Source organism: Desulfitobacterium sp. (genome assembly GCF_034927245.1).
Lineage (GTDB): Bacteria > Bacillota > Desulfitobacteriia > Desulfitobacteriales > Desulfitobacteriaceae > Desulfitobacterium_A.
Window position 1 is genome coordinate 1 of the sequence record NZ_JAYFQK010000006.1, and the last position, 46,992, is coordinate 46,992.

41 protein-coding genes and 1 other annotated feature are annotated in these 46,992 nt (G+C 43.8%); of the genes, 37 read left to right on the forward strand and 4 right to left on the reverse strand.

Translation table 11 applies throughout. The annotated features are described in order from the left end of the window. Positions 1–3: 3 nt before the first annotated feature. The 29 genes from VB077_RS01465 to VB077_RS01605 all read left to right on the forward strand — a co-directional run bounded on the left by VB077_RS01465 (position 4) and on the right by VB077_RS01605 (position 33,829). Complete coding sequence (locus VB077_RS01465) at positions 4–1,320, forward strand: IS4 family transposase (protein WP_416337011.1); 1,317 nt, start codon at positions 4–6, stop codon at positions 1,318–1,320. A 434-nt stretch (positions 1,321–1,754) separates the two neighbouring features. Beyond that, positions 1,755–2,030: a hypothetical protein gene (locus VB077_RS01470; RefSeq protein ID WP_323413433.1), complete on the forward strand. Its 276-nt coding sequence runs from the start codon at positions 1,755–1,757 to the stop codon at positions 2,028–2,030. Further along, positions 2,027–2,215 (forward strand): SHOCT domain-containing protein, encoded by a 189-nt coding sequence (locus tag VB077_RS01475; RefSeq protein ID WP_323413434.1) that lies wholly within the window; start codon positions 2,027–2,029, stop codon positions 2,213–2,215. The genes VB077_RS01470 and VB077_RS01475 overlap by 4 nt, the downstream gene beginning before the upstream one ends. 622 nt (positions 2,216–2,837) lie before the next feature. Further along, a complete protein-coding gene (locus tag VB077_RS01480) occupies positions 2,838–3,614 on the forward strand; it encodes an ABC transporter ATP-binding protein (RefSeq protein WP_323413435.1) in 777 nt (258 codons plus the stop codon). After that, positions 3,614–5,512 carry a putative ABC transporter permease subunit gene (locus tag VB077_RS01485; protein ID WP_323413436.1) on the forward strand — a complete coding sequence of 633 codons (1,899 nt, stop codon included), beginning with the start codon at positions 3,614–3,616 and terminating at the stop codon, positions 5,510–5,512. The genes VB077_RS01480 and VB077_RS01485 overlap by 1 nt, the downstream gene beginning before the upstream one ends. Before the next feature lie 180 nt (positions 5,513–5,692). Then, entirely contained in the window at positions 5,693–7,270 is a 1,578-nt protein-coding gene (locus VB077_RS01490) for an ATP-binding protein (protein ID WP_323413437.1), read from the forward strand. Between the two features lie 39 nt (positions 7,271–7,309). Next, positions 7,310–8,773 carry a sigma-54 dependent transcriptional regulator gene (locus tag VB077_RS01495; RefSeq protein ID WP_323413438.1) on the forward strand — a complete coding sequence of 488 codons (1,464 nt, stop codon included), beginning with the start codon at positions 7,310–7,312 and terminating at the stop codon, positions 8,771–8,773. A 271-nt stretch (positions 8,774–9,044) separates the two neighbouring features. Further along, positions 9,045–9,920, forward strand: a complete 876-nt coding sequence (locus tag VB077_RS01500; protein WP_323413439.1) for a xanthine dehydrogenase family protein subunit M — start codon at positions 9,045–9,047, stop codon at positions 9,918–9,920. Positions 9,921–9,946: 26 nt separating this feature from the next. Beyond that, the gene (locus tag VB077_RS01505; protein WP_323413440.1) at positions 9,947–10,426 is read left to right on the forward strand and encodes a (2Fe-2S)-binding protein; all 480 of its coding nucleotides are present in this window, start codon (positions 9,947–9,949) and stop codon (positions 10,424–10,426) included. Between the two features lie 13 nt (positions 10,427–10,439). Continuing rightward, positions 10,440–12,770, forward strand: coding sequence for a xanthine dehydrogenase family protein molybdopterin-binding subunit (locus tag VB077_RS01510; protein ID WP_323413441.1), 2,331 nt, complete (start codon positions 10,440–10,442; stop codon positions 12,768–12,770). Between the two features lie 233 nt (positions 12,771–13,003). After that, complete coding sequence (locus tag VB077_RS01515; protein ID WP_323413442.1) at positions 13,004–15,637, forward strand: translation factor GTPase family protein; 2,634 nt, start codon at positions 13,004–13,006, stop codon at positions 15,635–15,637. A gap of 18 nt (positions 15,638–15,655) precedes the next feature. Further along, a complete protein-coding gene (locus VB077_RS01520) occupies positions 15,656–16,645 on the forward strand; it encodes a diaminopimelate dehydrogenase (protein WP_323413443.1) in 990 nt (329 codons plus the stop codon). A 232-nt stretch (positions 16,646–16,877) separates the two neighbouring features. Beyond that, on the forward strand, positions 16,878–17,561 hold the full coding sequence (locus VB077_RS01525) for a glycosyltransferase family 2 protein (protein ID WP_323413444.1): 684 nt from the start codon (positions 16,878–16,880) through the stop codon (positions 17,559–17,561). 10 nt (positions 17,562–17,571) lie between these two features. Beyond that, complete coding sequence (locus tag VB077_RS01530; RefSeq protein WP_323413445.1) at positions 17,572–17,919, forward strand: DUF2304 domain-containing protein; 348 nt, start codon at positions 17,572–17,574, stop codon at positions 17,917–17,919. Further along, a complete protein-coding gene (locus VB077_RS01535) occupies positions 17,916–18,263 on the forward strand; it encodes a hypothetical protein (protein ID WP_323413446.1) in 348 nt (115 codons plus the stop codon). The genes VB077_RS01530 and VB077_RS01535 overlap by 4 nt, the downstream gene beginning before the upstream one ends. A 15-nt stretch (positions 18,264–18,278) precedes the next feature. After that, complete coding sequence (locus VB077_RS01540; protein WP_323413447.1) at positions 18,279–19,541, forward strand: glycosyltransferase family 39 protein; 1,263 nt, start codon at positions 18,279–18,281, stop codon at positions 19,539–19,541. After that, positions 19,513–20,214, forward strand: coding sequence for a response regulator transcription factor (locus tag VB077_RS01545; protein WP_323413448.1), 702 nt, complete (start codon positions 19,513–19,515; stop codon positions 20,212–20,214). The genes VB077_RS01540 and VB077_RS01545 overlap by 29 nt, the downstream gene beginning before the upstream one ends. Further along, positions 20,198–21,424: a HAMP domain-containing sensor histidine kinase gene (locus VB077_RS01550; protein WP_323413449.1), complete on the forward strand. Its 1,227-nt coding sequence runs from the start codon at positions 20,198–20,200 to the stop codon at positions 21,422–21,424. Before VB077_RS01545 ends, VB077_RS01550 begins: the two co-directional genes overlap by 17 nt. A gap of 36 nt (positions 21,425–21,460) precedes the next feature. Beyond that, a complete protein-coding gene (locus VB077_RS01555) occupies positions 21,461–21,868 on the forward strand; it encodes a molybdenum cofactor biosynthesis protein MoaE (RefSeq protein ID WP_323413450.1) in 408 nt (135 codons plus the stop codon). Between the two features lie 153 nt (positions 21,869–22,021). Then, complete coding sequence (locus VB077_RS01560; RefSeq protein ID WP_323413451.1) at positions 22,022–24,070, forward strand: hydantoinase/oxoprolinase family protein; 2,049 nt, start codon at positions 22,022–22,024, stop codon at positions 24,068–24,070. Between the two features lies 1 nt (position 24,071). Then, positions 24,072–25,778 carry a hydantoinase B/oxoprolinase family protein gene (locus VB077_RS01565; protein WP_323413452.1) on the forward strand — a complete coding sequence of 569 codons (1,707 nt, stop codon included), beginning with the start codon at positions 24,072–24,074 and terminating at the stop codon, positions 25,776–25,778. Between the two features lie 18 nt (positions 25,779–25,796). After that, positions 25,797–26,129: a cupin domain-containing protein gene (locus tag VB077_RS01570; RefSeq protein WP_323413453.1), complete on the forward strand. Its 333-nt coding sequence runs from the start codon at positions 25,797–25,799 to the stop codon at positions 26,127–26,129. Between the two features lie 248 nt (positions 26,130–26,377). Continuing rightward, complete coding sequence (locus tag VB077_RS01575; protein WP_323413454.1) at positions 26,378–26,818, forward strand: OsmC family protein; 441 nt, start codon at positions 26,378–26,380, stop codon at positions 26,816–26,818. A gap of 85 nt (positions 26,819–26,903) precedes the next feature. Next, positions 26,904–28,586 carry a dihydrolipoyl dehydrogenase gene (gene lpdA / locus VB077_RS01580; RefSeq protein WP_323413455.1) on the forward strand — a complete coding sequence of 561 codons (1,683 nt, stop codon included), beginning with the start codon at positions 26,904–26,906 and terminating at the stop codon, positions 28,584–28,586. Beyond that, positions 28,586–29,506 (forward strand): lipoate--protein ligase, encoded by a 921-nt coding sequence (locus VB077_RS01585; protein WP_323413456.1) that lies wholly within the window; start codon positions 28,586–28,588, stop codon positions 29,504–29,506. The genes lpdA and VB077_RS01585 overlap by 1 nt, the downstream gene beginning before the upstream one ends. 61 nt (positions 29,507–29,567) lie before the next feature. Continuing rightward, the gene (locus VB077_RS01590; protein WP_323413457.1) at positions 29,568–29,996 is read left to right on the forward strand and encodes a MarR family transcriptional regulator; all 429 of its coding nucleotides are present in this window, start codon (positions 29,568–29,570) and stop codon (positions 29,994–29,996) included. Positions 29,997–30,192: 196 nt separating this feature from the next. Further along, positions 30,193–32,532: a xanthine dehydrogenase family protein molybdopterin-binding subunit gene (locus VB077_RS01595; protein ID WP_323413458.1), complete on the forward strand. Its 2,340-nt coding sequence runs from the start codon at positions 30,193–30,195 to the stop codon at positions 32,530–32,532. Continuing rightward, on the forward strand, positions 32,529–33,365 hold the full coding sequence (locus VB077_RS01600; protein ID WP_323413459.1) for an FAD binding domain-containing protein: 837 nt from the start codon (positions 32,529–32,531) through the stop codon (positions 33,363–33,365). The genes VB077_RS01595 and VB077_RS01600 overlap by 4 nt, the downstream gene beginning before the upstream one ends. Next, entirely contained in the window at positions 33,365–33,829 is a 465-nt protein-coding gene (locus tag VB077_RS01605) for a (2Fe-2S)-binding protein (protein ID WP_323413460.1), read from the forward strand. The genes VB077_RS01600 and VB077_RS01605 overlap by 1 nt, the downstream gene beginning before the upstream one ends. Before the next feature lie 48 nt (positions 33,830–33,877). Here VB077_RS01605 and VB077_RS01610 read toward each other — a convergent pair whose 3' ends face one another. Further along, positions 33,878–35,029, reverse strand: coding sequence for an XdhC family protein (locus VB077_RS01610; RefSeq protein WP_323413461.1), 1,152 nt, complete (start codon positions 35,027–35,029; stop codon positions 33,878–33,880). A gap of 190 nt (positions 35,030–35,219) precedes the next feature. Beyond that, positions 35,220–35,472, forward strand: a binding site (T-box leader). Positions 35,473–35,666: 194 nt separating this feature from the next. Here VB077_RS01610 and iorA point away from each other — a divergent pair. From iorA to aspA, 5 genes are all read left to right on the forward strand, one after another. Beyond that, a complete protein-coding gene (gene iorA / locus VB077_RS01615; protein ID WP_323413462.1) occupies positions 35,667–37,418 on the forward strand; it encodes an indolepyruvate ferredoxin oxidoreductase subunit alpha in 1,752 nt (583 codons plus the stop codon). A gap of 3 nt (positions 37,419–37,421) precedes the next feature. Further along, positions 37,422–38,003 carry an indolepyruvate oxidoreductase subunit beta gene (locus VB077_RS01620; protein ID WP_323413463.1) on the forward strand — a complete coding sequence of 194 codons (582 nt, stop codon included), beginning with the start codon at positions 37,422–37,424 and terminating at the stop codon, positions 38,001–38,003. 12 nt (positions 38,004–38,015) lie between these two features. Then, positions 38,016–39,320 carry a phenylacetate--CoA ligase gene (locus VB077_RS01625; RefSeq protein ID WP_323413464.1) on the forward strand — a complete coding sequence of 435 codons (1,305 nt, stop codon included), beginning with the start codon at positions 38,016–38,018 and terminating at the stop codon, positions 39,318–39,320. Between the two features lie 42 nt (positions 39,321–39,362). Continuing rightward, a complete protein-coding gene (locus VB077_RS01630; RefSeq protein WP_323413465.1) occupies positions 39,363–39,806 on the forward strand; it encodes an ACT domain-containing protein in 444 nt (147 codons plus the stop codon). 263 nt (positions 39,807–40,069) lie between these two features. Continuing rightward, on the forward strand, positions 40,070–41,473 hold the full coding sequence (gene aspA, locus VB077_RS01635; RefSeq protein WP_323413473.1) for an aspartate ammonia-lyase: 1,404 nt from the start codon (positions 40,070–40,072) through the stop codon (positions 41,471–41,473). Between the two features lie 160 nt (positions 41,474–41,633). On the opposite strand, the gene VB077_RS01640 is transcribed toward aspA, so the two are convergent. The 3 genes from VB077_RS01640 to VB077_RS01650 are packed head-to-tail and all read right to left on the reverse strand — an operon-like array spanning position 41,634 to position 43,392. Next, positions 41,634–42,338, reverse strand: a complete 705-nt coding sequence (locus VB077_RS01640; RefSeq protein WP_323413466.1) for a B-box zinc finger protein — start codon at positions 42,336–42,338, stop codon at positions 41,634–41,636. Between the two features lie 18 nt (positions 42,339–42,356). After that, positions 42,357–42,845 (reverse strand): zf-HC2 domain-containing protein, encoded by a 489-nt coding sequence (locus VB077_RS01645; RefSeq protein ID WP_323413467.1) that lies wholly within the window; start codon positions 42,843–42,845, stop codon positions 42,357–42,359. Then, a complete protein-coding gene (locus VB077_RS01650; protein ID WP_323413468.1) occupies positions 42,820–43,392 on the reverse strand; it encodes an RNA polymerase sigma factor in 573 nt (190 codons plus the stop codon). The genes VB077_RS01645 and VB077_RS01650 overlap by 26 nt, the downstream gene beginning before the upstream one ends. 193 nt (positions 43,393–43,585) lie before the next feature. Between VB077_RS01650 and tsaA the strand changes: the two genes are divergently transcribed. The 3 genes from tsaA to VB077_RS01665 all read left to right on the forward strand — a co-directional run bounded on the left by tsaA (position 43,586) and on the right by VB077_RS01665 (position 46,790). Beyond that, complete coding sequence (gene tsaA, locus VB077_RS01655; protein ID WP_323413469.1) at positions 43,586–44,290, forward strand: tRNA (N6-threonylcarbamoyladenosine(37)-N6)-methyltransferase TrmO; 705 nt, start codon at positions 43,586–43,588, stop codon at positions 44,288–44,290. Positions 44,291–44,571: 281 nt separating this feature from the next. Beyond that, positions 44,572–45,663: an FAD:protein FMN transferase gene (locus VB077_RS01660; RefSeq protein WP_323413470.1), complete on the forward strand. Its 1,092-nt coding sequence runs from the start codon at positions 44,572–44,574 to the stop codon at positions 45,661–45,663. Between the two features lie 125 nt (positions 45,664–45,788). Then, positions 45,789–46,790 (forward strand): LysM domain-containing protein, encoded by a 1,002-nt coding sequence (locus VB077_RS01665; protein ID WP_323413471.1) that lies wholly within the window; start codon positions 45,789–45,791, stop codon positions 46,788–46,790. The last annotated feature ends 202 nt before the right edge of the window (positions 46,791–46,992 follow it).

A 46,992-nucleotide genomic window follows, 5' to 3' on the forward strand; every position in this document is an offset into this window, starting at 1 on the left:
CAGCTGTTTTTACACCGGATTTGGCCTTATTTTAATCCAAAACCGAAAAAAAGTCACCCTTTTCTATTCTCCAAACAAAAAAGGATGACTTACAGTGGAATTTACTTCGATAAAGTGGAACTTACTTTGGAATTTAACCAAGAAATTTGGGCTAAAATTCATCAACAAGTTCCCAATCTGGATCGAAGAACTCAAAAACTTAAAACGAATCAACTTACCCTTCTTATTAGTCATGCTCAACTTCAAGAATTTAAAGCCTTGAGAAAGATTAGTTTAAGTGTTCAAAGTGAGCAGTTAAGTCAAGCTATTGGTTTAGAGAGCATTAGTCATAGCCAAATTTCCCGGAGACTAAGGGCCTTACCCGTTAAAGTTTCGGAAATGCTCTTCAAGGGTGTTCTTAATAAAGTCGCCCAAAGGAAAGGGTATAGCTCAATCCAACAACGTTTGGGAAAATTGTACATGATCGATGCATCCATCATTAGTCTGTGTCTTTCTCGGTATCCCTGGGCTGTGTTTCGGAAAAGCAAAGCGGGAATTAAAATGCATCTTCGCCTTAGTTTTGACGGAACCGCTGTCCCGGACGAGGTCATCATTACCCCGGCAAAAACGGCTGACAAGAACAAATTAGACGCGCTTATTGTTGTTGATGACAATGCGCTACATATCTTTGACCGAGGCTATATTGACTACAAATTATTTGAGAAATACTGTAAAGAGGGCATCCGATTTATCTGTCGCCTTAAAAATAATGCCATTGTTGAATTTACAGGGGTTGAACGACCTATTCGAGAAGAGGGTAGTATTGAAGAAGACGTGGATGTGATTCTTGGCGGAGGCTCTAAAAAAATGAAGCATCCCCTCCGAGTGGTTACGATTGATGACGGAGTCAATGAGCCCTTTTCCATTGTGACCAATGACTTTGAGCTAAGTGCGGAAGAAATCGGAGAGATCTACAGGTACCGCTGGCAAATCGAATTATTCTTCAAATGGTTAAAGCAACATTGTCAGGTTAAACATTTTTACGGCACAAGCGAGGCCGCAGTCACTAACCAATTACTGTTGTCCCTTTTGACCTACTGCTTACTAATCTTGCTCAAACTTGAAGTCGACTATAAAAGGGATTTGTTGACATTGCAAAGGGAGTTAATCGCTTGCCTTTTCGAAAACTTCGATTCGTTTGTGAGGAAGCTTCGACGACGAAGAAGAAAGAGTTCTCGGCGGATTAACTATGGTCAAATCTATGCCATGACAGAGCACCAGATCATGAATGAAAAGACGGATTGGCTCAATGAATTAACCTATGACCCCGTTATTCTGTAAAAAAGAATCGATGTAAGAATGTGGAAAAGGACTACCTCTTGGGTCAACGTTCCTTTGGACTCAAGTAGGAATAATCATCTGGTTGTATACACCAATAAAGTAAATTTAATCAAGCCTATTCTTCAATAAATTTTTTATTGACAAACCATGATCTAACTTAATGCAACGCTACTGAAATAGAATAGGTTTAGCAATAATCATAATTCATGCTATTTTACTGATAACCTTTACATTTATGACGCCAAAGCTGCCGATTTTCCAAGATTCCCATTCTTTGTCTTATGGCTTTCAGTGGAAAACCCGGTGAATATCACTCGGGATAACAAGAATAAAAACCTTAATAAAAAATTCATAAATATTTCAGGTGATTTTCAGGTGACGCCCTATAAGCGGCACTATAATTATTACAAATCGGATGGAGAGGGGTTGTTAAAGTGAAGAAATCAAAACTAGTTGCCGGCATATTGTTGATGATTTTAGGCATTGGGGTGGCAGTCGGTTCAGTTGCCCTTCATAGTTATGGATATGGTCCATATGGCATGATGAATTCGAGACATAATATTGTAAATAGGCCCGGTATGATGGGGGGCTATGGGTTTAGAGTAAAACCCAATCAAAATCAAGGACAAAAATCTAATCCAAATTCCGGAACTGCTCCTCAACCCAATCAGGGTCAAAATAATGGGCAGAATGGAGGGACTGCGCAATGATGATTTTAGGGATAATAATTTTCGCAGTCGGTTTATTTTTAGTTCTGGATTGCAGAAATCAAGTTTCAAACCATTTTTGTAAAAGAGAGGACAATGCTTTAAATATATTAAAAGAACGCTATGTTCGTGGTGAAATTACAACAGATGAATTCAGAACCATGAAAAGTGTTTTATCCGATGACTAAGCGCTACTAAGATTCCCACTTCTTAAGTACGAAAGTATCCAGTGGATACTTTTGCCGAACCGCAAACTACGTAGAACAACTTTAGCGGTGAGGATGAGATAAGTGGCGCTAAGTCCCTGGACATAGGAAGCTTGCTTGCTTTGCAAGCTTAGCTGACTTGTCCTCTGTGGGGATAAGTCAACTAAACTTCAGAAACAAGTGCAATAGTTCCACCGGAACTATCGGGAGTCAAAACTCCACTTAGAGCAAGCATTCCTTTATCAAAAGACTTTACGGCAAAAGGTGTCCATGAGAATTGAATATCACTATCTGTTAAGCCTTCGCGGGATTAATTCGCGAGGGCTTTCGTTTACTCGGAGATGGGCACGAAAACGGGGAATAACGATTTTTTGTCAATTGAGTATTTGAATGGTTCTTGCCATTTGAATAAAGAAGCTCTAAAATTAGCTATACTTGAAAAGTAGCGCCTGATCGGGAGGCGTTGCCCCTACACAAATTGTAGGGACTGGCAGGCAGGAATAGTAAAAAACTAGCAGAATTATAATTATATAGAAACAGACCCTTATCCTAACCGGATCGGCGAATGCCGAGAGTCTATTTTATTCTTAGGAGGAAAATTCAAATGGAAGAGGTTTTGATAAAAACCCATCAACTGACTAAGCGTTATGGTACTGTCCCGGTGGTCAATACACTTAACCTTGAGGTAAAAAGTGGGGAAATCTTTGGCTTCCTGGGACCGAATGGGGCAGGGAAGACTACAACGATTAAAATGTTAACCGGTCTGATGGAGCCGAGCGAAGGTGAGGCTTATATCTGCGGTTATGATATTAGAAAGCAGGCGACTCAAGCTAAAGCGCTGATGGCTTATGTGCCTGATCAGCCTAAACTATATGGCAAACTATCGGCACGCGAGTTCTTGCTGTTAATGGCGTCCCTTTATCGGATGCCCAAAGATGTCAGTGCCAAACGCGCGGAAATGTTGATGGAGATGTTTGGCCTTTCCGAACGTGCCGATGAACTCCTAGAGGGTTATTCACATGGAATGCGCCAGAAAGTTGTGCTGGCTTCGGCACTTATTCATCAACCCAAAGTAATGCTTTTAGACGAACCGACAGTCGGACTTGATCCGGCGAGTGCCCGCTTGCTCAAAGATGTCTTGCAGGCATTAGCAAAGCAAGGAGCGTCTATCTTTCTCTCGACCCATATTCTAGAGATCGCGGAGAGAATGTGTCACAGGGTTGGCATTCTCAAAGCGGGAAAACTGATTGCTCAGGGCAGCCCGGAGGAACTGCGCCAAACGGTTGGTCACGACGGAGAAAGCTTAGAAGATATCTTCCTCGACCTTACCGGAGACCAGGAAAGTGATGAGCTAATCAGAAGCTTGGAGGGAGATAGCTGATGAAGTTCACTTTACCCCCAACCTTAGAAGCGCCGCCGTTACCTCAATCCTTTGTTCGTGACTTTATGCTCCTTACAAAAAATCAATTGCGGGTGACATGGAACAAATGGCGGCATCGCCCTAAAAAAACCTGGATTGTGATGGGTTCCCTTTATGCAGGGTTACTGATTTTTATTACGTATTTGGGTTCTTTAGCCTATGGCGCAATCGGAAATGTCCCGTATGAATTGGGTCAGGGCCTGCTTAGCCTGTTATTTATGAGCGGCTTGATTGCTCAAATCTTTTTTGGAATCACCGCGGCCTTTTCTTCGCTTTATATGTCCGAGGATCTGGAACTTTTATTTACGGCACCGGTATCGGTCAGGGCAGTATTTGCCGTTAAGTCCCTAAGTGTGTTTGTTAGCAATTCAGTCATCGCGGTAATCTTTATGTTATTACCGGGAGTTTTTTATGGATTGCTTTTTCAAACAGGGGGTTTCTTTTATCTATTAGTTGTTCTCGTAACCTTGAGTTTCTTGATCCTTGGTACGGCTCTTGCCGAACTGTTTAACTTGTTAATCATGCGTATTGTTCCTCCTCATCGCAGCAAAGAAGCCATAGGTTTGATTGGGGCTGTGGCTGGAATTATGATGGCCCTGATGTTTCAGATCCCCAATCTAATGATGGGCAGAGAAAAACAATTCGATTTCAACTCTTGGCTGGGGGGCAATACCCAAATCTTTGAGGTCATGAACTTCTTCCCTTGGGGATGGGGTTCCAAGGCCTTAGCTTCAGCCATGTCAGATAATGCATTAGGCGGTTTGGCCTGGAGTTTACTCATCCTCTTGCTGGGTGTTTTGCTTTTCAGCTTGGCCTTTAGCCTTGTCGAACGAGGTTTTCGTCGGGGCTTTATTTCCTTAAGTCAAGGAGAAGGAGGACAACGCCGCAGGACAAAACGAAAAGAGAAAGGGCTTACCTCCGGTCAGATTTTACTAAAGGACTATTCCGACCAAGGAAGGAAATCTTCTCCATTAGAACAGATCTTTGCAACCCAACCGGGAGGGGATATGACCGGTGCTCAAGCCCCGGCACTTGTCGGCATATGGTCGGTGGCCAAAAAGGATTTACTCTATTTAAAACGAGATGCCAGGGAGTGGTTTGGTTATTTAACCCCTCTCATTCTCATGGCCTTTTTTATTGCCCAATATCTGTTCAGTGGTTCTAAGGCCTCACGTTCTTCATTAATAACCATTTTTATCATGTATACCATTATGTTCAGTGGCAATATGGCTTTGCAGTCCTTCGGCCGTGAAGGAGAATCGGACTGGTTATTAAACAGTGTGCCGCTTGCCGGCTGGCCGGTGGTTTTGGGCAAACTGCTTGCTTCAGTGCTTCCCACCTTGGTGCTGATGGAAGCCCTGTTGGTGGGAACCGGAGCAGCCATCGGCCTCGACTATTCGGTAGTCGTTGCTTTGGCCGTTGGGGCGGTTTTGCTGTCGCTCGGCTCAAGTGCCATCGGCCTGTTCTACTCCATTAATAATAGCCGTTATAATCCGGAGAGTCCGCAGCAGCGGATTGCCCCAAGTGCTTCTTTGATGATGTATCTCATCAATCTGGTTTTCATCTTGTTCCTAGCCTTAGGAATCACCTATATCTTCCATCCCGCTGAGTTAATCGCTGTTCTTGAGCAACTCCCACCCGCAACCTATGAAGGAGGATTTTTGTCAGCGCTCACCTATGGACTTTATCTTATAAGCAGGCCATTGCTCTGGCCCGCTTGGGCCGGGGTACTCATAGGGATTTTGGTAACCGGGGGAGTGTGGTCAGGGATGTTCTTTGGTTTTATGGCAGCAACCGTGCGCCAGAGCCGTAAAGGGTTTAGAGTGGAAATAGTGACTGGTAAGAAAAAAAGGGGATAAAGGAAACTTCCAGTATATTAAATGAAGCGCGGGGCAAGTTTGCTCTGCGCTTCATCATATTTCAGAGAATATTCATAAATGGCTATCCATGCGGAAAGAATTGGGTTGAGGCTGGCTTTTTATTCGCCACAAGCGGTGTGTGTTATAATCAAATCACAGTCTAAAAATGGAGTGTTTTAAATGGTACAGAGAGTGATTGAGGAACTGACAAGGCAGAATACGCGCATGGCCATTATCCAGCAAATTGCCAAACGAATTAACGTGGATATGTCCTATGATGATATTATCGACGAGGTGGCGGCGCCCCTGCACAGTGTATTGCCGTATGACCTTTTGAGTTTTTGCTTGATCGAAAATAATGAACTGATCATCAAAGCCTCAGTACCCAAAGGACAAACCATTCTGGAGGTTGGTTGGGTTCTGGATAAAAAGAATTCGGCCCCCTGGAAGGCCATTCATGACAAACGTTGCTTCTTAAGACAGGATATCTGGAACGATACGCATAAATACCTGGAAGATGACGACCTCCGTGCATTAGGACTTAAATCCGCGATTATGACTCCGCTCTTGGTTAATAATGTAGTGATTGGGGCTCTAAATTTCGCAAGCAAAAAAGCTTATGTCTATACGGAAAATGATTTTATTTTTGCTCATCAGTTAGCCGACCAACTGGCCGTCTGCATTAACAATGCGCGTCTTTTTAATGAAGTTTTAAAAAGTAAGCGGGAATGGGAGGAAACATTCAAGGCCGTACCGGACAGACTTTTTCTCATCGACTTGTCCTATAACGTCCTGCGTTCCAATAACTATGAATCGATCCATGAGTTAGGCCTAGGGCTTAAATGCTATGATATCTTTGCCTGCTGCGGGAATCAGTGCCAACTTTGTCCTACGGTGGAGGCGTTCCAAACGGGTAAAGCCAGTTTTGGTGAATTCACCCATACCGAAAACAAAAATATATATAATCTATCAGCTTATCCGGCCTACAATGAAAAAAACGAGTTCTACGGCGTCGTTGTCTACGTTCGTGATGTGACAAGTAAAAGAAGGCTGGAGACGCAGCTGTTTCAGTCGGCTAAGCTTGCTGCCATCGGGGAGATGGCCGCTGGAGTAGCCCATGAGTTGAATAGCCCCTTAACAGCCATCATCGGTAACTCTGGTTTAATATTAAGAAATGCATCCCTTAAAGATAAGGAGCAAAAACTGCTTGAAGACATTAAATCCTGCGGGCAGAGGAGCAAACGGATTATCCAAAACCTTCTTACTTTTTCCCGGCAGGACAGCTTAACCTTTGAACCGTTGACTCTCAACACTGTGGTCGAGGGCAGTTTAAACCTGATTGCCTATCAAATCGATAAAGACAAGATCACGATTCGTAAAGAGCTGAATCCACACATCCCCCCGCTAGAGGGCAACAAGCAGCAGTTGGAACAGGTCGTTATCAACTTATTATTGAATGCCCGGGATGCTTTGGAGGGTACGTCCGATGGCGAAATCATCATTAGTACAGGAATGAGAGAGGATGAAGAATCAGGCTGCACAATGGTCGAAATTAAGGTAGCGGATAATGGAAGAGGCATGACTGAGGATACGCTCAGACATATATTTATCCCCTTTTTTACGACCAAAGATAAAACGAAGGGGACAGGCCTCGGGCTTCCCGTCAGTATGGGGATTGCCCAAACCCACGGCGGACGTATAGGGGTCACGAGTGAGGTTGGTAAAGGAAGCGTCTTTTCCTTGATCCTTCCCCTGTAGCATATTTCCTTTATCCGTGAGTTTGAGGGGGGAAGAGCAGTGAAGAAACCAGAAATTCTAGTTATCGATGATGAGGTTGAAGTCGGTACCTTTTTTCAATATTACTTCCAGGAAGAAAAAGGTTACTCCATAGCCGTAGCAAACTCCGGCTCCGAAGCGAGAGTCCTTCTAAGCCATAAGTCTTTTGATATCGCTTTTGTCGATCTGAAACTGCCGGATACGGACGGAATTACTCTGCTTAAGAAAATCAAGGAGATCAATCCCCATTGTGCCGTCATCATTATGACGGGGTACAGCACGATCAAGTCTGCGGTCGAAGCCATGAGGCTGGGTGCTTTCGAATATATCGAAAAACCGTTTGATGAACTGGAAGAAATCGACACCTTGCTGGAAAGAGTCTTGCATTCGCTTAATAATAAACAGGAGTCCATTCACGATGAGCTCCACAAGTTGGCCGGAGAATTCAGCATTATTATGGCCGAAGAAAGTCCGTTAAAAGATATTATCCAATTGTGCAGGAAAATAGCAAGCCGTAAGATTGCCGTATTGATCGAAGGGGAGACCGGGACAGGCAAAGAGGTCTTAGCCCGGTTTATCCATGCCAACAGTCCTCGTGCCGGCAACCCCTTTATTGGGATCAACTGCGGGGCACTCACGGAATCACTCTTGGAAAGTGAACTTTTCGGACACGAAAAAGGGGCATATACCGGTTCCCAAGGGATTCGCCACGGAATTTTTGAATTGGCGAACAAGGGTACACTATTTCTGGATGAGGTAGGAGATGCCTCGCTGTCGATCCAAGTCAAATTGCTGCGTGTTCTTGAAACCGGTGAGTTTTTCAGGGTTGGCGGAGAAAAACCGCTAAAAACGGATGTGCGAGTACTGGCCGCTACAAATAAGAACCTTCGGCAGGCAGTCAGGGATAAACTTTTCCGGGAGGACTTGCTTTATCGGCTTGATGTTGTCAACTTTAATATTCCGCCTTTACGCGAAAGACGGATGGATATTTTGCCTCTGGTCAACTACTTCATCGAGAAAAATCTCCCGGAAGAGGAGAAAAATTTAAAGATCCGGTTTAATCAGCAGGCTATGAATTTACTGCAGAACTATTCTTGGCCGGGTAATGTCAGAGAACTGTCCAATGTTGTGGCGCGTGCTTTGGTGTTTAGAACAAGTAACCCGATGGGTTTGGAGAGTCTGCCCCAGCATATCGTGTTCCACGGCGAGGAAGATTTTCTGGCAAAACATGCGGATACTGAGACCCCGGTGGAAGAGATGCTTAGAGACTGGAGCCAAAGGCTGCTTAAAGTTATATTAAATAAGGGAAACATTGATTTTACAGAGCTTGAGAGAAAACTAAGACAAGAAGTCGCCTGGATTTCCCGGGGTGTGATCGAAGAGACCCTAACTAAGACCAACAATAGTCAGACAGATGCAGCAAAGGCACTGAATATCAGTCCTCGGATCTTGCGCTACCATCGAAATGAAAAAGGAATTGAGTAGCTTTCCTTTATTCACTGACGGCAGTCCGCCGACCTTTCGGCATACTGCCGTCTTTTCGTCGTAGATTGCTTGCGGAATTTACCTAATTTTTTGAAAAATACAATGTCGAATTTTGCTCATCAATGAGCTTATGTTGGCTTTTAACACGAATTTAGGCGTACTTGTTAGAATATTCACAAATATTGGCATGCATTTTGCTATATTTCTAATCAAGGGGTTTATTTTTTAGGGAGGATGATCTAATGATTGCTCATTTAAAGGAGGTATTTTCATGCTGTTAGACTACCTTTTCCCCGAAACTACCGAGCAGGCTCTGTCTATTCTGAAAGAGAAGCAAGGACAGGCAAGGGTTATTGCAGGGGGGACTGATCTGCTTCTCGATATGAAAGAAGGAAAAAAAGAAGCCGCAGTGCTGGTCGATATCACTCGGATTCCCGGATTGAAAGAGATTAAAGTGGACAATGGGATGGTTCAAATCGGTGCGGCGGTCACCCATAACCAGGCTGCAAAATCTGAGCTTGTCCGTGAAAAGGCTTTGGCTCTGGCTCAAGCTGCCAGAACGGTAGGTTCCTTGCAGATCCGTAACTCCGCTACGGTTGTAGGGAATGTCGTGAATGCACAACCTGCCGCTGATACGGCGGTCGCTTTGACAGCTTTTGATGCAGTGGCTGAAGTTCTATCGCCCGGGAAAAAAGAATACCTCCCGCTGGAAGAGCTATATACCGACCGTGCAGGTAAAAGCGCCTTGGATAGTGCGTCCCAACTCGTAACCCGGATTCAATTCCCTGCTTTATTAAAGAACCAGGGTTCGGCGTTTGAACGGCTTGAACAGCGTAAAGCATTAGCTCTGCCGATGCTTAATGCTGCCGTAGTTGTCTCGCTGTCAGGTGAATCTTTTGAGTGGGTGCGCATCGCTATGGCACCTGTTGGGACAAAACCGGTCCGTGCGACGGAAGCCGAAGCTCTCTTAGCCGGAGCAAAGGTCACACCGGAAATTATCGAAGAGGCCGCAAAAACAGCCATTGCTCAGGCTAACCCCAGAAACAGCCTGCTCAGGGGTTCCCGGGAATATCGCCTGGAGGTATTGCCTGTCCTGATTCGGCGTGCCTTGGAGTCAGCCGTGAGAGAGGCAAGAAACAACTTTTAACGATGATGATGATAAGGAGGTCAATCATGAGCAACACGATACTTTCATTTACTCTAAACGGAGAATTCACTGAAGTACAAGTATCTCCTTCTGATATGTTAGTGGATGTGCTCCGGGATAAATTGCACCTGACCGGTACTAAGAAAGGATGCGGTAAAGGGGAATGCGGAGCCTGTACGGTGATCATGAACGGGGAGGCTGTGAATTCCTGCATGGTTCCCGCCATGAAAGCCGAGGGGAGCAAGGTGGAAACCATCGAGGGGATCGGAAGCCCGGATAAGCTGCACCCGTTACAGGTGAGCTTCATGGATAATGGGGCGATCCAGTGTGGGTTCTGCACACCCGGTATGATCATGTCGGCCAAAGCCCTCATCGATAAAAAGGCAGAGCCCAGCAAAGAGGAAATTCAAGAAGCGCTTTCCGGAAATATCTGCCGCTGCACAGGATATGTCAAGATAGAAAAGGCCGTTTCCGATGCTGCCAAGCAAATCAGAGAAAATCTGTAAAGAAGGTGACGTGATGAAAGAATATACGACCGTAGGCAAAAGTGTCCGTAAGCTTGATGCCCTTGAGAAGGCGACGGGAACCGCCACCTTTTCCACCGATTTCTCGTTACCCGGGATGCTCTATGGAAAAGTGCTGCGCAGTCCATATCCCCATGCTCGAATCATTAAGATCGACACGACAGAAGCTGAGAAATTACCCGGGGTTAAGGCCGTGGCAACCTATCAGAATACCCCAAGAGAGTTATTCAATACATCCGCAACCATGACATTTACCGTACCTTCACTTGAGCCGGTCTTAGACCAATACATTTTTGATAATGTCGTGCGCTACGTAGGAGACGAGGTCGCGGCGGTAGCGGCCACAAGCGAGAGGATCGCCGAAGAAGCCTTGAAGTTGATCAAGGTCGAATACGAGGAACTGCCCGCTGTGTTTGATCCGCTGGAAGCGATGAAGCCGGAGGCCCCGGATATCCAAGGCCCTTGTCGTGAAGGGAAGAATATTCCCGGGGAAACCGTCAAGATTCCTGTGGGAGATGTGGCAAAAGGCTTTGCAGAGTCAGACATCATCATAGAAAAACAATTTAAGTTGCCCATTCAAAAGCAAGCCCAGTTGGAAACCCAAGCCGCTGTCGCCCAGGTCGGTGTTGACGGAAAAATCACCGTGTGGTCGACCACTCAGACACCCCACCCCACCCGGATGATTCTTTCTAAAATTTTCGGGGTACCGCACAGCAAAATTCGGGTGTTAAACCCTCCTTATGTCGGTGGCGGATTCGGTGTACGGATTGGTTTGAGCGCTAAAGCCGAGCCCATCGCCGTAGCACTTTCCATCCTTGCCAAAAAACCGGTCAAGATCGTCTATTCCAGAGAAGAAGACTTTATTGCTTCCGACACCCGCCACGGTGGGTATGTAACCGTTAAGCTCGGAGCCAAAAGTGACGGTACGTTCCACGCCCTGGATCTAAGAGCGGTTTTGGATGCAGGGGCTTACTGCAGCTTCAGCTGTGAAACCCCGGGTGTGCTGGGAGCGATGGGACTATCCGTGTACCGCATCCCGAACGAATACTATTACGGGCATAGTGTCTATACCAATAAAACCCCTGCCGGGGCCATGCGCGGCTTCGGAAACCCTCAGGCCATGTTCCCTATCGAGTCCGTTGTGGATATGATGGCTGAAAAATTGAACATGGATCCTCTCGAGTTACGCATGAAAAATATAATGAAAGTCGGCGACCCCTGGTGTCTTCCTTATCCCTGCCAATCAACCGGACTGGCGGAGTGCATTGAAAAGGGAGCGAAAAGCATCGGTTGGGAGCGCCGCGGCAAGCTGAACAAGCCCGGTGCCAAAAAATTAAGAGGAATTGGGGTAGGCGTAGGTACCCACTGCAGTAATGCTTGGCCGTTCTGCGTAGACTATGATAATGCCATTATCACCGTGCAGCAAGACGGGTCAATCCATCTCGCTTCCGGGGTTCCGGACATCGGGACAGGAACGAGCACCACACTCCCGCAATTTGCCGCTGAGGTACTCGGTGCCCGACTGGAAGACGTCAATATAACCTTTGCCGATACACAGAGCACTCCTTTTGATATCGGCAGTCATGCCAGCCGGACTTGCTATGCAGCAGGCACCGCCGTTGTTGCTGCGGCGACAGACGCCCGGAAGCAGATCTTAGAATATGCCGGAAACCTTTTCGAAGTTCCGCCGGAAAATCTGGATATCAAGGACTCAGAGATCTATATCATAAACCAGAATCTCGGTGAGGATTGCAAGGGAAGCGGAGTATGTCAAATCGGGGAAGGTAAAAAGACGATGACCTTGAAGGAACTGGCCTATCATGCCCACCTGCGCAACAAACAGTTTATCGGGGTAGGCCGTATTGTTCCCGGAAATGCACCGCCGTGGCATGCTCATTTTGCCGAGGTCGAAGTGGACACGGAAACAGGTCAAGTCAAAGTGATTAAGGTTGCTGCGGCTCACGATGTGGGTAAGGCGATCAACCCGGTCATTGTCGAAGGACAAATCGAGGGAGGAGTCCTGATGGGCGTAGGGTATGCCGTCAGCGAGGAAATACGCTACGATGACAAGGGCCGCCAAATTCACAGCAGCCTTCATAAATACTTTCTCCCCACGATCGAGGACACTCCGGAGATTGATGCGATCTTAGTCGAATCCAACGAACCGAGTGGTCCTTTCGGTGCCAAGGGTGTGGGAGAGACCGGATTAGTCCCCACGGCCGGAGCCATTGCCAATGCAGTTTATGATGCAACTGGTGTCCGCTTTTATGAGATTCCCTTAACCGAAGAAAGGGTTTACAAAGCTCTCAAACAAAACGGATATTAATGAAAGTAAGGGAGTCGTTGCTAAACGAACCGAATCGTTCGTGAGCAGCGGCTCCTTTTTAATTATAAGCCGATAACGCTTCCAAATAATTCTTGTTCAAACCGGACGCTTTAAGGTACAATGGTTTTTGAACAACTATAAATTTAGCTGGGAATGGTCATGACTTAACTGTTAACTTGGCTGAGAGCGGATTGTCATATTGTTTTTAATAATCGAAGGATTTGAAATAAATAATGAAAAATTTAGTGATTGGAATATTGGCACATGTGGATGCGGGTAAGACGACATTATCGGAGAGTATCCTTTATCTGAGCGGTAAAATCGGAAAATTGGGAAGAGTGGACAATAAGGATGCTTATTTAGACACCTTTGAGTTAGAAAAGGCGAGAGGGATCACCATTTTTTCCAAGCAGGCCGTTTTTAAAATGGGTGAGACACAGATTACCTTACTGGATACCCCGGGGCATGTTGACTTTTCGGCTGAAATGGAGAGAACACTTCAGGTGCTGGATTATGCCATTTTAGTGATCAGCGGTGCGGATGGAGTACAGGGGCATACCAAAACCTTATGGCGGCTGCTTGACATGTATCAGATCCCTGTTTTTTTATTTGTCAATAAGATGGATCAGAAGGGGACAGATAAGAACACGTTAATGCCGGACTTGAAAAAGCAGCTGGACGATGGCTGTATCGAATTCGGACAAGTTAAGACAGTGGACTTTTACGATCAATTAGCGATGTGTGATGAAATAATGATGGAAAGTTTTCTGGAAACGGGAAAAATTGAAACCGTACAGATTCAAAAAGCAGTCCTGGAACGCAAGGTTTTTCCGTGCTTTTTCGGTTCGGCTTTAAAATGTGAGGGTGTCGAGCAATTTATGCAAGGCCTGGTGAAATATGCCCTGATCCCTTCATACCCCGACGAATTCGGAGCAAAGATATTTAAAATAGCAAGAGATTCGCAGGGAAACCGACTTACATACATGAAGCTTACGGGCGGAAGACTAAAGGTCAAGGATATCTTAAAAAATCGCGGTTGGGAAGAGAAGGTTAATCAAATTCGCATTTATTCCGGACAGAAATACGTGGCCGTGAACGAGATTGGGGCAGGTTCTGTATGCGCAGTAACCGGGCTTAGCCAAACCAGACCGGGAGAGGGCTTAGGGATAGAAGAAGCTTCAGAAGGACCTGTATTGGAACCGGTGCTTTCTTATCAAATTATTCTCCCGGAAGGCTGTGACCCGAGAGTGATGCTTCCCAAACTGCGGCAGATTGAGGAAGAGGAGCCGGAACTTCATATCGTTTGGGATGAGCAGTCACAGGAAATTCAGGCTCAGATCATGGGAGAGGTGCAGATTGAAATTCTGCAAAGCCTTATCCAAAGCCGTTTCGGTGTGGATGTAGCCTTCGATACAGGAAGAATTTTATATAAAGAGACGATTGTGAATGCGGTAGAAGGGGTAGGGCATTTTGAACCCTTGCGGCATTATGCGGAGGTCCACCTGTTACTCACGCCGGGTGAGCCGGGAAGCGGTTTGCAATTTGGCGCGAAATGCAGTGAGGATACTTTAAGTAAAAACTGGCAAAGACTTGTTTTAACTCATCTGGAAGAAAAAGCTCATAAAGGGGTTCTAACCGGTTCAGCGATTACCGATATGAATATTATTTTAGTCTCGGGTCGGGCACACACTAAGCATACGGATGGCGGTGACTTCAGAGAGGCCACTTATCGGGCGGTGCGCCAGGGCTTAAAGGAGGCAGAATCCATATTATTGGAGCCCTATTATGCCTTTGAGCTGGAACTGCCTGTGAAAATGGTAGGAAGAGCGATGACCGATATTGAGAAGATGTGGGGTACATGTGAGATATCACAGACCCATGACGAGATGGCGGTTCTGGTGGGAAGCGCCCCGGTGGTTACGATGAGGAATTATCAGCAAGAGGTCGTTGCCTATACCAAAGGACTCGGCAGACTGTTTTGCAGCCTGAAAGGGTACGAACCATGCCATAATACCGAAGAGGTCATCGCAAGTATCGGATATGATTCGGAAAGGGACTTGGAAAATCCGACAGGTTCTGTATTTTGTGCCCACGGCGCAGGCTTTTTGGTGCCTTGGGATAAAGTAAAGGACTACATGCATGTTGAAAGCTGTCTGCAGAACAAAGATGATTTATCGGGGGAAACAGCCCCCAAGCTGATCCCCTATACAGAACAGAGGTCAATCAGTTTAGATGAGATTGATCAAATTATGCAAAAAACCTTTTATGCGAACAAAGGAAAAAAGTCGGCTTGGAAAAAACGCAAAACGGCCCGTGAAAGTTATTATGAATCGGTTGCTTATACCATCAGGGAAAAGGAAGTTAAAGAAGAGTATCTCCTTGTGGACGGCTATAATATCATCCATGCCTGGCCTGAACTGAAAGCGCTTACCGCTGATAATATGGATGGGGCCAGAATGAAATTGCTTGATTCCCTCAGTAATTATCAGGGGATTAGAAAATGCCGGATTATCGTTGTATTTGATGCTTACCGTGTTCAGAGAAATTTTGCGGAGGTCACCGACTATCATAATATCCATGTGGTTTTTACCAGGGAGGCCCAGACGGCAGACCAATATATTGAAAGGTTTGCCCATGACAATCAGAAGAATTATAATATAACAGTAGCGACGTCAGACGGTTTAGAGCAGCTTATTATTAGGGGGGCAGGATGTTCCTTATTATCCGCCAGAGAACTGAAAATTATGATCGATGGGGCTAATGAAAGAATAAAGCAGGAAATACAGGGAAAAGACCGCAATTACCTGATTGATGCAGTGTCCCCGGAAGCAAAACAACAGATGGAAAAAATGAGTAAAAAAACATAGTCAAAGGAGAAATATAGTATGAACAAAATCAGAATAGGAATTATCGGTTATGGAAATCTGGGGAAAAGTGTGGAATTAGGAATTCGGCAGAATAAGGATATGGAGCTTGTCGGCGTGTTTACAAGACGTGAACCTTCAACAATTAAGACGCTGACAGAAGGTGTAAAGGCTTACTCCATTGATGAGGCCAAGAATATGACAGATCAAATCGATGTTATGGTATTATGCGGCGGAAGCATGTCAGATATGCCTGTCCAGGGTCCTCTATTTGCCGGTATGTTCAATACAGTCGATGGTTATGATACACATGCGAAAATCCCGGATTATTTTGATGCAGTCAATAAAAATGCATTAGAAGCCGGGAAAGTCTGCATTATTTCAAGCGGATGGGATCCGGGTATGTTTTCACTCAATCGCTTATATGCAGAGGCAATCCTGCCTGAGGGAAACACCTATACTTTCTGGGGAAAAGGGGTCAGCCAAGGGCATTCGGATGCGATCAGAAGGATAAAAGGGGTCAAGAATGCAAAACAGTATACAATTCCTATAGAAAATGCCATAGAAGCCGTTAAAAAAGGTGATTCCCCGGAACTTACCGCAAGAGAAAAACACAGAAGAGAGTGCTTCGTCGTTGCTGAAGAAGGCGCTGATAAAACTCAGATCGAGCATGACATAAAAACAATGCCTAATTATTTCTCAGACTATGACACAGAAGTACACTTTATTACCGAAGAGGAATTGGAAAAAAATCATAGTGGTTTGCCTCATGGCGGATTAGTTATCCGTCATGGAAAAACAGGATTAAAGGGAGAAAATAACCATGTGATAGAATATAAATTGGATTTGGATTCTAACCCGGATTTCACGGCAAATGTGCTGCTTGCCTACGCAAGAGCAGCCTATCGCTTAAATCAGGAGGGTGTATCCGGTGCGAAGACCGTTGTCGATATTGCCCCTGCTTATCTCTCTAACAAATCAGGAGAAGAAATCAGAAAGTCTATCCTATAAGTTATCTTTTTACTGAGATTTCGGAACTCTTGGACAGAGCCCGTGCAAAACGAATGCACGGGCTCTTGTTTGTTTAATCGATGTTCAGCTTTAGCTGAACGAGTTCACTACGAATTTTTTATAAAGCTTGTTCTTATCTTTCGAAAGTCTTCATAACTCCTTTTCTTTTTCTTCAAGGATTAATTTTACAATATACCTGTGACACAAAGTTAATACCTTAAGGAGGTATCTTATGAAGACACTGGTAGTAATACCGGCCTATAACGAACAAAGCACCATAAGTGGCGTGATCGAATCCATTAAGCACTACCAACCCGGGGTTGATATCGTAGTGATCAATGATGGCTCAATTGATAACACATCTTTTGCAGCCAAAGGGGCGGGGGCCTTAGTGATCGATCTGCCCCAAAACCTTGGCATCGGGGGAGCTGTTCAAACCGGATATATGTATGCTAAAAGACACAACTATGATATCGTCATTCAGATTGATGGGGATGGGCAGCACAATCCCAGGGATATACCAAAGCTGATTAAAGCGATTGAAATGGATGAGGCTGATCTGGTCATTGGTTCGCGGTTTGTAAAGGAAACAGATTATCCATCAAGTCCCATGCGCCAAATCGGCATCGCTTTTTTTTCTAAGTTGGTGTCCTTTCTTTGCAAAAAACACTACTTCGATACGACATCAGGCTATAGAGCGATCAATAAAAAAGGGATTGAACTCTTTTCCCAATATTACCCTAAAGATTATCCCGAAGTTGAGACAATAGTCTATGCTTCCAATAGAGGAATGAGGATTAAAGAAATATCGGTCAAAATGAATAAGAGGCAGGGTGGGAGGTCATCGATTACACCCCAAAAATCCATCTATTACATGCTAAAAGTGACCTGTGTACTGCTTCTGCAACCATTTTAAGGAGGGCAATATGATGAGTCCGTATACCTATTCATTTCTTTTATCTCTTCTGATGCTATTTCTGACATTATACTTTATCAAAAAACGGATGCTCGAATTCAAATACAGCATACTCTGGATCATAACAAGCCTTTTTATGATTGTTTTCTCAACTCATAAAGAACTTACTGATCTTTTGGCGGCGATGGTCCATATTTCTTATCCTCCGGCTTTTTTGTTCGTAACAGCCTTGGTATTTATTCTTGTTTTGATTTTTTATCTGACTTTGGTGATCTCTGATGTTCAGAAGAAAATGACAAAGGTCATTCAAGAAGTGGAAATTATAATGAGTTGTTCTGAAAAAGGAGAGCAGAAATGATCTACCTGTTATTGACCTTAAATATTATCTTATTAGTTTTTGGACAAACGCTTTGGAAGTTAGGACTAACAGGCAGTAACTTAAAGCCTAGTCTCAGTGCAGTTATGCCAATTCTTTTTAATCCTTATATTCTAGGCGGGCTAGTCATCTATGCTTTGGCGACAGTCATTTGGCTCTATATTCTCTCTCAGGCCGAACTGTCCCTGGTGTATCCTCTTCAGAGCTTGTCCTATGTGGCCGCTGCCTTTATTGCCATGTTTGTATTTAAAGAGCACTTGCCTTTCACGCGGTGGATTGGGATTGGGTTTATTATTATGGGTGCCTATTTTGTTTCGATTAAATAGTCAATAGGAGGAAACATGTTCAGTTTAGCTCGTGAAGAAAAATGGATAAAAATTAGTTTGTTGGTGCTTTCAGCTATATTTTTTAGTATTAGCTTGTATGCAGTACTTAGATATGGTGACAGCAATTTCCTTGGAAGTCTAGACAAAATGAATAATGATGATGTCAAATACATCAGAAGCGCGTGGACATTTTTGGATACCGGGATGTTAACCTATCAAAATGCAGATGAGCCCACCGTTTTTATTATGCCCGGCCTCCCCCTTACCCTTGCTTTTTTTATGAGTGTCTTTGGAAAGATTGAGGGAATAACTGCATTTCGGATTTTTCAAGTGATTCTGCAGACTTTTTCCCTTTTCTTAGTGTTTTTCATTGGCAGAAAAACTTTTAACAGTAGAGTGGCAATCATGGCCTGCGGCTTAAATCTTTTTTATGTAGCGGAATTTTATGCGGCCACGTTAATATTGACTGAAGTAATTTTTAAATTTCTCCTTTTGCTCTTGGTTTATATCTCGTTTTACGCTGTAGAAGAAAAGAGGACCCGTTATTATGTTTTGGGTGGTCTGGTATGGGGAGCGGCCTGCCTCTTCCGCCCGACCATTGCCGCTTATCCTGCCGTCATATTTGTCATATGGTTGATAAAACGATATACGCTGAGAGAAATGTTCAAGTACACTGTAATCACCTTAACAATCTTCAGCGCTGTCTTAAGTCCCTGGTGGATAAGAAATGATAAGATTTATGACAGGTTTATACCGTTAACACTCTCCTCAGGGAATCCATTTTTGCAGGGAACTTATGTTAACTATGATCAGAGCAAAGATTACACGAATTATACCATAGGGAAAACAGAAATCGAGAGCAACCAGAATCAAATGAATGCAGGAATTGATCGGCTAAAAACTTATGGAGTAAAGGAACCTTTGAAGTACTTATACTGGTATACTTTAGGTAAGTCATTCTACCTTTGGAGAATCCCATTTTACTGGAAAGAAATTCTGGGTGTACCCATCATAGCCGCGGCAATCTTCCATGTTATAATTTTAGGGATGGCTGTTGCGGGAATCATTAGATCCTTTAAAGGAAAGGATAAACGCTTTACACTAACATTTACTGTGATTGTCTATTTTAACTTAATTTATTTACCGTATTATGCATTTGAGAGGTATGCCTATCCGGTTATGCCTTTTGTAATGATTTTTGCGGCATTCACGATTTTAGAGTTTTTTAAAAAACGTTGGGGGAGATTTCGTGGAGAAGCAGAGGGTTCTTATTGTTGATGATGAACAGGACATTTGTGATTTAATTGAGATCTATTTATCGAATGAAGGCCTTGAAGTGGTAAAGGCTTCCGATGGGATTGAAGCGCTTAATGTGCTGAAAGAAATGGACATTGACCTTATTATTTTGGATGTCATGATGCCTAAAATGGATGGTATTCAGGCGTGTATGCAAATTAGAAAGGATAAGAGCATGCCTATCATTATGCTATCGGCAAAAGGAGAGGACCTGGATAAAATTCTGGGACTGAATACAGGGGCGGATGACTATGTAACCAAGCCCTTTAATCCTTTGGAAATCGTGGCAAGGGTAAGGTCACAGCTCAGGCGGTATAAAGTACTTAATCACCCCTCTTTAGAATCAAAAGACGAGATCCAAGTCGGTGATCTTGTCATCAATACCGCCGCCCATCAAGTTTTTCTTGAAGACAAGGAGATTAGGCTTACTCCAACCGAATTTTCTATCCTTGAAACGTTAATGCGGAATAAGGGCAGGGTTCTGAGTACGCAGAGAATCTACGAACTTGTTTGGAGTGAATCGGCTTTTGAGTGCGAAAATACGGTCGCGGTTCACATTAGAAATCTCAGAGAAAAAATAGAGATCAATCCAAAGGAACCGAGATATATCAAGGTCGTCTGGGGGGTAGGCTATAAAGTTGAAATGGATAATTAGCCATAAAAGAATCATTATTACAGGATTAGTCACCTTATTTTTCTTTAACTCGAGCATTACGACATTGCCCTATGTAGAATACGGAATCTTGAATAATTATCTGTTCTATACGGTCATTACTTTTATACTCGTTTTTAACGCAGATAAGATTTTTGATTTTTTAAGATCCCCTCAAAAGTATTTAGAAAAGGTTCCCTTTAAGAAATTGACCATTCATCTCATCGTGATAAATATTCTTAGCGTTATTCCATCATTCGTTATATTTAAATATCTAACCTATTTTTTCCATTCACCGGTTATTCCGATGCTTGTATCTTGTGTTGTCGTTGTTGTGGTACAAACTATCTTAATCAGGACGAAAATAAATTATATTAAAGAAATAGTTGACGGTGTGACTGAGATATCTAAAGGGAAACTGGATTATAAAATTACAGTGCGAGGAACGGATGAACTCAAGGTCCTAGCGGAGAATATCAATCAAATGTCACTCGAACTTCAACGCAAAATCGAAGATGAACGACGAGCTGAGCAGACAAAAAATGAGTTGATTACGAATGTTTCTCATGATCTAAAAACACCTTTAACCATTATTATTGGATATCTTACCCTCTTAAAGGATAAGAAATATGATAGTGAGACGATGGCCCAATATTTTGAAAAAACATATAATAAATCCTTAAAACTCAAGAAGTTGATCGAAGATTTATTCGAGTATACGAAGGTTTCAAACGGAGTACTAAGGGTTGACAGATCCAAGGTAAATCTTGTCGAACTATTAGAGCAGCAAATCGGAGAATTATCCGTTTTAGCCAAACAAAAAAATATATGCATTGAAAAGGATTTTCAATGCAGCGAGATAATCGTGAATATTGATCCGGCACTTATGGCAAGGGTGTTTGAAAACATATTGTCTAATGCGGTTAAATATAGTTATAGCGATCCTCAAGGAATAATCTTTGTTAAAATTACTCAAGAAAAAGATCAGGCCGTTGTTATGGTTGAGAATCAGGGAGACACGATTCCGACAGAGATGCTCCCCTTAATCTTTGAACGTTTTTACAGGGTTGATAAGTCCAGAAACTCGAAAATTGCCGGTTCGGGACTTGGACTTGCCATAGCCAAAAGTATCGTTGATCTTCATGGAGGGAACATATATGCTGAATCAGAGGGAAATAGGGTGAGGGTATATGTGGTTCTGCATATGGAGTGAAACTCACAATTTGGATATAAAGGAGAGAATTAGTTTATGATTAATGAAAGAATGAAAAAGACTGCACCATCGGTCGATGAATGGCTCAAAGAGGCAAAAGCGGATCCAAAGGCTTTACAGGACGGCATGTTTTTAGTCCACAACGGGGTAGTGCGTCAAACGCCTAAAGCCAAGGTGCGCCAGGGAATTGATGACGGTTCGACGGTAAAAGGAATGGAATTTGCCTATGACGCGGCAAAGGTTGATGCGGCGATTGCTGAAACCTATAAGATGGACGGCATTTTCCATGTCCGGGTTTGGCTCAATGAGGGCCGGCTGGATGTTGGTGATGATATCATGTATGTACTAATCGGCGGTGATATTAGACCCCATGTTATAGATGCCCTGCAATTCCTGGTTGGAAAGATTAAAACCGAATGTGTTGTTGAAATAGAACAAAAATAGTGAATAAACATAAAATCTCAGGCGGGCTTCAGACGAAGGTTCGCCTGAGATTTTTTTGATACCTCCCTTTTCACCGGAAATGTGTTACATCACTTTATTGTATTTAGAATTTGTACTATAATAGAAGTAATGTACTTAAAAGGAGGAGATGGGATGCGGATAGCAACCGATATTGGCGGAACTTTTACCGATTTAGTTTCTATTGATGAAGAAAACGGTCGGATTGTGGCCCAAAAAAGTCATACAACGCCGCCAAACTTTGAGCAAGGTGTGCTTGATGTTATTAAGAAAAGTGAGTTATCCCCTGCAAGCATGGATACTTTTATTCATGGAACAACGACGATTATTAATGCTCTGACCGAACGTAAGGGAGGCAAAACCGGTTTAATCACAACCAAGGGATTCCGGGATGTCCTTGAAATTGCCCGCTGTAATCGCCCCGACCTTTTTAATCTGGTGTTCCATAAGCCGGAACCTTTCATTCCACGTTATCTTCGTCAGGAAGTTGCGGAAAGAATAAGCTATAAAGGAGAAGTGATCGAGCCGCTGAACACGGACGATATAAAATCAGCGGTAACATATTTTAAAGAACAGGACGTTGAATCCATTGGGATATGTTACATAAATTCGTATGCGAATGATGAGCATGAACAGAAGACGGCTGCACTCATTAAGTCCCTATGGCCGGAAGTCTTTATCACAACATCCTCGACGGTGACCCGTGAATGGAGAGAATATGAACGCACGTCTACCGTTGCTTTAAATTCTTATGTTATGCCAACGGCTTCTTCTTATCTGAACAATTTGTCAAACAAACTGGAGGGTATTGGCTTCAAGGGAAAAAGTTATATTATGCAGTCCAACGGCGGGACGACAACCTTTGAGCAGGCCAAAAACGCTCCGGTGAATATGGTAGAATCCGGTCCGGTAGCCGGTGTCTACGGGGCTGCGATTCTTGGTCAGATCCTGGGAGAAAACAACCTGATTGCGTTCGATGTGGGTGGGACTACCGCCAAATGCTCTCTCATTGAAAATGGAGAAGTAAAAGTAACGACCGAATATCGAATTGAAAGAACCGACAACTTTGCCGGATATCCCATTATGGCCCCTGTAGTGGATATCGTGGAGATCGGGAATGGGGGCGGTTCCATTGCCTGGATCGATGAAGCGGGATCACTTCGGGTTGGGCCTCAATCGGCCGGTGCGCTTCCCGGACCGGTTGCTTACGGAATCGGGGGAACAAAACCAACGACCACAGATGCCTGTCTGCTGACCGGCCGACTCTCGGCGGATAATTTTGATCATCCTGTCGATCTGGATGCTGTGAAGATGGCCGTTGTTAAAAATGTAGGGGAACCCCTGGGCTTAAATGCGGATGATGCAGCTATGGGAATCATTCGCGTAGCGGAATCCAATATGTACAACGCTTTAAAGCTTATTTCCATTCGCCGTGGCTATGACCCCACTGAATTCACTATGGTGGCCTTCGGTGGTGGCGGACCAATGCATTGTGCTGCGCTTGCAAAAGAACTCAATATTCGGAAGATCATCGTTCCAGACGCGGCTTCGGTCTTCGCGGCCTGGGGAATGTTAATGACCGATCTTCGTCATGACTATATCAGGACCCGCATTTCTCCTTTAGCAGAAAGCCCGGTTGATGAGATCAATGACATTTGGCAAGAAATGCAGGAACAGGCTGAAAAGCAATTTTCGAATGATGGAATCCCGGCTTCGCAGATGATCTGTCAGTATTATGTGGACATGCGTTATATCGGTCAGGAACATACCGTGAAGGTTTCCGTTCCTACTGTGCCGCTTAAGGAAGAAGACAAAGAGGTTATCAAGCAACGTTTCCATGAAGCTCATGAGCAAGCGTATACTTTCCGTCTTGCCAGCGCAGCTGTTGAAATCGTCAATTACCATCTGGTGGCCAACGGCGGTCTCATCCGTCCGGAACTTCGAAAAATATCTCCCCAGACCGGCGATGGGGAAGATGCGAAAATATCGGTACGCCCCGTTTGCTTTAATGAAATCGGATGGCTGGATACACCGGTATACAACCGGTATGAATTAGGCTCCGGGGCAAAATTCTCCGGTCCAGTGGTGATCGAAGAAAAGACCTCTTCGACAGTTGTCTATCCGGGACAAAATGTCGCAGTTGATGAATATGGGAACCTGATCGTTACGGAGGAGGGAGAATAAAATGACGAAGAAAATTGATTCAGTCACCCTTGACATTGTCAAGGATTCTTTAATGGCCATCGGTAATGAAGTGTTTTATTCCTTCGCCCGTACCTCTATGAGTCCCATCATTTATGAGACTCTGGATTATGCCTGTGGAATTGCGGACAGCGAAGGACGCCTTCTTACTCAGGGAAACGGTGCCTGCGGTTTTATTGGGCTAATTTCCCCCATGATCCAGGCTGTTATTGATAAATTTGGCAAAGATAACATGAAATCGGGAGATGTGTACCTGATTAATGACCCTTACATGGGCGGCGGTTCTCATTTGTCCGATATCGGTATGATGATGCCGGTATTTTATGATGGAGAAATTATAGCCTTTCTGGGGAACAAGGCGCATTGGTCCGATGTGGGAGGAATGGCAGCCGGTTCTTTCACTACGGATTCCACTGAGGTATTCCAGGAAGGCTTGCGCTTTTCGGGAGTGAAGCTGGTGGACGCCGGAGAAATCTGCCGGCCGCTGCTGGATATGATTAAGGCCAATGTCCGTTTCCCCGATTCTGCGGAGGGTGACATGTGGGGACAGATTGCATCTCTAAGGACCGGAAGCAAGAGAATCATCGACCTTTGCGCAAAATATGGACATGCTGTTGTCCGAGAATCCATGGTCCGTCTTTTAGATCAGGGTGAAATCCTGTCCCGCAAGCGTCTCTTGGAATTCCCCAAGGGTTCCTGGGAAGCGGAAGAATTTATGGATGATGACGGACATGGAAATCCTGTTCTGATCAAAGTGAAGGTTACCATTACGGATGATGAATTCATTGCGGATTATAGCGGAAGCAGCCCACAGGTAGTGAGTCCCATTAATACCGGTTATACATCTCTCTGCGCGGGTGCGAAAATTGCGTATATGTCGATTATTGATCCGGAACTTGTGGTCAATGATGGAGTTTTCCGGCCGCTGCGTATTATTGCTGAGCCGGGTTCTGTTCTGCAATGTCACGCGCCGGCTCCGACGTCCTGTTATTTCGAGAGTATGCTCTATGCAACGGATGTTCTCTGGCGGGCACTGGCTCCTGTATTCCCCGAACATCTGGGAGCCGGCCATATGCTTTCTGTCTGCTCTGTTGTACTTTCCGGGACTCATCAGGATACCGGCGTTCCCTTTCTCATTGTTGAACCGACCGGCGGGGGCTGGGGAGCCAGTTGTACAAAAGATGGGGAAGTGGGTCAATTCTGTGTCGGTGATGGCGAAACGTATAATGTGCCGGTAGAAATGGCGGAAACCCGTTACGGCATTCGAGTCGAAGAATATAGCCTGCATACCGATGGGGCCGGTGCCGGTACCTTCCGGGGCGGCAGCGGCGCCGTACGCATATACCGGGCCATGTCCGATAACCAGCTCTTTACCGCTTCCTTCGGGCGGAACAAATATCCGGCCTGGGGTACGGATGGCGGCGCCGATGGTTCTTATAATTATTTTGAAATTATCAGGGCAAACGGTACCCATGAGGGGCCGATGGGGATTACAGCCCGTACGGTATTAAACAAGAATGATATTGTCAGAATGGTCACCTGCACCGGCGGCGGCTATGGTGATCCTCACAAGAGGGATGTAAACCGTGTTGCCTGGGATGTTCGTAATGGCTACATCACCCCGGAGCAGGCTAAAAATGATTATGGTGTCGATGTTGACCCCATAACCTTTGAGGCGGTAAGACGGTAAGAAAGGAAGCAAACGAAGATGCTGGTAAGGAATAAAAATAAAATCGACGGAAAGGTCCGCGGCGACGGTGTAACCATGGTGGATCTCTTCGGTGGCGTTGTCAGTGCCGGAGAGGGCGTAACGATGGGCCATGCCATCTTTCCTGCGGGTACGGTGGTTCCGCCCGCTGCCCACAGCGGTGATGAATACAGCTATGTGATTTCCGGGAATATCAAATGCAAAATTGGGGATCAAATCTTTTCAGCGCAGGAAGGTTCGGCAACCTTTATTCCGGCGGGAGAAGAACATAGCAGCATCAATGACAGTGATGGCAATGCAGAAGTCGTATGGATGCTGATTGAGCAGAAATAGTATTTTATGGTACAAAAAAGATCTCAGGCGGTCTCAGACGAAGGCTTCCTGAGATCTTTTACTGTATTTTATCCCTTATTTAGGGGCAAAGTATAGGTAATTTAGACAACATAAATAGAAAAGATTCTAGTGAATCCTTATCAGAAAAAAATACTTAGCTAACTATTGACTTTACGATTAGAGAATGTTATCATATTCACAAGTCCAAACAGAGTTATTCTTCAATAGCGAAAGAAGGAGATGGCGTTATGTTAACTACATTTAAAGCAACTGCTAAAAAATTACCTGAAGGCTTGCAGGTAGAGACAGATTCAAGAGGCTTTAAAATTCTTATGGATGAACCGGAAGATCTTGGGGGTACCAATGCTTCTATGAATCCGGTTGAGGCAGTTCTATGTGCACTGGGTGCATGCCAGACGATTGTAGCCAGTGCATTTGCCTCCGCTCATAACTTTACATTTGAAGAGTTTCATGTTGAGCTTGAAGGTGACATGGATCCGGACGGATTTCTGGGTCTTGCCGATGTGAGAAATGGTTTCTCGGAGATACGTTTTGTCATGCACTTTAAAACAAACGAGCCAAGGGAAAAAGTAGAAGAATATGTAAAATTCATTGAGAACACATGTCCGGTAGGAGACTGCTTAGCGAACGGAGTTAAACTCGTATTAGCGGGCATTAAGATCGATTAATTAATATATTTAGCAAAAAGAGCCTTTCCGAGCAGGCTCTTTTTCTTACTGATGGTTTTCTTTAAAAGAAAGAGGAGAATGAATTATGATCATTAAAATGATAGGAATTCCTGGCGGTAAAACGGGTACTGTGGGTAAAATTCATGTTAAGGTTGGGGATAAGCTGGAAGCCGGCGATGTTTTGGCACAGGTCGAGACTGCGAAAGGAAACCGGCCGATCAAAACTACTGCCGCAGGTGTTGTTTCCGGGGTATTTTGCCAAGAGGGCGCACCCATCGCTTCCTATGCGGAAATGTTCGAGATCGATGAGATAGCGCTTGCCAAAGAGACAAATGAAACTGATAAACTAAACCAAGTTCAGAAACCTTCAAAAGAAATAACGACCGACTTGCTGATCATTGGTGCAGGCCCCGGCGGATATGTGGCAGCCATCTATGCAGCCAAGAATGGTTTGAAGGTTACGTTGGTGGAAAAATCAGAGCTGGGCGGCACTTGCCTTAATGTCGGCTGTATTCCGACGAAAGCCCTTGTTAAATCCTCTGAGATATGTCATAACGTACGCAATGCGGCACTTTTTGGGGTTCAACTGGATGGTCCTGTTTCAGTGGATATGAAACAGGTGATTGATCGTAAAGATAAGGTAAAGGACAGGCTTATTTCGGGCATTGATTTCCTCATGAAGAAGAACGAAATCAATGTCATCTCAGGACAGGCCTCCTTTGTCAAGGGGACTACGGTAGCCGTTACGGGAAAAGAGAATTATACAATAAAAGCAAAAGATATTATTATCGCAACAGGCTCAAAAATATCGAAGATCCCAATTCCCGGCCTCGATTTACCCTTTGTATGCAATAGCACAACGGCGCTGTCCTGTACGGACCTGCCCAAGTCTATGGCGATTATCGGCGGCGGCGTAATCGGTATGGAATTTGCCTTTATTTATAAGAATTTTGGGATTGATGTCCATGTTATTGAATTCATGGACCGTCTGTTAACGATGGTCGACAGTGATATTTCTAAGGAAATACAAGACATTGCCAGAGCGGAGAATATTGATGTTCATACGAGCTCGAAGGTTATGAAGATCCAAAGCTCTGTAGACGGCAAAGCCGTCATTACCTACGAGGATAAAGACGGGGAACACTTACTGGTCAGTGATAGGGTGTTGGTGGCTATCGGCCGAGAGCCTAATTTGGAAGGACTGGCGATAGAAAATAGCGGTGTTTTATTAAATAACAAAGGCAGAGGCATTCAGGTGGATGCTTCGATGCGTACGAATATGGAGCATATTTATGCCATCGGTGATGTGACAAATATCATTCAGCTTGCGCATGTGGCTTCTCATCAGGGTATTGTGGCTGTAGATAATATTTTAAATAAGCAGAAAGAGATGGATTATTCTGCGGTTCCCAATGTAATTTTTACCGCACCTGAAATTGCCAGTGTGGGTATCGGTGAGGACACGGCGAAAGCCAAAGGAATGAATATTGCAGTAAGCAAGTTCTCTTTTGCGGGAAATGGTAAGGCTTTGACGATGAATGAACCTCGAGGTTTTATTAAGCTGGTTAAGAACAAGGAAACAGGGAAAATTATCGGCGGTTCGATTATAGGGGCTGACGCCTCCTCTTTAATCAGTGTATTGACATTAGCCATCGCCAATGGACTTTCTGAAAAAGAAATAACCGAAACCATCTTTCCGCACCCCACCACAGGTGAGGTGATTCATGAAGCAGCGATGGACCTGGGTATTGGAGCTCTGCATCAATAATGAACAAAATAGTCATTTCTAACGAATTCGATCCTTATTATAATATAGCGGCGGAGTATCAGCTCTTTTTAAATGCAGATGAAGATACGCATTTGTTTTTATGGCAGAACGATGCTTCGGTGATCATCGGCAGAAATCAAAATCTTTACGCCGAATGTGACCTTTCTTATATGAAGGAACATCACATCAATGCCGTACGCAGGTTTTCCGGTGGCGGGGCAGTCTATCATGATAAAGGCAATGTTAATTTTACCTTTATCACCAAAGAAAAAACGGCAAGTCCCCAAAAGTTCATTGAAATGGTACGCTCCGTCATCGCGAAGCTGGGTATTGAATGTGAATTCAGCGGAAGAAACGATTTGCACTACAAGAATCAGAAATTTTCCGGTCAAGCTTATTACACGGACAATGATAATTATATGTATCATGGAACAATCCTCGTAAGTGTAGATGCCGAACCACTCGAAAGAGCCCTGACACCATCGATGCTGAAATTGAAATCTAAAGGTATCGCTTCGGTCAAGAACAGAGTAATCAATTTATCCTCGATTGATAGTGAGATAACTCCGGAAAGAGTAAAACAAGCGTTCATCGAGACATTTGCCTGCGGAAATATTGAATATATCAATAAATCTAATTTTGAGGCACCCTTAGAACAAATGCTTTCGTCTTACGACTGGCTCTATTCCCAGTCTCCGGAATTTGAAATAGTATTAGAACGCAGATATTCTTTTGGAAATGTAACGGTAAATATCACTTCTTCTGATGGTGTGATACAGGGTGTGAAAATAAATACCGACAGCCTGAACCTTTTTGATTTCAAACCGTGTGAAGGTGAGTTGATAGGTGTATGCTTTAGTGAGCAAGCGGTATGGAAATATATTGAACGCTGCATTGCAATTCACCTTAAATTATCTTAATATCAATATATGGTGGTAAACCAGTACCATATAGATAAATGGAAATAGATGGTGAATTGCGATGTTTAATTTAGATGATTGTATCGCTTGTATTACGAGTAGAAGTGCCAAATTGCTAGCGGATTGTTTTGAAAAGAGGCTAAACATTTATAACATCACAAGGACTCAATGGATTGCGTTGTATTATATTAGCATCAATGAAATAGTTACTCAAAAGCAATTGGCCGATAAAATGTCCCTTAAAGAGCCAACCGTTGTTCGCTTGCTGGATAAGATGGAAGCATTGGGTTGGGTGATAAGAGAAAACAGCGAAAAAGATAAACGAGCTAAGTTATTAAAACTGACCGAAAAAGGACAAAAAATCGAAACAGAAATGTTAGATGTCGCTGAGAAATTCAGAAATGATGTCATCAGCGGCATCACGCCCGAAGAGCTTGATAACTATAAATCCGTGCTTGATAAAATGCTCAAGAATATCGAAAACGGATAACAGATTACAGCTTTAAATCCGCATTCAACGTGAAACTATCCGAAAGTTGCCATAAATAAAAATGGCGACTTTTTTTTATGGCGATGTAAAGCGCCATCAACGAATAAAAAAGTATGCAGTGGCAAAAGATAAATCATCTTCCAAATTATAGGAGGATGCTGGATAAATTCGCTGACAACAGATTGGAGAACCGTAGATGACCGCAGAGGAAATGACAATCATAGGAAAAAGCGTGAATAGAAAAGATGCTCCGGAAAAGGTCAGAGGAGCGGCTAAATACACCACCGATTACATCGCACCCGACTTACTTCACGCCAAGCTAGTGACAAGCACTTATGCCCATGCCAAAATCAAGTCTATCAATACCAATGAAGCGCAAAAAGTACCCGGGGTTCAAGCAATTGTTACCGCTGAGTATTGCCCCGGCATCGTAGGGGTTATTCTTGAGGACCAGCCGATGCTTGCTAAAGATAAAGTTCGTTATCATGGGGAGCCTATAGCCGTGGTAGTGGCTAACAGCGAATATGAAGCAAAAAAAGCCGCTGAGCTTATTCAAGTCGAGTATGAACCCCTTCCGGTTGTTAATTCCCCCGGAGAAGCTATCAAGCCAAACGCACCGCTCATTCATGAGAACCACGGCGATTATAGGCGGTTAAAACATGTTTTTCCCGAACCGGGAACTAATATTTCCAATCATGTTAAAATCAGAAAGGGTGATATTGGCAAGGCATGGGCTCAATGTGATGTTATTGTTGAGGATAGCTTTTCCATACCTCAATCAGATCATGCGGCCCTTGAACCGAGAAACTCAAGATGTGAGATTAAACCTGACGGGCGTGTTATTATCTATACTTCTTCCCAATCCCCCTTTATTGTCAGAAAGCTGATATCACGATACTTCAATTTGGACGAGGGAAAAGTAATTGTAAACACTCCCCTGGTCGGGGGAGCTTTCGGCGGCAAAGCGGCCGTCCACCTTGAGTTCCTTGTCTATATGGCTTCCTATGCCGTCGGCGGCAGAATGGTCAAATTAGTCAATACGAGAGAAGAAGATTTGATCGGCTCCCCCTGTAAAATCGGTCTGGAAGCCAAAGTTAAACTTGGCAGTACCAAGGACGGGATTATTAAAGCCGCTGAAATTACCTACCTTGTCGATGGCGGAGCTTATTCAAATATGGGAGTCGCTATTACCAAGTCCATTGCTACCGACTGCACGGGACCTTATAAAATTGAGAATGTCTTTTGTGACGCGATTTGTGTTTATACCAATCATCCGTTTACAACATCGTTTAGGGGCTTCGGCCATATGGAATATACCTTTGCCATAGAACGAACGATAGATATGCTGGCTCGAAAATTAAAACACGATCCCCTGGAATTACGCATCAAAAATGCCATCGCACCGGGGGATACCAGCCCTTCCCTGGTAGGTCTTACTCCCAGCAATATCGGAAACCTAAAAGAATGTCTGAATCAGATTAAGAAGTTAATTAATTGGGATGGCGGACGCAAGGTGGATATGGGCAACGGAAAAATCAGAACCAAGGGGATCAGCTGTTTCTGGAAAACCCCTTCAACTCCTACGGACGCGGTATCCGGGGCTGTAATCACCTTTAATCCGGACGGAAGTATCAACTTAAACATTGGCCCCGTAGAACTCGGTGTCGGTTCTAAAACGGTCCTAGCCCAGATCTTAGCCGAAAGGTTAAAGTGGGATATTAATAAAATCCATGTCACAATGGAGGTTAATACCGAATTAAACCCTGTCCACTGGAAAACTGTAGCAAGCATGACTATTTATATGGTCGGAAGGGCTGTACTTGAGGCAGCCGAAGATTTGATCAGCCAATTAAAAAGTATTGGCAGTATCGTCCTAAGGTGCTCCCCCACGGATCTCGATGTGGCCGACGGCAAAGTGTTCCTCAAGGAAGACCCCAACCAGCACCTTGATGTCACCGAGGTTGTTTACGGTTATAAATATGATAACGGCAACTCCATAGGCGGGCAGATTATGGGGCGCGGAACATTTATCATGAAACACCTGACAACACTTGATCATGACGGTGGAAAGGGCGTCCCCGGACCAGGCTGGACATTAGGTGCTCAGGCGGTGGAAGTCGAGTTTGATGCGAAATATTGCACCTATAATATTCTTAAGGCTGTCACGGTACTCGATGCCGGAAAGGTCTTAAACCCCAAAACCGCTGAAGGAGTGGTCAAAGGCGGAATGAGCATGGGACTAAGTTTTGCAACCCGAGAATATTTTGATTTTGACATTCAAGGAAAGGTTCTCAATCATAATCTTAGAACTTATAAGATCATGAGATTCGGTGAAAATCCCCAGTATATTGTGAACTTTATTGAGACTCCTCAAATTGATGCTCCCTATGGAGCACGTGCCTTTGGCGAACATGGAATTATCGGCATGCCTGCGGCCCTGGGCAATAGTTTGGCCGCCGCCAGTGATACAGATTTGAACAAGCTGCCCCTTTCGCCGGAAACCATTTGGAAGACAAGGAAGGAGGCTGCCCAATGATCACTATGGACTTTGCCTACTACCGGCCAAAAAGTATTGCCGAAGCCGTAAACACATTTCAGGATTTAACGCTGCAAAACAAGAAAGCCCTTTACTATGGCGGCGGTACTGAAATTATCAGCATGGCAAGAATGAATAAACTGCAGTTTGCTGCCGTCATCGATATTAAAGAAATACCCGAGTGTAATGTCATGCAGATTAATAATCAAAAATTAACCATTGGCGCTGCCGTGACATTAACAAAAATTTGCGAAACAAACTTATTCCCTTTGCTTTCAAGGGCTGCTAAAGCAACGGCCGATCACACTTCGCGGGACAAAATTACCGTAGGGGGAAATATATGCGGTTTAATCCCTTATCGCGAAGTTGTTCTTCCATTCCTGCTCTGCAACAGTCAGGTGATTCTTGCCGGTAAAGAAGGGCAAAGGACTGTGCCCATAACCCAAATCTTTGATAAAACGCTAAAGCGGGAAAAAAGCGAATTTATAGTGCAAATATTAACGGATAGGACCTTTATAGATTTGCCTTTTGAGTTTGTCAAAAAGACAAAAATGGAGGAGATTGACTATCCCTTAGTTACTTTGGCCTTAATTAAACTGGGTGATGAGATTAGAGCGGCTGTCAGTGGACTATGTAGCTTTCCTTTTCGTTCATCTCGGTTGGAGAATGAAATCAACCAAATAAGCGTCCCGCTCCAGACAAGGATTGATAACATAATGTCTAATTTGCCGGGGCCTATCCTGAATAATCTTCAAGGTTCAGCGGAGTATAGAGACTTTGTCTTTAGAAACACACTTCTCGATGCCCTGGCTAAAGTCGGAGGTGCGTCCTGATGTTTCAAGTTCTCAGCAAAAGTTTGATTGAGCTCGAAGTTAACGGTGAAATAAAAAGTATTGTAGTACGCCCCGCGGATACTCTGCTCTTTGCACTCCGTGAACAGCTTGGACTTACAGGCACAAAAGATGCCTGTGGAAACGGGGACTGCGCTGCCTGTACTGTTTTGGTAGATGGATGGCCGGTAAAATCTTGTCTGATGTTGGCCGTAGAAGCGGTTGGGCATAAGATAACCACCATCGAAGGACTTAAAGACATTCCCATCCAGAAGGCCTTTCTTGATAAATTTGCCCTTCAATGCGGTTATTGTACCCCCGCTTTTATCATAAACAGTCACGCACTTGTAACGATTCATCCGGATGCCAACGATGAAGTCATAAAGGAATGGCTTCAGTCCAATCTTTGCAGGTGTACAAGTTATGAGGAAATTAAAGAAGCGGTAAAATGGGTGTTAGGACAATAAAATTAGAACATTAAATTAGAACATTAAATTCGGTCATCGTAAATCCTTTTAAACAGAGAATTCAAGGTTAGTCTTCTTCGGGCTAACCTGTTTTCTTTTCTGGGATAAGGAAAAACCGGTTGATCCCCGTCGAACTTTCATTATTTCCGACATGATACTTAAGGCAATCTCGTCAAGTGTTTCCGCTCCAAGATCAAGACCGATAGGCGAGTGAACCTTCTCCAACAATTCTAAGGGATATCCTTCATCCAGACACTCATGCAAAAAGGTCTGTGCCCGACCGGGACTTGCGACTATTCCGAGATAGGCTAGGGGATAAGAAATAACCTGTCGAAAACATTCTTTATCAAAATGATGCCCACGCGTTGCTATAATGACGTAGCTGTCGGCTCCAAGATTAAGAGAAGATAATCCTTTTGTAAATTCTGCACAAATAACGTTATCAACCATCGAGAATCGTTCCTTATTGGCGTAATCCGGCCGATCATCTATAACGACGAGCCTAAAATCAAGAGCCGTTGCTAATTTAGCAACAGCTAAAGCTACATGTCCGCCCCCTAAAATAATCAATTCGCTCCGGTCGGGAGGTGGCTCAATCATAACTTCCCACTCAAAATTGCTTATGTCAGACGCCTGGTTGATAACTTGACCGGATAAATTGATGCGAATACTTTTGAACTTATTGCCCAGCCAATAGTTCTTGGCGGCGAATCGAGCCAGTAATTCGAGTTTGGGAACCGGAAGCGCACCTTCGGTTTTACCGTCGATGGTCATCATAAGTTTATCGCCAAGTGTATTCAGCGCATGTTCCGGGGTGTTCACGACGGTTATTAAAACCGGTTTTACCCCTTCTTCAACATTCTGTATATAAGCTTGAAGCAGTTTGGAACTTTTTTCGGAAATCACTTCAATTAATACTTCCATTATACCGCAACCCATGACTTGTTCCTCGTCCTCCGAATTTAGACCCATGTTTACCTTGTATTTGCAAGAGGTCCGCGATGAAATGGCCATTAAAGCATAGCGAACAACTTTTGCTTCTCCATATCCTCCACCGATGCTTCCCAAAGTAGTACCATCGGCAAGGACGAGCATCTTTGATCCGGGTTTGCATGGTGTCGAACCTCTAACCCAAGTGATGGAAACTAAGGCGGCAGGTTTACTAACATTCCTAAGGGCGGCCATAATTTTAATATCCATTGGTATTCCTCCGGAGGAGAATTAGCCCTCATTAGGGCAATACTTTTTTAGTATCCCTGGGAAAAGGAATACTTATTCGTACAAAGCAACATTAACGGGCATCGTTATACACTGGGGGTAATTTAAATATTACAGTTGCAAAATTTCATGAACTATTATACAATAAATGCAAAGTTAATAGATTATTTTAACAAATGCAGTGACGGAGAAAAGTAGGTTATGGTCACTTTTCAGGGAGGAAGAGCCGCTGACTGGAAGCTCTTCTATTGTGTGAATAACTGAAGTTCACTTCTGAGCAGCTGAGCTGAAGATTAAAAGTAGGCTTGGACGGGTTTTCTCCGTTAGAAGGAAGAGGGTATCGTATTTAATTCTGTACCTGATCGAGTGAGCCTTGGTTGAGGCTAAGTTGGGTGGTAACACGAGAATAGCTTCTCGTCCCTGCAGGGATGAGAAGTTTTTGTTTTTTATGTTGCTTTCCTTGGCGGTTTTGATCGGCCGGATTATTTCCGATAGTCTATAGAGGAGGGCCTAAGGGCCAAATTGGGTGGTAACGCGGAAGTCCACGGCTTTCGTCCCTGAAGGGATGAAACCGTGGGCTTTTTAATATCAATACAATAGAATCGAGGAGGAGATGCTTATGAAGAAAATAATGTCGGGTAACGAGGCGATTGCCAGAGGTGCCTATGAGGCCGGTGTCACAGTTGCGGCAGCTTATCCCGGAACTCCCAGCACAGAAATACTTGAAAGTATCGCCGGCAACTATAAGGATGATATTTATTGCGAGTGGTCCACCAATGAAAAGGTGGCGACAGAACTGGCGATAGGTGCTTCGATTGCCGGATCGAGAAGTTTAGCGGCGATGAAGCATGTGGGATTCAATGTTGCGGCCGATCCGATTTTCACGGTGGCTTATCAAGGAGTCAATGGCGGATTAGTTCTCGTCAGCGCCGATGATCCGGGCATGCACAGCTCACAAAATGAACAAGACAATCGTAATTATGCAAAGTTTGCGAAAATCGCCATGATCGAACCGAGCAACAGTCAAGAGTGCAAGGATTTTCTGGCAGAAGCTTATAAAGTGAGTGAAAAATATAATATTCCGGTTTTATTTCGAGTTACGACACGCGTTTGTCATAGCAAAAGTCTTGTGGAATGGGGAGAAAGAACGGAAATCGGGCATAAAGCGTATGAAAAGAATATCGCCCAACGTGTTTGTGCACCTGCTTTTGCCAAGCCTTTAAGACCAACACTGGAAGCACGCTTGAAGGACTTGGAAGCGTATTCCAACCAGTCTCCTCTGAACACCGTCGAATTAAATGATACGAAAGTCGGTATTATTTCGGCGAGTATCGCTTACCATTATGCGAAAGAAGTGTTTGGGGATAAAGCATCGTATCTGAAACTGGGTTTCACCTTTCCCTTGCCGATGGATTTAATTAAAGAATTTGCTTCGAAAGTTGACACGTTATATGTGATCGAGGAATTAGACCCCTTTATGGAGGAACAAATCAAAGCGGCAGGGATTCAATGTATCGGCAAAGAACGGATACCCAATATGATGGAATTAAATCCGGATATTTTGGCTCAAGCCTTATTGAATGAAACGAGAGAAACCCAAAAAGCGGATGTTGCGTTAGCACCGAGACCCGCCGTACTTTGTGCGGGATGCCCTCACCGCGGTTTTTTCTACAGCGTTGGCAAGAAAAAGAACACTGTCGTCGCCGGCGACATAGGCTGTTACACGTTAGCGGCATCCCAACCGTTGAATGCAATGGATACGTGTCTATGCATGGGCGCAGGATTCAGTCTTGCGCTGGGGATGGCAAAATCCTTTGAAGTTTCGGGACGGGATACGAAGGTGTTTGGCGTCGTCGGGGATTCTACATTCTTTCATTCGGGCATTACGGGTGCGATAGATATCATTGTGAACAAAGGTAAAGTGATCCCCGTCGTTTTAGACAATCGGATAACGGGGATGACCGGTCACCAGGAAAATCCGGGAACGGGCAAAACACTCATGGGTGAAGAAACTACGCGCATAGATATTGCGGAAATGCTGAAGGTTATTGGTTTTAAAACCGTTCGCACCGTGGATCCGTGTGATTTGACGAAGATGAATGAAGTGATCGATGAGGCTCTTAACAGTACAGAACCCTTTGCGATTGTGACGAAAAGACCCTGTGTTCTGATTAAGGGTTTACCTCGTTTTAAGACAAAATGCGTGGTCAATCAAGATAAATGCACCCAATGCAAGATGTGCTTGAAAGTTGGATGTCCCGCTGTCTTTTTTAAAGAAGGTCAGTGCACGATTGACCCATCCAGTTGCGTGGGTTGTGACGTCTGCCTGCAGGTCTGTAAATTTGAAGCCATAGAAAAGGTCGGTGAGTAAGCCATGAAAGAAACAAAGAATATACTTTTAGTGGGCGTGGGGGGTCAAGGAATTATTCTGGTCAGTAATATTCTGGCCGCCGGACTGATCAAAGTCGGATATGATGTCAAAATGTCCGAAATTCATGGCATGTCACAACGCGGGGGGAGCGTTACCACTCAGGTCCGTTTTGGTGAAAAAGTTTATTCACCGATCATTGGCCAAGGGCAGGCAGATGTTCTTGTGGCCTTTGAGAAGATGGAAGCGGCCAGATGGGTTGAATATTTAAAACCAGCCGGGAAAATTGTTGTCAATAATTATGAGATTCCTTCGATTACGATTGCCAGCGGTCAAGCACAATATCCGCAGGGTGTCATTGACGCTTTAGAGAAAGTTTTTAATACCACAGCTATCGATGCTTCACAGGTGGCACAGGAAGTGGGTAATATCAGAACCCAAAATATTGTTTTGCTGGGGGCCTTAGTCAAAGCGCTTCAATTCAATGAAATGAATGAAGAGGACTGGATTGAAATTCTTCAAGAAAATCTGCCGGCCAAAATGGTGGATATTAATATCAAAGCCTTTCAACAAGGCTATAAGCTATAGGGAGGTTTATCAATGAAGTATTGGAATCCTACTTTTGAATGTATGTCAAGAGATGAAATGAGAAATGTACAAAGTGAAAGACTGGTGGATACGGTTAAACGGATCTATCATAATGTTCCGTTTTATCGAGATAAAATGCAAAAGAAAGGACTTGAACCCGGAGATATCAAAGGGATAGAGGATTTATCGAAGCTTCCTTTTACGAATAAACAGGATTTGCGAGATACCTATCCTTATGGGATGTTTGCCGTTCCGATGAGAGAAGTGGTTAGAATCCATGCTTCTTCCGGAACCACCGGCCGCAAGACAGTCGTCGGGTACACGCGGCGGGATTTAGATACGTGGGCCGAGATTATGGCGCGAACGCTCACGTGTGCCCAAGCTGATAATCATTCATTTATTCAGATTGCGTTTGGCTATGGACTCTTTACGGGCGGTTTTGGTGTTCATTATGGGGCAGAGCGGATCGGGGCATCTGTCATCCCCATTTCCGGCGGCAATACCAAACGACAGGTTCAAATCATGAAGGATTTCGGCACAACCGTCATTGCGTGTACACCGTCTTATGCTCTGTATTTGGCCGAGACAATGGAAGAAATGGGAATTGATAAATCAGAGCTCCAACTTAAGACCGGGGTTTTTGGCGCAGAGCCTTGGACCGCCAAGGTACGAAATGAGATCGAGGCAAGATTGGGAATTGAAGCTTTCGACATTTATGGTCTGAGCGAAGTCATCGGTCCGGGAGTTGCAGCCGAGTGTTCCCATAAAAGCGGTTTACACATCCAGGAGGATCATTTTATTCCTGAGATTATCAATCCGCAAACAGAAGAAGTTCTGCCGATGGGAGAAAAAGGCGAATTGGTTTTTTCGTGCATCACTAAGGAAGGGTTGCCTCTATTGCGTTATAGGACGCACGACATTTCTACACTCAATGATGATCCCTGTGCATGCGGGAGAACAACGGTGCGTATGAATAAAGTGACAGGCCGCACGGATGACATGCTGATCATTCGCGGCGTCAATGTCTTCCCTTCACAAGTTGAAAGTGTTCTTTTAGAGTTTGGGGAAGCTGCACCGCATTACAAAATGATTGTGGATCGCGTTGACAATTTGGATCGGCTGGAAATTCGTATCGAGATGACTCAAGCTATGTTCTCTGATGAGGTTAAACGGATTGAGGATTTAGAGCGGAAAATGAAAAAAGAGATCGAGAGCGTTCTCGGTATCAATGCCAAGGTCAAGTTAGTCGAACCGAAGTCGATCGAGCGTACGGATGGTAAAGCTCAACGGGTTATCGATAAACGAACGCTTGAATAAATCTTGAAATGAAGATTCAACCCATAAAGGAGGCTGGTTTAAATGTTAATAGAACAAATTTCTGTTTTTCTTGAAAATAAATCGGGGCGTCTGGCAGACGTAGCGAAGATATTGGAAGATCAGAAGATTAACATTAGAGCACTGACAATCGCAGACACGACAGACTTCGGAATTTTAAGGCTCATTGTTGATCAACCTAAGAAAGCCGAGAAAATATTATTAGAAAGCGGTTTTACAGTCCGCACTACAGATGTTATAGCGGTTGAGATTTCTGACGAACCCGGTGGAATCGTTATCCCCCTTAAAATCCTTCAAGAAGCCAATGTGGACATTGAATATATGTATGCTTTTGCCAGTAAGTCAAATGATAAAGCATTCGTCATTCTTAAAGTTGGTGATTACGAAAGAGTAATTGAAGCGCTCATTCGCCAAAATATTAAGATCTTGAATTCCCAAGAAGTCTATCAAACAGAACCCGGTCACTAATCACTCCAATTACGGCATCGCTGAAAGCGGTGCTTTTTGTTTTACTAGCGGAAAATAATAATCCTTAAAAATAAGTAATCCTAGAAAGACTATGTATTTTGTATACAAAATAATGTATAATGTATAATGAAGGGCAATAAAAGATGATTTTGCCAAACTTTGCCCTAAAGTGGATTAACTGAGCGTATAAAGAATCCTCTAAATAGAAAATAAAAAAAACTAACTGATTTCAGAAGGAAGAAGTTGGGATTATGGCAAAGAATATGAGAGTTGAAAAGGATTTCCTGGGGATTAAAGAAGTTCCCGGAGAGGCTTATTATGGGGTTCAAACCTTAAGAGCTGTCGAGAACTTTCCGATTACAGGCTATAAGCTTAGTGAAGATTTGCTTAAAGCTATGGCAATGGTAAAAAAAGCAGCGGCATTAGCGAATATGGAAGTAAAGCTCCTTGATCCCCGTTTAGGGAAGGCAATGGTCCAAGCGGCTGATGAGATAATCGCTGGAAAATGGCTGGATCAATTCATTGTTGACCCAATTCAAGGGGGTGCAGGCACTTCGATTAATATGAATACAAATGAAGTCATTGCAAACCGTGCCCTTGAACTGCTTGGTGAAGAAAAAGGAAATTACTCCGTTATCAGTCCTAATTCTCATGTGAATATGGGGCAGTCAACCAATGACGCATTTCCAACAGCAGTTCATATTGCTGCTTTAAATCTGCTGAATCGGGTTCTTGATGCTATGGAAGAAATGCAGGCGATGTTTACCAAAAAGGCAGAAGAATTCAAAGGTGTTATCAAAATGGGTCGGACCCATTTGCAGGATGCGGTTCCCATTCGATTAGGTCAAGAATTTGAGGCTTACAGCTGCGTTGTCAAGCGGGATATTGAACGAATCAAAAAAACAAAGAATCGGTTGTATGAAGTTAATATGGGAGCAACGGCAGTAGGTACAGGTCTTAATGCCGATCCTCATTATATTAAGATTGTCGTAGAAAGATTGGCTGAGATAAGCGGCTTCCCCTTGGTTAATGTTAAGAACCTTATTGACGGAACTCAGAATACAGATGCCTATACGGAAGTATCTGCTGCCCTTAAAATCTGTATGATCAACATGTCTAAGATTTGTAATGATATTCGCTTAATGGGATCGGGCCCGCGCGCCGGACTGGGTGAGCTCAACCTGCAGCCTCGCCAACCGGGTTCTTCCATTATGCCCGGTAAAGTGAATCCCGTTATTTTCGAAGTAGTAAATCAGGTAGCCTTTCAGGTCATTGGAAATGATCATACGATTTGCCTGGCATCCGAAGCCGGTCAATTTGAACTCAATGTCATGGAGCCTGTACTCGTATTCAACTTGCTACAATCCCTTCATATCATGACCAATGTCTTTAATGTCTTTACACGTTACGGTTTAGCAGGTATTGAAGCGAATGAAGAGCGTTGTAAGAACTATGTAGAAAAAAGTGTTGGGGTTATTACGGCTTTAAGTCCGCATTTAGGTTATGAGGTTGCAGCGAGACTGGCCCATGAAGCTATTCTTAACGGACGTTCAATCCGTGAACTCTGTCTGAGAGATGGTGTATTAACGGAGAATGAGCTGAATGAGATTTTAAATCCCTATGAAATGACTCATCCCGGAATTTCAGGTGCAAGATTTTTGCATTAAAAAGAAGCCTTGTACTATTGAAGTATGGGATTTCCCTACCTGAGGCTGTTGAAAAGCCTATGGTCGTGTAGTTTTGGGTCTTTGGCAATAGTCCGTAATTATGGGCGCACGAAAATGGGGCTGTTTTGTGACAGCCCCGTTTTAATTCATTACAAAATATTTACATGGATTCCGGCTCGTGGGTTTCGGAAAGAGTGTCAGCTTTCGGAGATTGGGTTACAAGTGATGTTCGTTTGGTTTTTCTAATCAGATAAATACCACAAATAATCAGGAGCACCGGAATCGTACTTTCCTTAATAAGGAAATAGTAGTTTCTAAATATACTTGGCAGGATGAAAAGGTTTGATTCGATCACTTGCAAGAGCCCTAAGATGCCTAAAACCATAATAACAAATCCGATAAGGCGGCTTTTCTTCAAGATATGAGTACTGTCAAACAATTGAGGATTTAAGAATCCTTGATCATCTATTACCTGGCCTTTTTCAATTCGATTTCTTAGACTATGACTTTCAAAGAAACTGAAAAACCAGGTCGGAATGATCACAAAAGGAATTAAAGAATCCAGACGAATCATACCGGCTAGGGGAATAATGCCGAAGGCGATGAGCATCAGCTGGAGACCGCGTCGGTAAAGTCCCAGATACATATGGGCTGCGCCGGGAATCAGGCTACAGCAAAAGAACGAAAACTTCTGCCAAAAGGTCTTTTGCGGCAAGACATGGGGTTCGTTAAAAAGATTCTCCTCAATACAGTTTCGACAGATCGTTTTTTCACCTACTTTAACGGAGCATTCCGGACAAATAGGACGTTTGCATTTTACGCAAAAAGCCTGGGCCTCGATAGTTGAATGATAATGACAATTCATGGATTTTCCTCCTTTTTTTTATCGGCTTAAGTTATTGCTCAGCCCACTGTTGAATAAATCGAGTTTTCCTATTACTACACTTACTGTCTGACCAAAATTGTCGAAAGGTAAGGCTATTATCTTTCCAATTTGGAAGTTTACTTCGGCTATACTGACGTTTTCTAAGCGATAGACCGCTGGATTTAGGTTTAGAGCCAAAAGGAGAAATCCTGTTGCCACCAGACTAAACCCCAAAAGTCTAACACTCTGCATTAAGCGTGAAAAGTGATTCTCTTTTTTGTATTTTGTTTTATCGATGGCCTTCATCACATTTACTCGTATATCTGTTGGGGGTTCAAGGTTTACCCGGACACTAGCCAGAAGATTTGTTGTTTCGCGTATGTCTGAAACAATTTCCCGACATGTGGCACACTGCTCAAGATGTGTTTCCATATCTTGTAACTCTGCCGCGCTTAAACTCTTTTTCACGTAACTGTGCCAGTTATTCCGACTTCGAGGGCAAGTCATTAAATACACCTCCAGACAACTTCATAGGAATTTTGTTTTTCATGATCTTTCTTCCCCGGTAAAGCCTCGTTTCTACGGTTCGCTTGGAAATAGACAGGATTTCGGCTATTTGTTGAGGGTTAAGCCCTTCAAAGTAGTAAAGAATAAAGATGGTCCTGTAACGTTCGGGCAGGCTTCGTACCAATTTATGTATTTCAGAAGCCATCTCTTGATGAAGAAGCAATTCCTCCGGCCCCGCTTGTTTATTGGCTAGCTTATCTAAACTGATCGATTCTTCATAGTCGGGTTTCTTCTTGCGCTTCCAATCGATACAATGGTTCACGGCAAGCCGATAGAGCCAGGTCGAAAAGGCGGAACCGTGTTTAAATTTTTCCAGGTTGTTATAAGCTTTTATAAATATCTCCTGAGTAAGATCACGGGCATCTTCTACATTCTGAGTATAGTAATAAGCAGTTCGATAAAGCTGTGTTTGGTAGCGCTCTACAATGACGGCATATTCTTCGCCATATCCTTGTAGAATGCTTTGTATAAGTTCTTCATCCTGCAACTACCCTTCACCACCTTTATAACCTTTAGACGTAGAAAAGCTTAGATTTACGTCAAATAAAATAAAAAATCTTAAACTGATTTTTTTAGTTATATCGCTCTAACCGCAAATCTATTATGTACATTGTTCCTAAGAGCGGAAAAATGCTATAATCATTTTGATTTATCCCTTAACTGAAATCGGGAGCAAAGAAATGACAACGAATAAAGAAAATCAAAGTACTTCCATGAAAATTATCGCCCGTATTCGCACGAATTTCCCAACTAAGTTTGGGATTCCGCGTCAAAGCGGCCTTGTCGATGCCCTGAAAGGGATGGTCGTGTTCGAGCCGGAATACCGCAATCCCGATGCGCTGCGTGGGTTGGAGGGATTCTCGCATATCTGGCTCATATGGGAGTTCTCCGAAGCCGTGCGTGACACATGGTCCCCGACAGTGCGGCCTCCGCGCCTGGGCGGTAATACGCGGATGGGTGTTTTCGCGACGCGTTCCCCTTTCCGTCCGAATGCTCTTGGGCTTTCCTCTGTCAAACTTGACGGCATCAAGCTGCATCCGGATCTCGGCCCGGTTCTGCGGGTTTCGGGGGTAGACATGTTGGATAACACTCCTATCTACGATATTAAGCCTTACCTTCCTTACACAGATAGTCATCCGGAAGCAATCGGCGGATTTGCCGAACCAATCAAGGACTATAAGCTTGAAGTGGAGTTTCCCGAACAATGGCTCAGCTTCATTCCCGAGGAACGGCGGGAAGCACTCCTGGGCTTGCTGGCACACGACCCGAGGCCGTCATATCAGAACGATCCTAAGCGCATCTATGGTCTCGAATTTGCGGGATTTGATATCAGATTTACGGTGCGGGACACCGTACTGTCGGTTTGCATGGTCGTGCCGATCTGAAAATGGTATTAACTTTTAATGAATTGAAGTGTCCCTTATAATCCCCTAAGGCTAACGTTTTAGGGGATTTTTATTTGATGACTCTCCAGATAATAGTAAAATTATATATTGACTCAAGAGAAACCGTATGGTAACCTTTGACATATAAGGCTATGTTTTACCGCTAATCCTAATTGAGGGCTTTTAGTTACTTGCGAAAGTTAAAACTAAGACCAATAGGGGTAGGATTACGTTCTTATTCTCAATATCTAGTAGATTTTATTAGGATCTGGAAGAAAGGTTTGGTAAAAGTGAAAAAGAATACAAAGTATAAATATACATTTATTTTAGTGCTTATCCTTGCATCAGGCCTTTTAACAGCATGCAATACAAAAAACAATGTTGTAGTTAAAGCAAATGAGATTGAGGATGTAGCGGTTGAAGCAAATGAAACGGCCATGGGGACAGTTATTTCCCAAAAAGTATATGGCGCAAACGGGCAAGTCGCTATTGATAAGGCATTCGAAAGAATTAAATATTTGGAGACTCTTTTAACCTTTAATGCTTCGGAAGGGGATATTTACAATCTTAATCAAAATGCCGGAAAGAATAAAGTTGAACTCAATCCAATAACTATAAAAGTGATGAGAAAAGCTCAGCAGGTAGCAGAACTTAGCCAGGGTGCTTTTGATATAACAATCGGCCCTTTGGTTAAAAGCTGGGGAATAGGTACCGGAAATGAACGGATACCCTCGGAAGAGGAATTACATAATCTGCTTCCTTTGACCGATTATAAAGACCTAGAGATTGATGATCATACAGCTTTCTTAAAAAATCCGGGACAAATGGTTGACCTCGGGGGTATAGCTAAAGGATACGCGGGAGATGAAGCGATAGAAATATACAAAAATAACGGGATAAAATCAGCTTTCATTAATCTTGGTGGTAATGTTGTAACATTAGGAAGTAAACCTGACGGCAGTCCCTGGACGGTTGGTATTCGTAATCCCCGGAAGGAGGAAGCGGCTGGTGGGGATCAGATCATAGGGACTGTTAAAGTAAGAGATAAAGCGGTTGTGACTGCAGGAGATGGGGAGCGATTTGTTGTTAAAGATGGTACACGTTATCATCATATCCTTGATCCCCATACAGGGTATCCGGCACAATCTGATTTAATGAGTGTTACGTTAGTTACAGATTCATCGTTTGACGCGGATGCGCTTGACACTGCGGTATTTATTTTGGGATTCGAGAAAGGTAAGGCTCTTCTTCAGGAGTATGGGGGAATAGAAGCAATATTCATTACGACCGACAAAAAGATCTATGTTACAGACGGTTTAAAAAGTAGCTTTAATTTGCTTGAAGGAAGTAATGACTACCAAGTGATTGAATAACTTAATATTAAGTTGTATTTATAGGCCGATTCCCTAGAAAAATTGGTTGTATATAATTAGGATTCATTATGCCCTCGTTATTGAATCCTAAATATATAAAATAAATCAATTAAAGGAGGAGACCCATGAAAAAGAAACTAGGTGTTATCTTATCCATCTCACTTATTTCAAGTGCAATGGCCTTACCGACTTTAGCAGCCGATACGACAACATCTGCTACTGTACCGGCCCCAGCTCCATCAGCTTCAGCCCCAGCCCCGGTTTCATCCACTAAAGTATCTAAGCCGACTGTAAATGGAACGATTGACACAAGCAAAATGGCCGCCGATTCTGTTTATACCGTTGTAAGTGGTGATGTTTTCTCAAGAATTGCTCAGAAGTATGGTTTATCAGTCGACGCATTAGCAAAATTGAATCCGCATATTAAAAACATCAACTGGATCTATCCCGGAGATAAAATAATCGTCAAAGTAGCGCCTCCTGCGGCTCCTGCAGCACCGGCAGCTCCTGCTACAGTTGCCCCAAAGAAACTATTTCATGGATTTGGTGAAGTATCGAACTACAGAATTAGAGGCGAAAAGAATGATAATCTGAACATCACAACAGCAAGTGCAGTATTTGACGAAGATGGTAAGATTGTAGATCTCACTTGGGACGTCCAAGAAATTACTTACGCCCTTTTCCCAGGCTGGCTTGATCCGAAAGCAAGCCAGGCTGATAAGGATGCTTTTGTAGCTAAAATTGATGATAAATGGCAAACAAAGAGAGAAGAGGGCTACGATTACGACATGACCCATAAGAAATCAAAAGGCGCCGCTGACAATTTAACCAAAAAAGAGTGGTTTGAGCAGCTCAATACCTATGAATCATTCTTCAAAGGCAAGACAGTTGCGGAAGTAGAAGCTTGGTTCAAAAAATATACCGACGCTAATGGAAGACCTTACAAAATGGCCTATCCGGATAAGTTAACTGATAGCGATAAAGCAGCAGTCGCTAAATTCTCAGCTGAAGAAAAAGCGATGCTTGTAGACGTTACAACGGGGGCAACAATGTCGCTTCAAGATCCACATTCCCACTTTATTTCAGCTTTAAAAGAAGCTTATGCAGCGAGAAAAGAAATAAAATAATATAAGATAAAGCCTATCTAACTTTATAATTCCTTTGAGCTTATTCAGACGATCTGGATAAGCTTTTTATTATGGGCTTTAGCCTGTTGAGCGCAGCGAAATAAAAAACCACCTGCTATGCGGGTGGGGATCCAAAAGTTATACAAAAAAAAGCACCTTTCCGTTAAAGTAGAGTTGTTCAAGCTACTAAATTAACGGAAAG

Coding starts and splice junctions, on each gene's coding strand:
- VB077_RS01475 (WP_323413434.1), top strand. CDS start 2,027: ATGATGATTTTAGGGATAATAATTTTCGCAGTCGGTTTATTTTTAGTT.
- VB077_RS01480 (WP_323413435.1), top strand. CDS start 2,838: ATGGAAGAGGTTTTGATAAAAACCCATCAACTGACTAAGCGTTATGGT.
- VB077_RS01485 (WP_323413436.1), top strand. CDS start 3,614: ATGAAGTTCACTTTACCCCCAACCTTAGAAGCGCCGCCGTTACCTCAA.
- VB077_RS01490 (WP_323413437.1), top strand. CDS start 5,693: ATGGTACAGAGAGTGATTGAGGAACTGACAAGGCAGAATACGCGCATG.
- VB077_RS01500 (WP_323413439.1), top strand. CDS start 9,045: ATGCTGTTAGACTACCTTTTCCCCGAAACTACCGAGCAGGCTCTGTCT.
- VB077_RS01505 (WP_323413440.1), top strand. CDS start 9,947: ATGAGCAACACGATACTTTCATTTACTCTAAACGGAGAATTCACTGAA.
- VB077_RS01510 (WP_323413441.1), top strand. CDS start 10,440: ATGAAAGAATATACGACCGTAGGCAAAAGTGTCCGTAAGCTTGATGCC.
- VB077_RS01515 (WP_323413442.1), top strand. CDS start 13,004: ATGAAAAATTTAGTGATTGGAATATTGGCACATGTGGATGCGGGTAAG.
- VB077_RS01520 (WP_323413443.1), top strand. CDS start 15,656: ATGAACAAAATCAGAATAGGAATTATCGGTTATGGAAATCTGGGGAAA.
- VB077_RS01525 (WP_323413444.1), top strand. CDS start 16,878: ATGAAGACACTGGTAGTAATACCGGCCTATAACGAACAAAGCACCATA.
- VB077_RS01530 (WP_323413445.1), top strand. CDS start 17,572: ATGATGAGTCCGTATACCTATTCATTTCTTTTATCTCTTCTGATGCTA.
- VB077_RS01535 (WP_323413446.1), top strand. CDS start 17,916: ATGATCTACCTGTTATTGACCTTAAATATTATCTTATTAGTTTTTGGA.
- VB077_RS01540 (WP_323413447.1), top strand. CDS start 18,279: ATGTTCAGTTTAGCTCGTGAAGAAAAATGGATAAAAATTAGTTTGTTG.
- VB077_RS01555 (WP_323413450.1), top strand. CDS start 21,461: ATGATTAATGAAAGAATGAAAAAGACTGCACCATCGGTCGATGAATGG.
- VB077_RS01560 (WP_323413451.1), top strand. CDS start 22,022: ATGCGGATAGCAACCGATATTGGCGGAACTTTTACCGATTTAGTTTCT.
- VB077_RS01565 (WP_323413452.1), top strand. CDS start 24,072: ATGACGAAGAAAATTGATTCAGTCACCCTTGACATTGTCAAGGATTCT.
- VB077_RS01570 (WP_323413453.1), top strand. CDS start 25,797: ATGCTGGTAAGGAATAAAAATAAAATCGACGGAAAGGTCCGCGGCGAC.
- VB077_RS01575 (WP_323413454.1), top strand. CDS start 26,378: ATGTTAACTACATTTAAAGCAACTGCTAAAAAATTACCTGAAGGCTTG.
- lpdA (WP_323413455.1), top strand. CDS start 26,904: ATGATCATTAAAATGATAGGAATTCCTGGCGGTAAAACGGGTACTGTG.
- VB077_RS01585 (WP_323413456.1), top strand. CDS start 28,586: ATGAACAAAATAGTCATTTCTAACGAATTCGATCCTTATTATAATATA.
- VB077_RS01590 (WP_323413457.1), top strand. CDS start 29,568: ATGTTTAATTTAGATGATTGTATCGCTTGTATTACGAGTAGAAGTGCC.
- VB077_RS01595 (WP_323413458.1), top strand. CDS start 30,193: ATGACCGCAGAGGAAATGACAATCATAGGAAAAAGCGTGAATAGAAAA.
- VB077_RS01600 (WP_323413459.1), top strand. CDS start 32,529: ATGATCACTATGGACTTTGCCTACTACCGGCCAAAAAGTATTGCCGAA.
- VB077_RS01605 (WP_323413460.1), top strand. CDS start 33,365: ATGTTTCAAGTTCTCAGCAAAAGTTTGATTGAGCTCGAAGTTAACGGT.
- VB077_RS01610 (WP_323413461.1), bottom strand. CDS start 35,029: ATGGATATTAAAATTATGGCCGCCCTTAGGAATGTTAGTAAACCTGCC.
- iorA (WP_323413462.1), top strand. CDS start 35,667: ATGAAGAAAATAATGTCGGGTAACGAGGCGATTGCCAGAGGTGCCTAT.
- VB077_RS01620 (WP_323413463.1), top strand. CDS start 37,422: ATGAAAGAAACAAAGAATATACTTTTAGTGGGCGTGGGGGGTCAAGGA.
- VB077_RS01625 (WP_323413464.1), top strand. CDS start 38,016: ATGAAGTATTGGAATCCTACTTTTGAATGTATGTCAAGAGATGAAATG.
- VB077_RS01630 (WP_323413465.1), top strand. CDS start 39,363: ATGTTAATAGAACAAATTTCTGTTTTTCTTGAAAATAAATCGGGGCGT.
- aspA (WP_323413473.1), top strand. CDS start 40,070: ATGAGAGTTGAAAAGGATTTCCTGGGGATTAAAGAAGTTCCCGGAGAG.
- VB077_RS01640 (WP_323413466.1), bottom strand. CDS start 42,338: ATGAATTGTCATTATCATTCAACTATCGAGGCCCAGGCTTTTTGCGTA.
- VB077_RS01645 (WP_323413467.1), bottom strand. CDS start 42,845: ATGACTTGCCCTCGAAGTCGGAATAACTGGCACAGTTACGTGAAAAAG.
- tsaA (WP_323413469.1), top strand. CDS start 43,586: ATGACAACGAATAAAGAAAATCAAAGTACTTCCATGAAAATTATCGCC.
- VB077_RS01665 (WP_323413471.1), top strand. CDS start 45,789: ATGAAAAAGAAACTAGGTGTTATCTTATCCATCTCACTTATTTCAAGT.